The sequence below is a fragment of the Serinicoccus sediminis genome (assembly GCF_004153545.1).
GTDB lineage: Bacteria > Actinomycetota > Actinomycetes > Actinomycetales > Dermatophilaceae > Ornithinicoccus > Ornithinicoccus sediminis_A.
Window position 1 is genome coordinate 114,497 of sequence record NZ_SDVA01000003.1, and the last position, 53,652, is coordinate 168,148.

General features: G+C 73.9%; 66 protein-coding genes, 2 tRNA genes and 1 riboswitch (1 of these 69 running past the window's edge). Of the genes, 54 read left to right on the forward strand and 14 right to left on the reverse strand.

What is annotated here, in order from left to right; genetic code table 11:
• A protein-coding gene (locus tag EUS26_RS04195) for an MFS transporter (RefSeq protein WP_238148797.1) crosses the window boundary here: on the reverse strand, positions 1-1,210 show its 5' portion. The gene continues 248 nt to the left of window position 1, outside the view; 1,210 of the gene's 1,458 nt are visible here — the first part of the coding sequence; it begins with the start codon at positions 1,208-1,210; the stop codon falls past the left edge of the window.
• Positions 1,211-1,293: 83 nt separating this feature from the next.
• Here EUS26_RS04195 and EUS26_RS17655 point away from each other — a divergent pair, with 83 nt between their 5' ends.
• The 8 genes from EUS26_RS17655 (at position 1,294) to EUS26_RS04235 (ending at position 10,566) form a co-directional block, all read left to right on the forward strand.
• Complete coding sequence (locus EUS26_RS17655) at positions 1,294-1,734, forward strand: glutaredoxin domain-containing protein (protein ID WP_420329987.1); 441 nt, start codon at positions 1,294-1,296, stop codon at positions 1,732-1,734.
• Between the two features lie 88 nt (positions 1,735-1,822).
• On the forward strand, positions 1,823-2,380 hold the full coding sequence (locus EUS26_RS04205; protein WP_202865046.1) for an NADPH-dependent FMN reductase: 558 nt from the start codon (positions 1,823-1,825) through the stop codon (positions 2,378-2,380).
• Positions 2,381-2,430: 50 nt separating this feature from the next.
• The gene (gene gatC, locus EUS26_RS04210) at positions 2,431-2,727 is read left to right on the forward strand and encodes an Asp-tRNA(Asn)/Glu-tRNA(Gln) amidotransferase subunit GatC (protein ID WP_130011934.1); all 297 of its coding nucleotides are present in this window, start codon (positions 2,431-2,433) and stop codon (positions 2,725-2,727) included.
• Between the two features lies 1 nt (position 2,728).
• Complete coding sequence (gatA, locus tag EUS26_RS04215; protein ID WP_130011935.1) at positions 2,729-4,285, forward strand: Asp-tRNA(Asn)/Glu-tRNA(Gln) amidotransferase subunit GatA; 1,557 nt, start codon at positions 2,729-2,731, stop codon at positions 4,283-4,285.
• Positions 4,282-5,844, forward strand: coding sequence for an Asp-tRNA(Asn)/Glu-tRNA(Gln) amidotransferase subunit GatB (gatB, locus tag EUS26_RS04220; RefSeq protein WP_130011936.1), 1,563 nt, complete (start codon positions 4,282-4,284; stop codon positions 5,842-5,844). The genes gatA and gatB overlap by 4 nt, the downstream gene beginning before the upstream one ends.
• An 8-nt stretch (positions 5,845-5,852) precedes the next feature.
• Positions 5,853-6,851 (forward strand): NAD(P)-dependent oxidoreductase, encoded by a 999-nt coding sequence (locus EUS26_RS04225; protein WP_130011937.1) that lies wholly within the window; start codon positions 5,853-5,855, stop codon positions 6,849-6,851.
• Between the two features lie 141 nt (positions 6,852-6,992).
• Entirely contained in the window at positions 6,993-9,968 is a 2,976-nt protein-coding gene (locus EUS26_RS04230; protein WP_130011938.1) for a cell wall-binding repeat-containing protein, read from the forward strand.
• Between the two features lie 31 nt (positions 9,969-9,999).
• Positions 10,000-10,566, forward strand: a complete 567-nt coding sequence (locus EUS26_RS04235; protein WP_130011939.1) for a SixA phosphatase family protein — start codon at positions 10,000-10,002, stop codon at positions 10,564-10,566.
• 128 nt (positions 10,567-10,694) lie between these two features.
• Here the strand turns inward: EUS26_RS04235 and EUS26_RS04240 are convergent, their stop codons facing one another.
• Complete coding sequence (locus EUS26_RS04240) at positions 10,695-11,561, reverse strand: ketol-acid reductoisomerase (protein WP_130011940.1); 867 nt, start codon at positions 11,559-11,561, stop codon at positions 10,695-10,697.
• Positions 11,562-11,697: 136 nt separating this feature from the next.
• Positions 11,698-13,872 (reverse strand): hypothetical protein, encoded by a 2,175-nt coding sequence (locus EUS26_RS04245; RefSeq protein ID WP_130011941.1) that lies wholly within the window; start codon positions 13,870-13,872, stop codon positions 11,698-11,700.
• Between the two features lie 221 nt (positions 13,873-14,093).
• Here EUS26_RS04245 and EUS26_RS04250 point away from each other — a divergent pair, with 221 nt between their 5' ends.
• On the forward strand, positions 14,094-15,194 hold the full coding sequence (locus EUS26_RS04250) for a branched-chain amino acid aminotransferase (protein ID WP_130011942.1): 1,101 nt from the start codon (positions 14,094-14,096) through the stop codon (positions 15,192-15,194).
• Here EUS26_RS04250 and EUS26_RS04255 read toward each other — a convergent pair.
• A complete protein-coding gene (locus EUS26_RS04255; RefSeq protein WP_238148798.1) occupies positions 15,179-16,060 on the reverse strand; it encodes a 3-methyladenine DNA glycosylase in 882 nt (293 codons plus the stop codon). The genes EUS26_RS04250 and EUS26_RS04255 overlap by 16 nt on opposite strands.
• Before the next feature lie 79 nt (positions 16,061-16,139).
• Positions 16,140-16,206, forward strand: a riboswitch (guanidine-III (ykkC-III) riboswitch).
• A gap of 21 nt (positions 16,207-16,227) precedes the next feature.
• On the opposite strand from EUS26_RS04255, the gene EUS26_RS04260 reads away from it, so the two are divergent.
• From EUS26_RS04260 to EUS26_RS04305, 10 genes are all read left to right on the forward strand, one after another.
• Positions 16,228-16,563: a DMT family transporter gene (locus tag EUS26_RS04260; protein ID WP_272947947.1), complete on the forward strand. Its 336-nt coding sequence runs from the start codon at positions 16,228-16,230 to the stop codon at positions 16,561-16,563.
• Between the two features lie 87 nt (positions 16,564-16,650).
• Positions 16,651-17,433: a fumarylacetoacetate hydrolase family protein gene (locus tag EUS26_RS04265; protein ID WP_130011943.1), complete on the forward strand. Its 783-nt coding sequence runs from the start codon at positions 16,651-16,653 to the stop codon at positions 17,431-17,433.
• A gap of 1 nt (position 17,434) precedes the next feature.
• Positions 17,435-18,253 (forward strand): glutamate racemase, encoded by an 819-nt coding sequence (gene murI / locus EUS26_RS04270; protein WP_130011944.1) that lies wholly within the window; start codon positions 17,435-17,437, stop codon positions 18,251-18,253.
• A gap of 67 nt (positions 18,254-18,320) precedes the next feature.
• On the forward strand, positions 18,321-18,827 hold the full coding sequence (locus tag EUS26_RS04275; protein ID WP_130011945.1) for a DUF2975 domain-containing protein: 507 nt from the start codon (positions 18,321-18,323) through the stop codon (positions 18,825-18,827).
• Complete coding sequence (locus EUS26_RS04280) at positions 18,827-19,105, forward strand: helix-turn-helix domain-containing protein (protein WP_202865047.1); 279 nt, start codon at positions 18,827-18,829, stop codon at positions 19,103-19,105. Before EUS26_RS04275 ends, EUS26_RS04280 begins: the two co-directional genes overlap by 1 nt.
• A 3-nt stretch (positions 19,106-19,108) precedes the next feature.
• Positions 19,109-20,260, forward strand: coding sequence for an NAD(P)/FAD-dependent oxidoreductase (locus tag EUS26_RS04285; protein ID WP_202865048.1), 1,152 nt, complete (start codon positions 19,109-19,111; stop codon positions 20,258-20,260).
• A gap of 189 nt (positions 20,261-20,449) precedes the next feature.
• Positions 20,450-21,886, forward strand: coding sequence for a hemolysin family protein (locus EUS26_RS04290; protein WP_130011946.1), 1,437 nt, complete (start codon positions 20,450-20,452; stop codon positions 21,884-21,886).
• Positions 21,883-22,899, forward strand: a complete 1,017-nt coding sequence (locus tag EUS26_RS04295; RefSeq protein WP_130011947.1) for a CNNM domain-containing protein — start codon at positions 21,883-21,885, stop codon at positions 22,897-22,899. The genes EUS26_RS04290 and EUS26_RS04295 overlap by 4 nt, the downstream gene beginning before the upstream one ends.
• Positions 22,896-23,666, forward strand: coding sequence for an MBL fold metallo-hydrolase (locus EUS26_RS04300; protein WP_130011948.1), 771 nt, complete (start codon positions 22,896-22,898; stop codon positions 23,664-23,666). Before EUS26_RS04295 ends, EUS26_RS04300 begins: the two co-directional genes overlap by 4 nt.
• A gap of 137 nt (positions 23,667-23,803) precedes the next feature.
• Positions 23,804-25,432, forward strand: a complete 1,629-nt coding sequence (locus tag EUS26_RS04305) for a molybdopterin-dependent oxidoreductase (protein ID WP_130011949.1) — start codon at positions 23,804-23,806, stop codon at positions 25,430-25,432.
• A gap of 184 nt (positions 25,433-25,616) precedes the next feature.
• Here EUS26_RS04305 and EUS26_RS04310 read toward each other — a convergent pair whose 3' ends face one another.
• Both EUS26_RS04310 and yczR read right to left on the reverse strand, forming a co-directional pair.
• Entirely contained in the window at positions 25,617-26,927 is a 1,311-nt protein-coding gene (locus EUS26_RS04310; RefSeq protein ID WP_165368497.1) for an MFS transporter, read from the reverse strand.
• Between the two features lie 104 nt (positions 26,928-27,031).
• Positions 27,032-28,501, reverse strand: a complete 1,470-nt coding sequence (gene yczR, locus EUS26_RS04315; RefSeq protein WP_238148799.1) for a MocR-like transcription factor YczR — start codon at positions 28,499-28,501, stop codon at positions 27,032-27,034.
• A 105-nt stretch (positions 28,502-28,606) separates the two neighbouring features.
• On the opposite strand from yczR, the gene yczE reads away from it, so the two are divergent.
• The gene (gene yczE, locus EUS26_RS04320) at positions 28,607-29,335 is read left to right on the forward strand and encodes a membrane protein YczE (RefSeq protein WP_130011952.1); all 729 of its coding nucleotides are present in this window, start codon (positions 28,607-28,609) and stop codon (positions 29,333-29,335) included.
• A gap of 60 nt (positions 29,336-29,395) precedes the next feature.
• On the opposite strand, the gene EUS26_RS04325 is transcribed toward yczE, so the two are convergent.
• Positions 29,396-29,677: a DUF7218 family protein gene (locus tag EUS26_RS04325; RefSeq protein WP_130011953.1), complete on the reverse strand. Its 282-nt coding sequence runs from the start codon at positions 29,675-29,677 to the stop codon at positions 29,396-29,398.
• Positions 29,678-29,711: 34 nt separating this feature from the next.
• Here EUS26_RS04325 and EUS26_RS04330 point away from each other — a divergent pair, with 34 nt between their 5' ends.
• The 5 genes from EUS26_RS04330 (at position 29,712) to EUS26_RS04350 (ending at position 34,152) form a co-directional block, all read left to right on the forward strand.
• Entirely contained in the window at positions 29,712-30,512 is an 801-nt protein-coding gene (locus EUS26_RS04330; RefSeq protein WP_130011954.1) for an LLM class F420-dependent oxidoreductase, read from the forward strand.
• A 36-nt stretch (positions 30,513-30,548) separates the two neighbouring features.
• Positions 30,549-31,343, forward strand: coding sequence for a ribonuclease PH (rph, locus tag EUS26_RS04335; RefSeq protein WP_130011955.1), 795 nt, complete (start codon positions 30,549-30,551; stop codon positions 31,341-31,343).
• Positions 31,337-32,023: a non-canonical purine NTP pyrophosphatase gene (locus EUS26_RS04340; protein WP_130011956.1), complete on the forward strand. Its 687-nt coding sequence runs from the start codon at positions 31,337-31,339 to the stop codon at positions 32,021-32,023. The genes rph and EUS26_RS04340 overlap by 7 nt, the downstream gene beginning before the upstream one ends.
• Positions 32,024-32,101: 78 nt before the next feature.
• Entirely contained in the window at positions 32,102-33,196 is a 1,095-nt protein-coding gene (gene thrC, locus EUS26_RS04345) for a threonine synthase (protein WP_130011957.1), read from the forward strand.
• Positions 33,196-34,152, forward strand: a complete 957-nt coding sequence (locus tag EUS26_RS04350; protein ID WP_130011958.1) for a homoserine kinase — start codon at positions 33,196-33,198, stop codon at positions 34,150-34,152. Before thrC ends, EUS26_RS04350 begins: the two co-directional genes overlap by 1 nt.
• Positions 34,153-34,173: 21 nt before the next feature.
• Here EUS26_RS04350 and EUS26_RS04355 read toward each other — a convergent pair whose 3' ends face one another.
• A complete protein-coding gene (locus EUS26_RS04355) occupies positions 34,174-34,968 on the reverse strand; it encodes an SGNH/GDSL hydrolase family protein (protein ID WP_130011959.1) in 795 nt (264 codons plus the stop codon).
• Positions 34,969-35,039: 71 nt separating this feature from the next.
• Here EUS26_RS04355 and EUS26_RS04360 point away from each other — a divergent pair.
• A tRNA-Leu gene (locus EUS26_RS04360) sits at positions 35,040-35,121 on the forward strand.
• 29 nt (positions 35,122-35,150) lie between these two features.
• On the opposite strand, the gene bcp is transcribed toward EUS26_RS04360, so the two are convergent.
• Positions 35,151-35,636, reverse strand: a complete 486-nt coding sequence (gene bcp, locus EUS26_RS04365) for a thioredoxin-dependent thiol peroxidase (RefSeq protein WP_130011960.1) — start codon at positions 35,634-35,636, stop codon at positions 35,151-35,153.
• Between the two features lie 76 nt (positions 35,637-35,712).
• Between bcp and corA the strand changes: the two genes are divergently transcribed.
• Together corA and EUS26_RS04375 are read left to right on the forward strand one after the other, a co-directional pair.
• A complete protein-coding gene (gene corA, locus EUS26_RS04370) occupies positions 35,713-36,702 on the forward strand; it encodes a magnesium/cobalt transporter CorA (RefSeq protein ID WP_130011961.1) in 990 nt (329 codons plus the stop codon).
• Positions 36,703-36,796: 94 nt separating this feature from the next.
• Positions 36,797-37,075 carry a DUF3618 domain-containing protein gene (locus tag EUS26_RS04375; protein WP_130011962.1) on the forward strand — a complete coding sequence of 93 codons (279 nt, stop codon included), beginning with the start codon at positions 36,797-36,799 and terminating at the stop codon, positions 37,073-37,075.
• Between the two features lie 26 nt (positions 37,076-37,101).
• On the opposite strand, the gene EUS26_RS04380 is transcribed toward EUS26_RS04375, so the two are convergent.
• From EUS26_RS04380 to tdh, 4 genes are read right to left on the reverse strand one after another with little or no spacing between them, the layout of a single operon-like run.
• Complete coding sequence (locus EUS26_RS04380) at positions 37,102-37,587, reverse strand: hypothetical protein (RefSeq protein WP_130011963.1); 486 nt, start codon at positions 37,585-37,587, stop codon at positions 37,102-37,104.
• Positions 37,584-38,117, reverse strand: a complete 534-nt coding sequence (locus tag EUS26_RS04385) for a hypothetical protein (protein ID WP_130011964.1) — start codon at positions 38,115-38,117, stop codon at positions 37,584-37,586. The genes EUS26_RS04380 and EUS26_RS04385 overlap by 4 nt, the downstream gene beginning before the upstream one ends.
• 18 nt (positions 38,118-38,135) lie before the next feature.
• Positions 38,136-39,329: a glycine C-acetyltransferase gene (locus tag EUS26_RS04390; RefSeq protein ID WP_130011965.1), complete on the reverse strand. Its 1,194-nt coding sequence runs from the start codon at positions 39,327-39,329 to the stop codon at positions 38,136-38,138.
• 10 nt (positions 39,330-39,339) lie between these two features.
• On the reverse strand, positions 39,340-40,392 hold the full coding sequence (gene tdh, locus EUS26_RS04395) for an L-threonine 3-dehydrogenase (RefSeq protein WP_130011966.1): 1,053 nt from the start codon (positions 40,390-40,392) through the stop codon (positions 39,340-39,342).
• A gap of 114 nt (positions 40,393-40,506) precedes the next feature.
• Between tdh and EUS26_RS04400 the strand changes: the two genes are divergently transcribed.
• A complete protein-coding gene (locus EUS26_RS04400) occupies positions 40,507-41,655 on the forward strand; it encodes an NUDIX domain-containing protein (protein WP_130011967.1) in 1,149 nt (382 codons plus the stop codon).
• 101 nt (positions 41,656-41,756) lie between these two features.
• A tRNA-Lys gene (locus EUS26_RS04405) sits at positions 41,757-41,832 on the forward strand.
• Here EUS26_RS04405 and EUS26_RS17660 read toward each other — a convergent pair.
• Positions 41,795-42,130 carry a helix-turn-helix domain-containing protein gene (locus tag EUS26_RS17660; RefSeq protein WP_130012063.1) on the reverse strand — a complete coding sequence of 112 codons (336 nt, stop codon included), beginning with the start codon at positions 42,128-42,130 and terminating at the stop codon, positions 41,795-41,797. The genes EUS26_RS04405 and EUS26_RS17660 overlap by 38 nt on opposite strands.
• Before the next feature lie 97 nt (positions 42,131-42,227).
• On the opposite strand from EUS26_RS17660, the gene EUS26_RS16845 reads away from it, so the two are divergent.
• From EUS26_RS16845 to EUS26_RS04525, 24 genes are all read left to right on the forward strand, one after another.
• Positions 42,228-42,428 carry a MerR family transcriptional regulator gene (locus EUS26_RS16845; protein ID WP_165368498.1) on the forward strand — a complete coding sequence of 67 codons (201 nt, stop codon included), beginning with the start codon at positions 42,228-42,230 and terminating at the stop codon, positions 42,426-42,428.
• Positions 42,425-42,715: a DUF3039 domain-containing protein gene (locus EUS26_RS04420; RefSeq protein ID WP_130011969.1), complete on the forward strand. Its 291-nt coding sequence runs from the start codon at positions 42,425-42,427 to the stop codon at positions 42,713-42,715. Before EUS26_RS16845 ends, EUS26_RS04420 begins: the two co-directional genes overlap by 4 nt.
• Positions 42,716-42,782: 67 nt before the next feature.
• Entirely contained in the window at positions 42,783-43,121 is a 339-nt protein-coding gene (locus EUS26_RS04425) for a hypothetical protein (RefSeq protein ID WP_130011970.1), read from the forward strand.
• On the forward strand, positions 43,118-43,468 hold the full coding sequence (locus EUS26_RS04430) for a hypothetical protein (protein WP_130011971.1): 351 nt from the start codon (positions 43,118-43,120) through the stop codon (positions 43,466-43,468). Before EUS26_RS04425 ends, EUS26_RS04430 begins: the two co-directional genes overlap by 4 nt.
• Positions 43,465-43,779, forward strand: a complete 315-nt coding sequence (locus tag EUS26_RS04435; RefSeq protein WP_130011972.1) for a hypothetical protein — start codon at positions 43,465-43,467, stop codon at positions 43,777-43,779. The genes EUS26_RS04430 and EUS26_RS04435 overlap by 4 nt, the downstream gene beginning before the upstream one ends.
• Complete coding sequence (locus tag EUS26_RS16850; RefSeq protein WP_165368499.1) at positions 43,779-43,940, forward strand: hypothetical protein; 162 nt, start codon at positions 43,779-43,781, stop codon at positions 43,938-43,940. Before EUS26_RS04435 ends, EUS26_RS16850 begins: the two co-directional genes overlap by 1 nt.
• Positions 43,937-44,332: a hypothetical protein gene (locus EUS26_RS04440; RefSeq protein WP_130011973.1), complete on the forward strand. Its 396-nt coding sequence runs from the start codon at positions 43,937-43,939 to the stop codon at positions 44,330-44,332. Before EUS26_RS16850 ends, EUS26_RS04440 begins: the two co-directional genes overlap by 4 nt.
• Before the next feature lie 15 nt (positions 44,333-44,347).
• Entirely contained in the window at positions 44,348-44,527 is a 180-nt protein-coding gene (locus EUS26_RS04445; RefSeq protein ID WP_130011974.1) for a hypothetical protein, read from the forward strand.
• On the forward strand, positions 44,524-44,967 hold the full coding sequence (locus EUS26_RS04450; RefSeq protein WP_130011975.1) for a hypothetical protein: 444 nt from the start codon (positions 44,524-44,526) through the stop codon (positions 44,965-44,967). The genes EUS26_RS04445 and EUS26_RS04450 overlap by 4 nt, the downstream gene beginning before the upstream one ends.
• Positions 44,964-45,887, forward strand: coding sequence for a hypothetical protein (locus tag EUS26_RS04455; protein WP_130011976.1), 924 nt, complete (start codon positions 44,964-44,966; stop codon positions 45,885-45,887). Before EUS26_RS04450 ends, EUS26_RS04455 begins: the two co-directional genes overlap by 4 nt.
• Positions 45,884-46,474, forward strand: a complete 591-nt coding sequence (locus EUS26_RS04460; RefSeq protein ID WP_130011977.1) for a YegP family protein — start codon at positions 45,884-45,886, stop codon at positions 46,472-46,474. The genes EUS26_RS04455 and EUS26_RS04460 overlap by 4 nt, the downstream gene beginning before the upstream one ends.
• The gene (locus EUS26_RS04465) at positions 46,471-46,746 is read left to right on the forward strand and encodes a hypothetical protein (RefSeq protein WP_130011978.1); all 276 of its coding nucleotides are present in this window, start codon (positions 46,471-46,473) and stop codon (positions 46,744-46,746) included. Before EUS26_RS04460 ends, EUS26_RS04465 begins: the two co-directional genes overlap by 4 nt.
• Positions 46,743-47,174: a hypothetical protein gene (locus EUS26_RS04470; protein WP_130011979.1), complete on the forward strand. Its 432-nt coding sequence runs from the start codon at positions 46,743-46,745 to the stop codon at positions 47,172-47,174. Before EUS26_RS04465 ends, EUS26_RS04470 begins: the two co-directional genes overlap by 4 nt.
• Positions 47,171-47,419, forward strand: coding sequence for a hypothetical protein (locus EUS26_RS04475; protein WP_130011980.1), 249 nt, complete (start codon positions 47,171-47,173; stop codon positions 47,417-47,419). The genes EUS26_RS04470 and EUS26_RS04475 overlap by 4 nt, the downstream gene beginning before the upstream one ends.
• Positions 47,416-47,946, forward strand: a complete 531-nt coding sequence (locus EUS26_RS04480; protein WP_130011981.1) for a hypothetical protein — start codon at positions 47,416-47,418, stop codon at positions 47,944-47,946. Before EUS26_RS04475 ends, EUS26_RS04480 begins: the two co-directional genes overlap by 4 nt.
• Positions 47,943-48,437, forward strand: a complete 495-nt coding sequence (locus EUS26_RS04485; RefSeq protein ID WP_130011982.1) for a hypothetical protein — start codon at positions 47,943-47,945, stop codon at positions 48,435-48,437. The genes EUS26_RS04480 and EUS26_RS04485 overlap by 4 nt, the downstream gene beginning before the upstream one ends.
• On the forward strand, positions 48,434-48,805 hold the full coding sequence (locus EUS26_RS04490) for a hypothetical protein (RefSeq protein WP_130011983.1): 372 nt from the start codon (positions 48,434-48,436) through the stop codon (positions 48,803-48,805). Before EUS26_RS04485 ends, EUS26_RS04490 begins: the two co-directional genes overlap by 4 nt.
• Positions 48,802-49,209, forward strand: coding sequence for a VRR-NUC domain-containing protein (locus EUS26_RS04495; RefSeq protein ID WP_238148800.1), 408 nt, complete (start codon positions 48,802-48,804; stop codon positions 49,207-49,209). Before EUS26_RS04490 ends, EUS26_RS04495 begins: the two co-directional genes overlap by 4 nt.
• A complete protein-coding gene (locus EUS26_RS04500; RefSeq protein WP_165368500.1) occupies positions 49,206-50,033 on the forward strand; it encodes a ParB/RepB/Spo0J family partition protein in 828 nt (275 codons plus the stop codon). The genes EUS26_RS04495 and EUS26_RS04500 overlap by 4 nt, the downstream gene beginning before the upstream one ends.
• Positions 50,034-50,088: 55 nt before the next feature.
• On the forward strand, positions 50,089-50,421 hold the full coding sequence (locus EUS26_RS04505) for a DUF4326 domain-containing protein (protein WP_165368501.1): 333 nt from the start codon (positions 50,089-50,091) through the stop codon (positions 50,419-50,421).
• Positions 50,422-50,426: 5 nt separating this feature from the next.
• Positions 50,427-50,792: a hypothetical protein gene (locus EUS26_RS04510; RefSeq protein WP_238148801.1), complete on the forward strand. Its 366-nt coding sequence runs from the start codon at positions 50,427-50,429 to the stop codon at positions 50,790-50,792.
• A gap of 79 nt (positions 50,793-50,871) precedes the next feature.
• On the forward strand, positions 50,872-51,981 hold the full coding sequence (locus tag EUS26_RS17520; RefSeq protein WP_130011987.1) for an HNH endonuclease: 1,110 nt from the start codon (positions 50,872-50,874) through the stop codon (positions 51,979-51,981).
• A 44-nt stretch (positions 51,982-52,025) separates the two neighbouring features.
• A complete protein-coding gene (locus EUS26_RS17280; protein WP_130011988.1) occupies positions 52,026-52,565 on the forward strand; it encodes a hypothetical protein in 540 nt (179 codons plus the stop codon).
• Complete coding sequence (locus EUS26_RS04525; protein ID WP_130011989.1) at positions 52,562-53,638, forward strand: hypothetical protein; 1,077 nt, start codon at positions 52,562-52,564, stop codon at positions 53,636-53,638. The genes EUS26_RS17280 and EUS26_RS04525 overlap by 4 nt, the downstream gene beginning before the upstream one ends.
• The last annotated feature ends 14 nt before the right edge of the window (positions 53,639-53,652 follow it).

Below are 53,652 nucleotides of genomic sequence, written 5' to 3' on the forward strand. Positions count from 1 at the left end.
TGTTGATGCCGCTGGCGAGGCCGGCATACCGGTCCGCGACGGCCGCGAGCACCGCCGCGGTGAGCGGCGAGACCAGCAGCGCAAGGCCGAGGGCGAAGACGACCATGCCGGGCAGCACCCCGCCCCAGCCGGTGTCCCGCCCGATCCCCACCATGAGCAGGGTGCCCACGGCGCAGACGAGCGGGCCGACCGTCATGGGGATCCGTGGTCCGATGCGGTCGGCCAGCGCGGCGGCCCGGGTCGAGAGCAGCAGCAGCGCGATGGTCACCGGCAGCCCGGCCAGCCCGGAGGCGGTCGCCGACCATCCGGAGGTCACCTGCAGCTGGATGACCACGAAGAGCATGACCACGCCGAGCGCGCCGTAGACCAGCAGGGTCATGCCGTTGGCCGCCGAGAAGACGCGGGACCCGAAGAGGTGCAGCGGCACCAGCGGGTGCGCCGCGCGCCGGCTCCAAACCAGGAATCCGGCGGCCGCGACCCCGGTCACCACCCAGGCCAGCACCAGGGCCCACGTCGCGGCCTCCGAGGCCGTGGTCAGCGCCCAGGTCGAGGCGCCCAGGGTGACGACGACGAGCGCCGCGCCGACGAGGTCGAACCGGCCGGTGGACTCGGCGTCCCTGCTCTCCGGCGCCGACCAGGCGGTCAGCGCGATGACGCCCAGGCAGAGCGGGATGTTGATGGCGAAGATCCACCGCCAGCTCGTGGTGTCGACGATGGCGCCGCCGAGCAGCGGCCCGATCGCCGCCGCGATGCCGGAGACCCCGGCCCAGGTGCCGATGGCGGGGGCGCGGTCACCGGGGGCGTAGCTGGCCTGGATGAGGGCCAGCGCCCCCGGCGTGAGCAGCGCGGCCCCGACGCCCTGCACGATCCGGGCCGCGATGAGCTGCCCGGGGTCCTGCGCGAGCGCGCACAGGCCGGACGCCACGAGGAACCACGCCATCCCGACGAGGTAGACGCGGCGTCGCCCGATCCGGTCCCCGAGGGCCCCGGCCACCAGCACCAGCGAGGCCAGCGAGAGCAGGTAGCCCCCGATGACCCACTGCAGCTGCGGCAGCGAGGCACCCAGGTCCTCACCGATGGTGCGCAGCGCCACGTTGACGATGGACCCGTCGAGGATGGCGACCCCCGAGCCCAGCGTCACCGCCGCGAGCATCGTCCGCCCCTTGGGCGAGCGACGGTCCAGGTATCCCTCCTGCGGGCGAGTGGTCACCGCTCCAGCGTAGGCCCTGCGCGGACCGGATCTCCGTCCTCCGAGGGAAGCGGCCGGGCCGGGACCGGGGGCACCATAGCGGTATGAGGTCACGGTGGTGGTGGGCAGCGCTCGTGGTGGTCCTGGGTCTGGTCGTCGTGGACCTCGGTCTCGACGGGCGTCCGGGGTGGGCGGTCGGTTACGGTGTCCTGGCGCTCGGTATCGCCTGGTGGACCTCTCCCTGGCGTGGCCGCCGGGGCGGATCCACCCAGCAGGAGGTCGCAGCGATGGCTCAGGACGACCCGCGACGAGACGTCGTCATCTACTGGCGTCCGGGGTGCGGCTTCTGCGCCATGCTCAAGACCCGGCTGGGCGGGCTCAAGGACCGGGCGACCTGGGTCAACATCTGGGAGGACGAGGACGCCGCGGCGTTCGTCCGCAGCGTGAACGACGGCAACGAGACCGTCCCGACCGTGGTGATGGACGGCATCCCCGTCACCAACCCGAACCCGGGCCGGGTCAAAGAGCGGCTCGCTCGCGGGTGAGGCCCCGCGGGGGTCGGCCACGGGCCTGCTGCTCGCGGGGCCTCGTTCTGCAGGAATAGTCCGGGCGTCGGGATGGTTGACGCGTCACATGAACGGTGCCACCACCCATCCCTCGATCCTCGTCCTCGTCGGCAGCCTGCGCCCCGGCTCGACCAACCGTCGCCTCGCCGAGGCGGCCCTGGACGCCCTCCCCGAGGGGGTGCACGGCGAGATCAGCAGCCTGCTGCCGTCGCTGCCGCACTACGACCAGGACCTCGACACCGACAGCCCGCCCGAGGTCGTGCGCGCCTTCCGCGACCAGGTGGCCGCGGCCGACGCGCTGGTCGTGGCCACCCCCGAGTTCAACGGGTCGCTGCCCGGGGTGCTCAAGAACGCCATCGACTGGGCCTCCCGCCCCCGCGGCGCCGCGGCGCTGGCCGGCAAGCCGGTGGCCGTGCTCGGCGCCTCAGCCTCGCCGAAGGCGGCGCAGTGGGCCCGCGAGGACGCGGTCCGCGTGCTGCGGGTGGCCGGGGCCCGGCCGATCGAGCAGACGGTCGGCCTGGCGTCCGCCCCCGCGGCGCTGGAGGGCGGCGACCTGGGCGACGACGTCCGCCGGCAGGTGGCGGAGCTCATGGGCCGGCTGGTGCGCGAGCCGCTGGCCGCCTGAGGCCCGGGCGGGGCGTCGGCGGGTCGTCAGGGGCGACCTAGACTGGCGGCATGTCCAACCTCTCGCGCGAGGACGTCGCGCACGTCGCCATGCTGGCCCGGATCCAGCTCGAGGACGCCGAGCTCGACCGGCTCGCCGCCCAGCTCGACCAGATCGTCGACTGGGTGGGTCAGGTCGGCGAGGTCGCCTCGGCCGACGTGCCGCCCATGTCCCACCCGATGCCCCTGGCCAACGTCACCCGCCCGGACGAGGTGCGCGACAGCCTGACCGTGGAGCAGGCCCTGGCCAACGCGCCGCAGGCGCAGGACGACCGCTTCGCGGTGCCTCGCATCCTGGACGAGGAGTGAGATGAGCGACCCCACGACCCACGCCGCGTCCGGTGCGGGGGCGGCCGACGCCGACCTCACCCGGCTCACCGCCGTCGAGATGGCCGACCGCCTCGCCGCCGGCGCCCTCACCTCGGTCGAGCTCACCCAGGCGCACCTGGACCGCATCGAGCGGATCGACCCGACCCTCAACGCCTTCCTCCTCGTCGACGCCGAGGGTGCCCTGGCGACGGCCCGCGAGGTCGACGCCGCCCGGGCCGCGGGCGAGCAGCTGCCGCGCCTGGCCGGGGTGCCGGTCGCGGTCAAGGACATCGCCTGCACCCAGGGCCTGACGACGACCGCGGGCAGCCGCATGCTCGAGGACTTCGTGCCGCCCTACGACGCGACGGTCGTCGCCCGCATCCGGCAGGCTCGCATGCCCATCCTGGGCAAGACCAACATGGACGAGTTCGCCATGGGCTCCTCCACCGAGCACTCCGCCTTCGGGCCGACCCGCAACCCGTGGGACCTCGACCGGATCCCGGGCGGGTCCGGCGGCGGCAGCAGCGCGGCGGTCGCGGCATACCTCGCGCCGCTGGCGATCGGCTCCGACACCGGCGGCTCGATCCGGCAGCCGGCCGCGGTCACCGGCACCGTCGGCACCAAGCCGACGTACGGCGCGGTGAGCCGCTACGGCATCATCGCGCTCGCCTCCAGCCTCGACCAGATCGGGCCCTGCGCCCGCACCGTCGCGGACGCGGCCCTGCTGCACGAGGTCATCGCCGGGCACGACCCGATGGACTCCACCTCGGTCGACGCGCCGGTGCCGGACGTCGTCGGCGCCGCCGGCACGACCGACCTGAGCGGTCTGCGGGTCGGCGTCGTGCGCGAGATCAGCGGCTCCGACCAGGGGTTCCAGCCCGGCGTGCAGGCCCGCTTCGACGAGGCGCTGGACGCCCTGCGCGACCTCGGCGCCGAGATCACCGAGGTCTCCTGCCCCCACTTCGCCTACGCGATGGCGGCCTACTACCTCATCCTCCCCTCCGAGGCGAGCAGCAACCTGGCGCGCTACGACGCGATGCGCTACGGCCGGCGGGTCACCCCCGACGGCAGCCCGAGCGCCGAGCAGGTCATGGGCGCCTCCCGGGACGCCGGCTTCGGCGACGAGGTGAAGCGGCGCATCATCCTGGGCACCTACGCGCTGTCCAGCGGCTACTACGACGCCTACTACGGGCAGGCGCAGAAGGTCCGCACCCTCATCGCCCGCGACTTCGAGGCGGCGTTCGAGCAGGTGGACGTGCTCGTCAGCCCGACCGCTCCGACCACCGCGTTCCGCATCGGCGACAAGACCGAGGACCCGATGGCGATGTACCTCAACGACATCGCGACCATCCCCGCCAACCTGGCCGGGGTCCCCGGCATGTCGGTGCCCTCCGGCACCGCCGACGAGGACGGTCTCCCCGCGGGGCTGCAGATCCTGGCCCCCGCGATGCAGGACCAGCGCCTGTATGCCGTGGGCGCGGCCCTGGAGGCCCGCCTGCGCGAGCGCCAGGGCGGCTACGTCATCGAGCAGGCTCCCGAGATCGAGGTGAGGGCATGAGCACCCGGACCAGTGCCGGTCCCGACCGGACCGTCCCCTACGACGACCTGCTGACCCGCTACGAGCCGGTGCTGGGGCTGGAGGTGCACGTCGAGCTGGGCACCGCGACCAAGATGTTCTGCGGCTGCGCCACCGGCTTCGGGGCCGAGCCCAACACCCAGACGTGCCCGGTCTGCCTCGGGCTGCCCGGGGCGCTGCCCGTCGTCAACCGCACCGCGGTCGAGTCGGCGATCCGCATCGGCCTCGCCCTGAACTGCGGGATCGCCGAGTGGTGCCGGTTCGCCCGGAAGAACTACTTCTACCCGGACATGCCGAAGAACTTCCAGACCAGCCAGTACGACGAGCCGATCGCCGTCGACGGCTGGCTGGACGTCGAGGTGCCGCCCCGGGAGGGCGTCGACGAGGAGCCGTTCACCTACCGCGTCGAGATCGAGCGGGCGCACATGGAGGAGGACACGGGCAAGTCGACCCATGTGGGCGGCTCGACCGGCCGCATCCACGGCGCCTCCCACAGCCTGGTCGACTACAACCGCGCCGGCATCCCGCTCATCGAGATCGTCACCAAGCCGCTCACCGGCGCGGGGGAGCGTGCGCCCGAGGTGGCCCGCGCCTACGTCGGCGCGCTGCGCGACCTGCTGCGCGCCCTGGACGTCTCGGACGTCAAGATGGAGCAGGGCTCGCTGCGCTGCGACGCCAACGTCTCGCTCATGCCGACCGGCGCGGAGCGCTTCGGCACCCGCACCGAGACCAAGAACGTCAACAGCCTGCGCTCGGTCGAGCGCGCGGTGCGCTACGAGATGACCCGGCACGCCGCGGTCCTCGACGCCGGGGAGTCGATCCTGCAGGAGACCCGGCACTGGCACGAGGACACCGGGATCACCACCTCGGGCCGGCCCAAGTCGGATGCCGACGACTACCGCTACTTCCCCGAGCCCGACCTCGTGCCGGTCGCCCCCACCCGCGAGGACGTCGAGCGGCTGCGGGCCACGTTGCCCGAGAACCCCGCGGAGCGGCGCCGCCGGCTCCAGGAGGAGTGGGGCTACTCCGACCTGGAGATGCGCGACGTCGTCAACGCCGGGGCGGTCGAGGTCATCGAGGCGACCGTCGCGGTCGGCGCCTCGCCGGCCGCCGCCCGCAAGTGGTGGATGGGCGAGCTGGCCCGCCGGGCCAAGACCGCCGGTGAGGACGGCAGCGCGGTCGGACTGCTCGACCTCGGGGTCACCCCGGCGCACGTCGCCGAGCTGGACGACCTGGTCACCAGCGGCCGGCTCAACGACTCGATGGCGCGGCAGACGCTGGACGGCGTGCTGGCCGGCGAGGGCAGCCCCACCGAGGTCGCCGACGCCCGCGGGCTCGAGCTGGTCCAGGACGACGGCGCGCTGCAGGCGGCGGTCGACGAGGTCCTCGCGGAGAACCCCGATGTCGTCGAGAAGATCCGCGGCGGGAAGGTGCAGGCCGTCGGGGCCCTCATCGGCCAGGTGATGAAGAAGATGCGCGGCCAGGCCGACGCCGGCCGGGCACGCCAGCTCATCCTGGACACCCTCGGCGTGCAGGGCTGACCCCCGGTATGCCGTCACCCGCGCCCGCGCCCGCGCCCGCGCCCGCGCCCCGCCGGGCACCGGTCGCCGCCGTCCCGGAGGAGCTGCTGCCCCACCTCGGGCCGGTCGAGGGTGTCGAGGTGCTGCCCTACGACCACCGGGACGCCGACGCCCTGCCCGGCGGCGGGCGGGACGTGGACGTCCTGGCGCTGTCGATGATCGCCGGGCCCTGGCTGCGCCGGATGGGCGAGGTGCCCGGGCTGCGCGCGGTGGTGCTGGCCTCGGCGGGCTTCGAGCACGCCCTGCCCCATCTCCCCGACGGCGTGCGGCTGGCCAACGCGGTCGGGGTGCACGACACCGCCACGAGCGAGCTGGCCCTCACCCTGCTCCTGGCCGCGCAGCGGCACCTGCCGCACCACGTGCTGCGGCAGGCCGACGGGGTGTGGGACCGGTCGGCGCCCGGTCCGTGGCGCTCGCTGGCCGACTCCTCGGTGCTCGTCCTCGGCTACGGGGGCATCGGCACCGCGCTGACCCGGCGGCTGCTGGCCTGCGAGTGCGACGTCGTCGCCGTGGCCAGCGTCGACCGGCCGGGTGACGACCTGGTGGACCGGGTGCACGGCATCGACCAGCTGCCCGAGCTGCTCCCGCGCACCGACGCGGTGGTGCTGACGCTGCCGCTGACCGATCGCACCCGCGGGCTGCTGGGCGCCGACGAGCTCGCGCTGCTGCCCGACGGCGCCCTGGTCGTCAATGTCGCGCGCGGGCCGGTCGTCGACACCGAGGCGCTGCTCGCCGAGTGCGCCGCCGGCCGGCTGCGCGCGGCCCTGGACGTCACCGACCCCGAGCCGCTGCCCGACGGTCACCCCGCCTTCTCCACCCCGGGCGTCCTCGTCGTGCCCCACGTGGGGGGAGCCTCGCCCGCCTCGCTGCCGCGGATGGGCCGCTACCTCACCACCCAGCTGACGGCATACCGCGAGCGGCAGCGCCTGGACCACGAGGTCGCCGGACCGGGCGTGGGAGCCCGCTGACCCGCGGTCCGACCGGGTGAACACCGGGCGACGATCCGTGCGCACCCCTGTCCCGGCCCGAGGCGGTCGGTATACGCTCGCCGTGCCGGGCTGTCCGCAGGCGCGGCCTCACCGCCCGACACCGAACCAGGGGACCAGATCGTGACCTATCGCTCGACATCGGCGGCACGTCGCGCCCTGGCCGCGGTGGCCGGCCTCAGCCTCGTGGCCGGGATCGCGCCGGTCACGGCCTCCGCCAGCGGTGGTCCTGCGGCGGCCTCCGCCAGCGGCGATCCTGCCTCAGTCTCCGTCACCGGCGGTCCTGCGGTGTCCGGTCCGGTGAGCGCGAGCGGGGAGCTCGAGGACGGCACCTACGTCGTCGTGCTCGACGAGCTGCCGCTGGCCACGCACCCGGCGACGGCGGGATCGGCCCTGGAGAAGGTGGACACCACCTCGCGGGATGCGTTGTCCTACGCCGACCGGCTCGTGGCGCAGCAGGACGACGTGCTGGCCGAGGTGGCCGCCGAGCCGACCTACCGCTACACGGTCGCCCTCAACGGTTTCGCCGCGCGGCTCACCGCGGCGGAGGCCGCGGCCCTCGCCGAGCGCGACGACGTGGTGTCGGTGACACGGTCCAGGCTGCGCCAGCTGGACGCCGACGTCGTGGCCCCGCCTGACGGCGCGCCGGCCGAGCCGGACGTGGTCGTCTCTCCCGACGCTGCACCGGCCGAGCCGGACACGGTCGTCTCGCCCGGCCTGCTGGGCCTGCGCGGCCCTGGCGGTGTGTGGTCCCGCCTCGGTGGCCCGATGGAGGCCGGGAGGGGCACGGTCGTCGGGGTCATCGACTCGGGCATCGCCTACGACAACCCCTCCTTCGCCGCGGACGGGATGCCCGCCCCGCCGGCCGACTGGGCGGGGGAGTGCGAGACCGGCGAGGGCGACGACGCGGACGACTTCCCCGCCTCGGCCTGCACCGACAAGATCGTCGGGGCCCGCTACTTCGTCGAGGGCGCCCGCGCGGACGGCTACGAGCCGATCCCGGCCGAGAGCGTGAGTCCCCTGGACACCGATGACCACGGCTCGCACGTCGCCGGCACGGCCGTCGGACGTCAGGTGCAGGTCGACCTCGGCGGCACCACCTCGGAGCTGGCCGGCATGGCGCCGGGGGCGCACGTCGCGGCCTACAAGACGTGCTTCGACTTCCAGGGCGTCTCCGGCTGCCACCCGGAGGACACCATCGCCGCGGTCGACGCCGCCCTCGCGGACGGTGTCGACGTGCTCAATCTGTCCGTCAGCGGGGACCCGGAGACCTACGAGGACCCGGTCGACCTGGCCTTCAAGAACGCTGCCGCAGCGGGGGTCTTCACCGCCACCTCGGCCGGCAACCTGGCCCAGAGGGGCGAGCCGGTGGCCCACCTCGGGCCGTGGATGACGACGGTCGCCGCGTCCTTCCACCGCACCCAGGACGGCCCCGTCCCCTCCGTCGCGCCCTTCTCCGGCCGTGGGCCGGTGGCCGTCGCCCCCGTGGAGCAGACGGTTCTCAAGCCGGACCTCGGGGCCCCGGGGGTCCAGGTCCTGGCCGCCTACGCCAGCGAGGGCGGGGAGCCGCAGTTCGGGTACCTCAGCGGGACCTCCATGGCTTCGCCGCACGTCGCCGGCCTCGGCGCACTGCTCGCCGCAGCCCACCCGGAGTGGTCGCCGATGGCGGTCAAGTCGGCGATGCAGACCTCGGCGAGGAACTACGCCACCACCCAGAGCAACCGGGCGGTCGTCGGTGGCACCGGGTTCGTGGAGCCGCGCGCCTTCCTGGAGCCCGGCCTGGTCTTCGACTCGACCGAGGCCGACTGGGACGCCTTCCTCGCCGACCCCTCGACCGGCTACGACCTCAACGCGGCCTACGTCTCGGTCCCCGCGCTGGGCCTCGAGCCGACCACGCTGACCCGGACGGTGACCAACCCGGGCCCCGCGTCGGCGACGTTCACGGCCTCCTTCACCGGCCCCGCCACGCTGTCCGTCACGACGTCGCCGCAGAGCGTGACCGTGCCCGCCGGCGGCTCCGCCGAGGTGACGATCACCGTCGCCAACACCGGCGCGGGGACCGCCGCGTGGCAGGAGGGCGACCTCCGCTGGACCTCGGGTGGGACGGTCGTCGAGATCCCGGTGCTCGCCCGGGGCCAGGTCTACGACGAGCCCGCCCCCAGGGTCGAGCGGGTCTCCGGTACGGACCGTTACGGCACCGCCGCGGCCGTGTCCGCGCTCTACCCCGACGGCGTCGAGACCGTCTACATCGCCTCCGGTACCGCCTTCGCCGACGCCCTGTCGGGCTCTCCGGCCGCCGCCCAGGGGCTGCTCCCCGGGACCGTGCCCACGCCCGAGGGGAACCCCGCCCCGGTGCTGCTCGTCAAGCACGACCGGATCCCCCAGGACACGGTCGAGGCCCTGGAGGCCGTCGACCCGAGCAACATCGTCATCCTGGGTGGGGCCGGCGCGGTGTCCTCGGGCCTGGCCCGGTCGCTGAAGGCCTACGGCACGGTCTCCCGCGTCGAGGGCGGTGACCGGTACGAGACGGCGGCGAAGCTCGCCCTGATGTTCGAGGACCCCGAGGTGGTCTACGTCGCCTCCGGTCGGGAGCCGTCCATCGCGGACGCGCTGGCGGGCGCGGCCCGAGCAGGGATGGAGAACGCCCCCGTGCTGCTGACCCGTCCCGACGGGGTGCCGACCGCGACCGCCGAGGCGCTGGAGACGTTGGACCCCGACCGGGTCGTGGTGCTCGGCGGCACCGGGGCCGTCCAGGGGAAGACCTTCACCGCACTCGGGGCCGACGACCGGCTGTGGGGCGACGACCGCTACAGGACGGCGGTCGCGGTCTCGCAGGTCTTCGAGCCGGACGTCCCTCTGGTCTACATCGCCTCGGGCCGCAGCCTGTCCGACGCGCTGGCGGGGTCGGCCCTGGCCGGGCACCAAGGCGTCCCGGTGCTGCTGACCAAGCCCACCCAGCTGCCCTCGGCGACGCTGGCGGAGCTGGAGCGGCTCAGCCCGCAGCGGGTCGTCGTCCTCGGTGGGTACAAGGCCGTGTCCGAGGACGTGCAGAACGTGCTCGACGAGTACTACCCGGACTGGGTGGCCGAGCAGCCCTGACGGGAACGGCGCGACGACGCCGAGGTGGACGATGCCGACGGAGAAGATGGACCACACGGACCACGAGGACGAGGACCACGAGGAGGTGGGAGCGATGCGCACACTCGTGCTCGTGCGCCACGCGAAGGCGGAGGTCGCGCCCAGCGGCCCGGGAGGCGACCACGCCCGCGAGCTGACCGCGCGCGGCCGGAAGGACGCCGCGGCCCTGGGACGCGTCCTGGAGGACGCGGGATGCGCGCCCGACCTGGTGCTCGTGTCCACCGCGTCCCGGGCCCAGCAGACCCTCGAGCACGCGCTGGGCGCCGCGCGCGTCGAGACATGGCCCACCCGTCGCATCTACGACGGCGGGATCGACGGTGTCCTCGAGGCGGTCCGGGAGGTGCCCGAGGACGTCGAGGTGCTCTGGGTCGTCGGCCACGAGCCGGTGATGTCGAGCACGGCCTGGGACGTCAGCGACGACGGTGAGCAGGACGAGGGCCGCGACGACCTGCACGCCGGTCTGCCCACCGCTGCCGCGGCGGTGCTCGGGCTGGACGTGGCCTGGTCCGACGTCGGGCCCGGCACCGGGAGGTTGCAGGACGTCCTGCCGGGACGCTGACCGGCGCTCCCGGGCCCCGGGCCCTCTCCTTCGTCGGGATGACGCTCGCCGACCTGGTGCTGACGACCCTGCGGCTGGGCGCGCTCTTCCTGCGCTGACCGCGTCGCCGGGTCAGCGCAGCCGAATGGTCAGCGCAGCCAGCTGGTCATGGCACGGACGCGGCGTCCGGCCTGCTCCAAGGCGTGGGCAGAGGCCGCGGCCGCACGGCGGCTCGTGGCCCCGCCGTCACCGTTCGACTGGCCGGACGGCCCGTGCTGGGACGCGAAGCCGGCCGCGTAGATCTGGTCGACCTGGGTCTTGAGCTCGTGCACGAGGGCGACGTAGGCGACCTCGGGCTCGACGCCCAGGTCGACGAGGTCCTCGAAGGTGGTCTCGAGCCGCTGCTGGAGCGGCGCCTGGACGCGGTCCCGGGCCGTCGCCATGGCGGTGCTCTCGTGCTCGATGGTGGTGACGACCGCGCCGGAGCGCAGGGCGCCCATCGCGGCGGCGTAGGCGGTGAGGGTGGCCCAGGCGGCGCCGCTGCGGTCGTGCGCCACCGCGACGAGGGCGGGGCACCCGCGGCCGTCGAGGTACTCCTCCCGGACCCGTTCACCGCTGCCGATGCTGCGCAGCATGGCGAGGTCCACGCCGTCCGGCACGGTCAGCAGGCCCTCGTGGACGGTGGACGCGCTGGTGACGATGACCAGGTCACCGGGTTCGCTGTGCTCGTGCACGAGGGCGGTCACCAGGCCGGGGTCGTAGGCACCGCGACCCAGGCCCGGGACGAGCAGGATGTCGCAGCGCCCGGCTGCCTCCTCCGGAGGGGACACCGGCAGCCCCTCGAGCTCCGCGCGGGCCGCGAGCCGGCTGTCCGGGTCGGCGCCCACCCACACGTCCACCCCGCTGTCGCGCAGGTTGAGGGCATGGGCGGCGGCCATCGCGTCGAAGCCGAGCACCGCCACCTGGCGGTCCTGCAGCAGGGTCAGATCGGCGCTGCTCGGGTCCAGGGTGCTCACCTGCACACCCTACCGAGCGCCGGTGGTGCCTCTACCGTCGGCGACGCTCCCCGCCCCCGGCCACGTCGCGGGCATCCGCGACCCGCCCGGGCGGGCGTCGGGCCCTCCGCCATCCTCCACGGGTGGCGTCGTCTCGTCAGAAGGGCGGGGCATCGTCCTCGTCCTCCCGTGCGCCCGGCGGAGGACCCTGGGTCCCGCTGTCGCGGCGGGTGAAGGGGTCGGTCCAGTGGGCGGACCGCAGCACGATGCCCGGCGGGGTGCGGAGCAGCCGCTCGGGGGTGGGGGTGCCGGGCCGGGGCCCGGACACCCTGCGCCCGTCACGCTGGCGCGTCTGCCGCACCCAGACGGCGCGGTGGCCGTCGTCGAGGAGATGGGTGTCGCTGTCGGGGTCGTCGTCAGGGGCCTCGAGACGGCCTCGCTCCGGGCGCTGCGCGAGCGCCGCATACACGAGCAACGAGGCGAGGTGGCGACGCTCGGCCGGCGTGACCGTCCCCGACATGCCCTGCGAGGTGCTCGTGCCGGTGCTGGCTCGACGGCTGGCGTCGGTGCCCGTCTCGGGGTGGGGGTATCCGAGGTACTGGCGGTAGTCGTGCGGGCGGGTCCGGTAGCGCCGTCCTAACAACGATGTCCACGTGACGGTGCGGGTGGCGTCGATCTCGGCGTCCCAGAACGTCTGCGTCTTGAGGGCGTGGAAGACGGTGTCCACCCCCTGCAGGTTGTGCTCGGAGGTGGGTCCTCCGAGCAGGTACTCCGTGACGTGGTCGAGCTGTCCGTCCCTGACCGGCAGGGTGCCGTCCGGTGCGCGGGACAGGAGGTCGGCGGCGACCACCTGGGTCCGCATCGTCGCGTCCGGCCGGTACCTCGTGATGGACCTCTCGACGCAGCGGCCGTCGCGAGGATCGGTCAGCAGCCGGTGCAGTGTCGTCCCCGGGGTCCTGAGGAGGTCACGCGTCGCCTGGGGCGTGAGGAAGTGGGGTGCCCGCCCGACGACCCGACTCACGCCGGGCAGGAGGGGCAGGGGCGCCGACCCGGTCGGTGGGGAGCCGGAGCTGCCGGTCTCCGGTGCGGTGTCGGTCGATCCCAGTTCTGGGGCGAGAGCGGGCCAGGGGACGACGACCTGCAGCTCGCAGGTGGGCGCACCGGCCAGGATCTGGGCCAGGGAGGCGATGTCGTCCGGCGTGACCAGGTCTGCCAGCTCGTCCGGCGTCGTGGAGCAGCGGGGCGCGGGATCGGCTGGTGCGGCGAAGGTGAGACCCGCCGGGGGAGCGGGGACCTTCGACGGACGGCCCGCCGGGTCTGACCGGAGGGCGGCAGGCAGCGGCAGGGTGCCGTGGAGGAGCAGCGCGCGGGCGATGTCGGAGCGCAGCTGGCTCTCGGTGCGCTCGTCACCCGCAGCCCGCGCCCGTCGGGCCAGGACGTGGAGCCGGTCCACGCAGGCGGACGTCGAGACGGCGTCACCGGTGATGACGACCTGACCGGTCCCGTCGTCGTCGACGATGCCGTAGGCCGTCCGGGCACGGTGGAGCTGCGCGCGCTCGGCGGCCTCCGCCTCGGGGTCCGTGGCCCGGGCGCGGGTCACCTCGCGCTGCACCGCCTGCACGAACTGCTGGGCGTGCCACGGCATGTCTGTCAGGTTTCCCTCGGGGTCCAGCCGCTCCACGGCGACGTCCGTCGGCGATGTGCTCGGGCCGTCGTCGACACCGTCACCTGCCCGCTCGTCGTCCGCCGGCCCTGGGTCCTGGGCCGGGACACCAGGCTCGCCCCGCGTGGTGGTGAAGAGAGCCCGCGAGACGACCCCCGCCTGCTCGTGCGGCAGCTGCGAGGCCTTGCGCCAGAAGTGCTCGACCTGCGCCCACGTCGCCACGCCCGCCGCCAGGGCGTCGCGCACCGGGCCGGACGTGCTCACCGGGGCCAGGGCCACCGCGACCAGCTGCCGCGCCGCGCCGCGGCCCATCCCGGTGAGCACCGAGATCTCCGTGGCGGTCACCGACTTCGCTCGTGCTCGCCACCGGTCACGGGCAGTCCGCGACAGCTCAGCAGGGTCCGCGACGTCCTGACGTGCCAGGAGCTCCTCCCCGGTCCGGGCGGCCAGCTCGCGGGTGGCGTGCAGCCGGAGCCCCTCGAGGCGGCGGGACAGCAGGTGCAGCGCCTCGATGGTCTCGAGGCAGTCCTCCGGCGACATGCCCACGGTGCCCGAGGCGGCCCGACGGGTGAGGGCGAGCAGCTGCTCGTCGTTGAGCGCCTGCAGGTCCGGTCCGCCGGCCGACCAGCCGTCCGGTCCCGGTCGCCCCTCGACCTCCGTCGTGCTCACTGCCCCTCACCCCCCGGTGATGTGTAGAACCTCATATTAGCACATGTGTTCGAAAGGACGCCAGTGTCGAGGCCGCGTGTCCGGCCGCCGCGCCACCGCTGCACCACCGCACCCCGCACCCCGGGCCCGCACCCCGCACCACCGCCATACCTCTTCGTCCCTGCCGCAGCGTCAGGTCGACCCCTGGCGGTGACGAGGCGTCAGGCGGCTACGCTGCGGCCATGAGCCAGACAGCGACGTCCACCTCCTTCGCCGTCACCGAGGCGACCGACCGGCGGGGCCCGGAGCAGATCGCCGAGCTGCTCGCCAACCCCGGCTTCGGCAGCATCTTCACCGACCACATGGTGCTGGTGGAGTGGGACAAGGAGCAGGGGTGGCACGACGCGCGGGTGGTGCCCTACGGCCCGATCCCGCTCGACCCCTCCGCGGCGGTGTTCCACTACGCCCAGGAGATCTTCGAGGGCATGAAGGCCTACCGCCACGCCGACGGCACCGTCTGGACCTTCCGTCCCGAGCGCAACGCCGAGCGCTTCAACAGCTCGGCCCGTCGCCTCGCCATGCCCGAGCTGCCGCCCACGCTCTTCCTGGACGCCATCAAGGAGCTCGTCACCCTCGACCAGGGCTGGGTGCCCGGCGCGGACGCCGGTGAGATGTCGCTCTACCTGCGCCCGTTCATGATCGCGACCGAGGAGGCGCTGGGGGTGCGGCCCAGCAACCGCTACCTCTTCAGCGTCATCGCCTCCCCGGCCGGCTCCTACTTCCCGGGCGGGCTCGAGCCGGTCAGCCTCTGGGTCAGCGACCAGTACGTCCGCGCAGCCGCCGGCGGGACCGGCGCGGCCAAGTGCGGCGGCAACTACGCCGCCTCGCTGGCCAGCCAGGCCGAGGGCATCGAGCACGGCTGCGACCAGGTCGTCTTCCTCGACGCGGCGGAGCACCGCTACGTCGAGGAGCTCGGCGGCATGAACCTCTTCTTCCTGTATGCCGATGGCCGGGTCGTGACCCCCGAGCTCACGGGGACGATCCTGCCCGGCGTCACCCGGTCCTCGCTGCTGGACCTGCTGCGCGAGCGGGGCCACCAGGTGGAGGAGCGCCGGTTCACCATCGACGAGTGGCGGGACGGCGTGGCGGCCGGGGACATCACCGAGGTCTTCGCGTGCGGCACCGCGGCCGTCATCACCCCGGTCGGCAGGCTGGCGTGGAACGGCGGCGAGCTGGACATGCCCGTCGAGCACAAGGTGACCGAGGACCTGCGCGCCGAGCTGCTCGACATCCAGTACGGCCGCGCCGAGGACCGCCACGGCTGGCTCTACCAGCTGGTCTGAGCCAGCCCGTCCAGCACCGCCAGCAGCCGCCGGCGCAGCGCGTTCGAGCGGCGGGCGAAGCCGCGCTGGGCCTCGGCGTACTCCCGCTTGCCCTCCGTCGTCTCGATGCGGACCGGCTCGTAGCCCAGGTCACGCAGGTCGTAGGGCGCGGCCCGCATGTCCAGCTCGCGGATGTCGCGGGCCAGGTGGAAGGCGTCGAGGGTGAGGTCGCTGGGCACGGCCGGCGTGAGCTTGAAGCACCACTTGTAGAGGTCCATCCCGGCGTGCAGGCAGCCCGGCTGCTCGAGGTCGAGCTGTCCCTCCCGCGTCGGCGTCAGGGTGTTGCGCGGCACGGCGTCCGGGGTGAAGAAGCGGTGGGCGTCGAAGTGCGAGCACGCCACCTGGTGGCTCTCGACGACCGCGTCGGTGCCCTCGGCACCGAGCCGCAGCGGCCAGTCGTGGCGCACCTCCTCCCGGTCGGCGCGGTAGACCATGGCCCACTCGTGCAGGCCGAAGCAGCCGAACCTGCCCGGCCTGGACAGCGTCGCGTCCAGCAGGTCGCGGACGAAGGAGAGGGCGCGTCCGCGCCGCCGCACGAACCGCTCCACGTCGAGGTATGCCGTGCCCGCCCCGTCGACGAGGTAGCCGCTCCACCCCTCGCGATCGCCCGCGTCGGCGAGGCCGACGCCGGGCCCGGGGTGCCAGCGGGCGAGCTGTGCGGGGCGGAAGGCGTAGTACTCCCAGAGGAAGTCGTCGACCGGGTGGGTGCGCCCCTCGACCTGGCGCGCGAGGCGGTCCGCGGTGAGCGTCTCGACGGTGCGCCCGTGCGCGGCGGCGCGGGCGCGCCATACCGGCGCGGAGAGCACCTCGGTCACCTGGGTCTGCACGACGGTCAAGCGTAGCCGCGCGGCCGCCGCCCTCGGTCCGGTGACTGGTCCGGGGCCCGCGCCCCGTGAGACCCTGGACGAGGACGCCCGGCAGGGGCGGATCCCCGGACGAGGCACGTCGTACCCGGCACCGACGACGACGTGACACGCCCCGGGAGGGCGTCATCATGGTTGCTCTGTCGTGGATCGTCCTGGTCGTCTCCGGGGTCCTGGAGGCCGTCTGGGCGGGGGCGCTGACCCGCTCGGAGGGGTTCACCCGACTCTGGCCGAGCGTCGTCTTCGGGGTCGCCTTGGCCGCGAGCATGGCCGGCCTGGGGTGGTCGTTGCGGACCATCCCGCTCGGCACGGGGTATGCCGTGTGGGTCGGGATCGGCGTCGTCGGCACCGCGGTCTACGGGGTCGTCGCGCTGGGGGAGCCGGCCACGGTCGCGCGGGTGCTGTGCCTCGTCGCCATCATCGCCGGGATCGTCGGGCTCAAGCTCACCTCGGGCGGGGCCTACTGACCTCCTGGAGGGAGGTTTCCGGGGGCCGGGGCCCGGAAACGGATGTCCGCGTCGGACGAGGTGGGGCGCGCGGCATACCCTGGCGCCATGCGTATCTGCCGCTTCACCGACGGTGACGACCCCCGCTTCGGCCTCGTCGACGGGGCCGGGGAGCGGATCGCCGAGATCTCCGGCGACCCGCTCTACACCAGGATCGACCTGACCGGCCAGACCTTCGACGTCGCGGATGTCCGGCTGCTGGCGCCGGTCATCCCGCGCAGCAAGGTGGTGGCCATCGGGCGCAACTACGCCGACCACGCGCGTGAGATGGGCAGCGAGCTGCCGGACGAGCCGATGATGTTCTTCATCCCCAACACCTCGGTGTGCGGCCCCGGCGACCCGGTCGTCATCCCGTCGTTCGCGACCGAGATCTCCTACGAGGCCGAGCTCGCCGTCGTCATCGGGCGGATGTGCAAGGACGTCTCGGCGGCGGACGCCCGGTCGGTGGTCTTCGGTTACACCTGCGCCAACGACGTCACCGCGCGCGACCTGCAGCGCACCGACGGGCAGTGGGCGCGGGCCAAGGGCATGGACACCTTCACCCCCCTCGGGCCCTGGATCGAGACCGACCTCGACACCGACGACCTCTCGGTGCGCTCCACCGTGGACGGCGAGCTGCGCCAGGACGGCACGACCGCCGACCTGCACTTCGGCATCGCCGAGCTCGTCGCGCACGCCTCGGCGGCCTTCACCCTGCTGCCCGGCGACGTCATCCTCACCGGGACCCCGGCCGGCGTCGGCCCGGTCACCGCAGGGCAGCGGTGCGAGGTCGAGATCGAGGGCATCGGCACGCTCGCCAACCCGTTCGTGGCGGCGGACGACGACGCCTGACATGACCGAGGCGCCCATCGGGGTCTTCGACTCCGGTTTCGGCGGGCTGACCGTCGCCCGCGAGGTGCTCGACCAGCTGCCGCACGAGTCGGTCCTCTACCTCGGGGACACCGCGCGCACCCCCTACGGGCCGCGCCCGATCGCGCAGGTCCGCGAGTTCTCCCTCGAGTGCCTGGACCGGCTCGTCGAGCACGGGGTGAAGGCGTTGGTCATCGCCTGCAACAGCGCCTCGGCCGCGGTGCTCGCCGACGCCCGGGAACGGTATGACGTGCCCGTCGTCGAGGTCATCCGTCCGGCCGTCCGTCGGGCGATGGCCGTCACCCGCAACGGCCAGATCGGGGTCATCTCCACAGCGGCGACCCACCAGTCGCGGGCCTACGTCGACTCCTTCGTCGCCGCTCCGCCCTCGGTGCAGGTCGCGAGCCAGCCGTGCCCGCGCTTCGTCGAGCTGGTCGAGGCGGGGGTGACCAGCGGGCCCGAGGTCATCGAGGTGGCGCAGGCCTACCTCGCGCCGCTGCAGGAGCGCGAGATCGACACCCTCATCCTCGGCTGCACCCACTACCCGCTGCTGACGCAGGCGCTGCAGTACGTCCTCGGCGAGCAGGTGCAGCTCGTCTCCTCCGCCGCCGCGACGGCGGCCGACCTCTTCAGGGTGCTCACCGACGGGGGGCTGCTCGCCGCGCGGGGCGACGCCCCCGTGCACCAGTGGCTCACCACGGGCGACCCGGACGGCTTCCACTACCTCGCCCGGCGCTTCCTCGGGCCCGAGGTCGAGCAGGTGCACCGGGCGTTCGTGGGCAGGCCGGAGGAGAGGGTCTAGCCGACGCCTTGTCGAAAGTGTCGAAAAACGATAGATTGCTCTCGTTGCTCGACACTGAGGAGGCGTCATGGACCGCTGGGTCGTCCGCGTGCTGCAGGGGGTGATCGCTGTTGCGCTGCTGGGGTCGCTCGTCGTGCAGCTGGTCATCGTGCCGCTGCTCTGGCTGGACATGGAGGGCGCGCCCACCGGGGTGCGCACGAGCCTGGCGGTGATCGGCGTGCTGGGCGTGCTCACGCTGCAGGTCGTCGGGGTCTGCGTGTGGCGCCTGCTGACCATGGTGTCGCGGGACACCGTCTTCAGCCCGGCGGCCTTCCGCTGGGTCGACACGGCCATCGGCGCCATCGGCGCGGGCGCGCTGCTCCTCGTGGCGGTGGCCGTGGTCGCCCGGTCCGCCAACCACGCCGTCGAGGGCGACGCGGTCGCGCCGGGCCTGGTGGGGCTGATCTGCGGCGTGGCCCTCGTCGTCGGCGGCGTCGCCCTGCTGGTCTATGTCATGCGCACCCTGCTGGCCCAGGCGATCTCGCTCGGCCACGAGGCCCGGTCGCTGCGCTCCGAGCTCGACGAGGTCATCTGATGCCCATCGTCGTGGACATCGACGTCATGCTCGCGCGCCGCAAGATGGCCGTCGGGGTGCTCGCGGAGCGGGTCGGCATCACCCCGGCCAACCTCGCGGTGCTCAAGAACGGTCGGGCCAAGGCGGTCCGGTTCACCACCCTCGAGGCCCTGTGCCAGGTCCTGGAGTGCCAGCCCGGCGACCTGCTGCGCTGGGAGGCCGACGGCCGCGACGACGTCGGGAGCGCCGCCGGCGTCGAGGGCACCGTGCCAGCGCCCGCCGACCGCGGGGACGGGTGACGGGTGGGCCCGCAGAGGGACGTGGCGGTCGACGTGCTCGTGGTGGGGGCCGGGCTGGCGGGGTTGCAGGTCGCCACCGGTCTCGCGCGGCGCGGACACGAGGTCCTGCTCGTCGAGGCCCGGTCGAGCCTCACGACCAGCGTCCGCACGACCGGCATCTTCGTGCACCGCACCCTGCAGGACTACACCTTCCCGGACCACACGCTCGGCCCGCCGATCCGGCGGATGGTGCTCTACCCACCGAGCAGGCGGCGGCCGGTCGAGCTGGTGAGCGGGCGGGACGAGTTCCGGGTGGGGCGCATGGCCGCGCTCTACGAGGCCGCGGGGGAGCGGGCCGTCCGCGCCGGGGTCGGGCTGCGCCTGGGCACCCGGTATGCCGGTCGCGACGCCGGGGCCTCTCACCTCGAGGGCCCCGGTGGTGACCTGCGGGTGCGGGCCAGGTTCGTGGTGGGCGCCGACGGGGCGCGGTCGCGGGTGGCCGACGACCTCGGGCTGAGCCGCAACCGGCAGCTGCTGGTCGGCGCGGAGGAGGTCTACCCGGCGGTGCCCCGCCCCGGGTCGCCGCCGACCTTCCACTGCGTCCTCGACCCTCGACTGGCTCCCGGATACCTCGCGTGGGTCGTCGACGACGGGGAGCACGTGCACGTCGGGACGGCCGGTTACCCCGCGCGCTTCGACGGTGGCCTGCGGCAGGCGCTGGCGCACCTGCGGGACGACCCTCCCGGGCTGGACGGGCTGCCCGCCGCCCCCGCCGAGCGACGGGCCGGCCCCATCCCCGTCGGCGGCCTGCTCGCCCGCATCAGCGGTCCCGACGGGCTGCTCGTCGGTGATGCGGCCGGGGCCGTCTCCCCGCTCACCGCCGGGGGCCTCGACCCCTGCCTGCGGCTGTCGGACCACGCCGTCGACACCCTCGACGAGGCTCTGGGTGGAGCAGGGCCAGGTGCGCTGCGGGCCTACGACGGGCAGGTCCTGCGTCGGCGCCTCACGGGCCGGCTGGCCCTGCGCACCGCGCTCGCCCACCTGCGTCCGCCCTGGGTCCACGAGGCCGGGTTCGGGCTCCTGCGGACGACGTGGGGAGCGGCGGCCGCCCGACGGGTGCTCTTCCACGACCAGTCCTTCCCGCTCGCCTCGCGAGAGGTGGGACGGGCGGTCTGAGCGCCCGGTCGCCTGCGCATGGACGGGCGGCGTCGGCGTCGGCGAGCACCCGGCGACCCGCCGAGGGTGCTGCCTCTCCCGTATCCTGGGGGTTCTGCCCGACCTGCTGCATACCCAGAGAAACGGACTCATGGACCCTGGCTGTCCCGACGGCTCACCCGCACGCCCTACCGGGCGGAGGGGTGAGTCGTGACCACCGCCATCATCCTGCTCCTCGTCGGCGTGCTGGCCATCGCGCTCATCATCGCCGCCAACGGCTACTTCGTGGCCCAGGAGTTCGCCTACATGTCGGTCGACCGGCTGCGGCTCGCGGCCGAGGCCGACGCCGGTGACGAGGCGGCCGCCCGGGCGCTCAAGGTCACCCGGCGCACGTCCTTCATGCTCTCCGGCGCCCAGCTCGGGATCACCGTCACCGGCCTGCTCGTGGGGTATGTCGCCGAACCGCTGGTCGGTCGGGGCCTGGCGGTCCTGCTCGGCGGCACCGGGGTGCCCGAGGCCCTGAGCCTCACCGTGGGCACGGTCTCCGCGCTGGCCGTCGCCACCGTCGTGCAGATGGTCTTCGGCGAGCTCTACCCCAAGAACCTCGCCATCGCGAACGCCGGCCCGCTGGCCCGGACCCTGGCCCGGTCCACGCTCGTCTACCTCGCGGTCTTCGGCTGGCTCATCAAGGTCTTCGACTGGTCCGCGAACGCCCTGCTGCGGCTGGTGCGGATCGAGCCGATCCACGACCTCGACACCACGGCGACCGCCGAGGACCTCGAGCGGATCGTGGCCGACTCGCGGGACAGCGGCGACCTGCCGGCCGAGCTGTCCGTGCTGCTCGACCGCATCCTCGACTTCCCGGACCAGGACGTCGAGCACGCCCTGGTGCCCCGGTCCCGCGTCGACGTCATCGACCCGCAGACGCGCCTCGACGAGCTGCGCCACCTCATGGCGGAGGGTCACACCCGCTACCCCGTGGTCGACGAGGACGGCCAGCCCGTCGGTGTCGTCAACCTCGTCGACGTCCTGCGCAGCCCCGACGCCGGGGTGGCCAGCGAGATCATGCGGGAGCCGGTCATCGTGCCCACCCTCATGCCCCTGCCCGACGCCGTGGCCGAGCTGACCAGCTCGGGGCAGCAGCTGGCCTGCGTGGTCGACGAGTACGGCGGCTTCGCCGGGGTGCTGACCATGGAGGACCTGGCGGAGGAGCTGCTCGGCGAGATCACCGACGAGCACGACGACGAGGTGCCCGAGGGCATCGTCGGCGAGGAGGAGCGGGTGTGGCGCCTGGACGGCGACGTCCACGTCGACGAGCTGCAGCGGGCCCTCGGGCACGACCTGCCCGAGGGTGACTACGAGACCGTCTCCGGCCTGGTCATCTCCGAGCTCGGGGCGCTCCCGGACGTCGGCGAGTCGGTGGCCGTGGACCTCGCCGAGAACCCGAGCGAGCTCGTGCTCGAGGACCGGGTCACGCGGTCGGTCGAGATCGAGGTGCTCGAGATCGAGCGGCACGTGCCCAGCCTGCTGCGGGTGCGGCTGCTCGAGCGCTCGCTGGACGAGGTCGACGAGGACCACCCGTCCGAGGACGAACCGGACGGTGAGGCCGCCGACCGGGACGCCGCGACCGGGGAGGAGCAGCGATGAGCGCCCTCACCGTCCTCGTGGTCACCGCGGGCCTCATCGTGCTGAGCGCGCTGTTCGTCATCGTGGAGTTCTCGCTCCTCGGTGCCCGTCGCAGCCGGCTGGAGGGCGACGCGGAGCACTCGCCGTCGGCGCGGGCCGCCCTGCGCAGCATGAACGAGCTGACCGTCATGCTCGCCGGGGCCCAGCTCGGCATCACCGCGTGCACCTTCGCGCTGGGCGCGGTCACCAAGCCGGCGGTGGACTACCGTCTCGGCCCGGTCCTGTCCGACCTGGGGCTGCCCGGCTGGCTCGCCGGGGGGACGTCGTTCGCGCTGTCCCTCCTGCTCGTCACCTTCCTGCACCTCGTCGTCGGCGAGATGGCGCCCAAGTCGTGGGCGATCGCCCATCCGGAGCGCGCCGCCAAGCTGGTGTCGGTGCCGATGCGCGTCTTCATCACCGTGGTGCGGCCGCTGCTGATGTGGGTGAACGCCCTCGCCAACCGGCTCGTCAGCGCCAGCGGGGTCACCCCGGTCGACCGCGCTGCGGTCGGTGGTCAGGACGCGCACACCATCCGGGTGCTCGTCGAGCAGTCCGCGGCCGAGGGCGCCCTGGAGAGCAGCTACCAGGAGCAGATCACCGACGCCCTCGAGCTCGAGGACCTCACGCTCGGCGAGCTGGCCCCCGAGCACCTCGACCTGGCGGCGGTCGGGTCCGACGCCACGGTCGCGCAGGTCCAGGCCATCGCGGCCCGCACCGGGCACAAGCGGATCCTCATGCTCGACGACGACACCACCGACCCCCGGGTCGTGCACGTGCGCGACACCCTGCTGCACCCGGGGGAGCGGGCCGCCGAGCCGGTGGCCCGGCCGGCCCTGGTGCTGCCCGCCGCCACCCCGGTCTACGAGGCGCTGACCACGATGCGCGGCTCCGGCGAGCAGCTCGTCGTGCTCCGCCGGGGCGAGCGGTTGGTCGGGCTGGTGAGCATCGCGGACATCATGCACCGGGTGCTGCCGCGGGAGCGTCAGCAGCAGTGAGGCTCACCGTCGTCGGCTGCTCCGGGTCGGTGCCCGGGCCCGACGCGGCCGCGAGCTGCTACCTCGTCACCGCGCACGACGGGGACCGGACCTGGCGGGTGCTCCTCGACCTCGGCCCCGGCGCCCTCGGGCCGCTGCAACGGCATACCGACCCGCTCGACCTCGATGCGGTCCTGCTGACGCACCTGCACCCCGACCACTGCCTGGACCTCACCGGCCTGGCGGTCCTGCGGCGGCACGGGCCGACCCCCGCGCGGACCGACCTGCCGGTGTGGGGGCCGTCCGGGGTGGCCGAGCGGATGGCCCGGGCCTACGGCGTGCGGCGGGCCGAGCCGCCGCCCGGGATGGCCTTCGGGGAGCTCGTGGACCGCTCGCCGCTGCGCATCGGCCCGTTCACGGTGACGCCGTATGCCGTCGCCCACCCCGTCCCGGCATTCGGGCTGCGCGTGGCGTGCGGTGGGTCGGTGCTGGCCTACACCGGCGACACCGACACCTGCCCGGCGCTGGGCCCCCTGCTCGGCGGGGCCGGGCTGGCGCTGGTCGAGGCGGGCTTCACCGCGCAGGAGCAGGGACGCGGCATCCACCTCACGCCCGCGCGGGCCGCCGACGCGGTCGCGGACGCCGGGGGCGTGGGGCGGCTGCTGCTGACCCACCTGCCGCCGTGGGCGGACGCGGAGCAGGCCGCGCGCGAGGCGGGGGAGCGGTGGCCGGGCCGGGTGGACCTGGCCCGTCCCGGTCAGCGGTGGGAGGTCGGCGCAGGCGGCTGAGGGGGCGGTGCGGGCGGCCGAGGGGCCGACGCGGGCGGCTGGGCGTGCCGGCGCGACCGGGCGGGCCGCGGTTACGAGAGTGTGACGATCTCCGAGGTGGGCAGGCGTCTGCGCGGGTCGGCGCGCATCATGGAGACATGGTCATGACACGCGACGCCGACACCCGGACCGGCGACCGGAGGCGGCCGGTCCGCCGGGCTCCCCTGGCCGCGCTCGCCGGGGTGGCGGCGGGAGCGGCCACGCTCGGCACGGCCGAGCTGCTCGCCGCGGTCTGGACCCGCTGGCTCGGCTCGGCCGGCACGTCCTCACCCCTGCTGGCGGTGGGCGGTGCCTTCGTCGACCGCACCCCGCCCTGGCTCAAGGACTGGGCGGTCGCGACCTTCGGCACCGCCGACAAGCTGGCCCTGGGGGTCGGTATGGCGCTGACCCTCACCGTGGCCTGCGCCGCCCTCGGGGTGCTGGCCTGGCGCCGCCCGACTCTCGGGGTCGGGGCGTTCGTGGCCGTCGGCGTCGTCGGGACGCTGGCGGTGCTCAGCCGGCCCGCGACCGGCGTGGTCGACCTCGTGCCCACCGCGATCGGCGTCGTGGTCGGCGTCCAGGTGCTGCGGTGGCTCACCGGCCTGGTGGCCGCTGTGCGGGCCGACGACACCGGGCGACCCGCGCACCCCTCTGCCCGGGCGTCGACCGGAGCGTCGCGGCGGCAGGTCCTGCTCACCGCCGGGGGAGTCACCGGTGTCGGCGCGCTGGGGGTCCTCGCGGGGCAGCTGCTCGGCACGGTCGGGCGGGCCGCCTCCCGGACGGCCCAGGCCCTCGGGCTACCCACCCCGACGAGCACGGTGCGCGTCCCGGAGGACGCGTCCAGCGGCATACCCGGTCACTCGGACTACGTCACGCCCAACGCCGACTTCTACCGCATCGACACCGCCCTGCGGGTCCCGCGGATCGACGCGCAGGGGTGGTCGCTGCGGGTGACCGGCATGGTCGACGAGGAGATCGAGATCACCTACGAGGACCTGCTCGCCGAGGAGCACGTCGAGGCGCTGGTGACCCTGACCTGCGTGTCCAACCAGGTCGGCGGCGACCTGGTGGGCAACTCGGTGTGGCAGGGGTGGCCGGTCCGCGAGCTGCTCGCCCGGGCCGGCGTCCAGCCTGACGCCGACATGGTGCTGTCGCGCAGCGTCGACGGCTGGACGGCCGGCACGCCGATCGAGGCGCTTACCGACGAGCGCGACTCGCTGCTCGCCGTCGCCATGAACGGCGAGCCGCTGCCGGCCGAGCACGGCTACCCCGTGCGGCTGGTCGTGCCCGGTCTGTACGGCTACGTCTCGGCCACCAAGTGGGTCACCGAGCTCAAGGTGACGCGGTTCGACGCGGACGAGGGCTACTGGACACCGCGCGGGTGGTCCGAGCGCGGCCCGATCAAGACGGCCTCGCGCATCGACGTGCCGCGGTCGAACGGCGACCTGGCCCCGGACGAGGACGGTGCGGTCACGCTCGCCGGCGTCGCCTGGGCACAGCACCGCGGCATCGAGCGGGTCGAGGTGCAGATCGACGACGGGGAGTGGCGCGAGGCGACCCTGCTCGCCGAGCCCAGCGTCGACTCCTGGCGGCTGTGGACCTACGCCTGGCCGGACGCCGCCGGCGGCAACCACCAGGCGCGCGTGCGGGCGACCGACGCCACGGGCGAGACGCAGACCGAGCAGACCGCCGCCCCCGCCCCCAACGGCGCCAGCGGCTGGCACACGGTCGACTTCTCCGTCGCCTGACCGCACCGGACGCGCCCTCAGCGCACTCCGGACGCGTGGTCAGAGCACTCCGGACGCGTGGTCAGCGCAGTCCGGACGTGCGTCGGGCCGACCTCGGGCGCGCCAGGCACGCAGCGGCACGTCATACCCGTCGGGTGTGCGCGGCGGACGGCCGGTCCACGCGGACCGGCCGTCCTGTCGTGTCCTACCGCGCGTTCGGTGCGTCCTGGGGACGCGTCCGGTGCGGCTCGACGAGACGGCCGGTGCGGGGGGTGGTGGTGGCCGTGGTGAGGGCGCGACGCACGGGGCGGGCCCCGGCCCACGCGAGGGTGGCCGCGACGAGGGTGGCGGCGACCGTGACGGCGAAGGCGGGCCGGTGGCCACCGAGGTCGGCGAGCCGGCCGGCGACGGCGGCGCCCACGGCATACCCGGTGCCGGTCATCGCCGCCAGGATGGTCATCGCGGCACCCAGCCGCCGGGCGGGGGTGCTGCGCTCGGCGAGCGTGAAGGTGGTGATCATCGACGGCGCGACGGCCACACCGAGGCAGAGCAGCGCGAGGCTGAGCGACCCCAGCGAGCCGACGAGCAGCAGCGGCAGCGAGAGCACGACCAGCGCCGTGGTGAAGACCCGCAGCCGCAGCACGTGCCTCACTCTCGCGGGCAGCGCCACGACCGCGAGACCGGCCAGCACGCTGCCGACCCCCAGCAGCCCGTGCAGCAGGCCGGTGAGCCCGGGCTGGCCCGCCTGGGTGGCGAGCACCGAGGTGCCGGTCTGGATGGACCCGAAGACCATGCCGATCCCGAGCTGGGCCCCCGCCAGCACCAGCAGGGCCGGCGTCAGCAGCCGGGCCGGGCGGACCGCCCCCGGGGGCGCGGCGCCGACCAGCGCCACCGTCGGGTGCAGGGCGAACCACGTGCCGAAGGCGCCGAGCAGCAGGCCGGCCACGACGAGCGAGGTGACCGGTGCGGCCACCGCCACGATGACGCCGACCAGGGCCGGGCCGAGCACGAAGGAGGCCTCGTCGGCCGACCCCTCGTAGGAGAACGCGGCATCCATGACGCGCGGGTCCGTGCCCGGCGTCGCGATGCTGATCGGCCGCCAACGCACCCGGGCCATCGTCCCGACCTGGGGGAGGAACGCGCCTGTCCAGGCGGCTGTGACGAGCAGCGGCCACCACGCCTGCCCGGCCTCCAGGGCCCAGGTCTGGGCGGCCAGCACGAGCAGCCCGACGGTGCCGACGAGGCTCTGCACGAGCAGGACCGGTCGTTGGCCCACCCGGTCGGTGAGCGAGCCCGCCAGGGGCGCGCCGACGGCGTTGACGACCGCGACGGCCCCGGCGGTCGCGCCGCCGGCGGCGTACGACCCGGTCGCGCCGGAGACCGCCAGCAGCGCCGCGATCTGAGACATCGCGAGCGGCAGCCGACCCAGGAAGGCGACGACCACGTAGAGGGGCCCGGTCAGGGCGAAGAGACGACGGTAGGACTGCACGGGGGACAAGGGGTATGCCTCTCGCATCGGTCCGTGTGCACGGACGCGCGCGCCGTCCCAGCCACCCGGCGCGCAGAACCCTTGTCAAGCACCGTCGAGTCTACCTCCCGGCCGCACCCCGGCCCGCCCGCTCAGGCGATGATGCACGGCTGCCGGTCGACCTGCGGCGCCCCCTCCCGGGCGCCGGACCCGGAGCGGCCGGCGAGCACGTCCTCCCACGCCAGGGCCAGCCGCGGCACCACCTGCTCGAGCTGCTCGGGCGGCAGCACGAAGGGCAGCCGCATCCACCCGTCCAGCCCGCCGGCGGCGGCGAAGTTCGGGCCGGCGGCGAGCGCCACGTCGTAGCGACGGGCGGCGGCCGCCAGCGCGGTGGAGGACCCCTCCGGCAGCCGGCACCACAGCGACATCCCGCCGGTCGGCACCCGCACCTGCCAGTCGGGCAGCCTCTCGCGCAGGGCCCGCAGCAGCGTGTCGCGCCGCTCGCGCAGGCGGGCCCGCTGCTCGGGGAGGATCTCGTCGGCGCGGTCCAGGAGGTGGCCGAGGACCAGCTGCTCGAGGACCGGCACCCCCAGGTCCAGCTGCAGCCGGCTGGCCGCCACCGCCTCCATCCGGGCCCGGGGGACCCGCAGCCAGCCGACCCGCAGCCCGCCCCAGAAGGACTTGCTGGCGCTGCCCGCGGTCACCGCCGTGGGCACGTGCGCCGCCAGCGGCTCCGGCACGGACTGGCCCTCCAGCGCCAGCTCGGCCTGGGACTCGTCGACGACGGGGACGACGCCGTGCCGCCGCAGCAGCCTCCCCACCCGCTCGCGCTGCGCGCTGCTCATGAGGGCGCCGGTCGGGTTGTGGAAGTCGGGGATGAGGTAGGCCGCCCGTAGCCCGGACTGCTGCACGGCCCGCTCCAGCGCCTCCACCTCCCAGTCGTGGTCGACGTGGTCGATCGGGTGGGGGACCACCCGCGCCCCGGCGCCCTGCAGGGTGGCGATGGCGTTGGGATAGGTGGGGGTCTCGACCAGCACCTGGTCGCGGCGCCGGATGAGCGCGCGCAGCGAGATGGCGACCGCGGCCAACGCACCGGGGGCGACCAGGATCTGGTCCGGCGTGGTCACCAGGCCGCGGGCGGTGAAGCGGTCGGCGATCCGCTCGCGCAGCACCGGCAGGCCGCTCGGGTAGTAGCCGGTGCCGGTCAGGTAGGCCCCCAGGTCCTCGTGGGCCCGGGCATAGGCGTCCGCGATGCCGGGCGGTGCCGCTGCGGCGGTCACGGTGAGGTCGAGCGCCCCCTCGCCCAGCCCGGCGGGGGTGAGGAGGTGGTCGACGCGGCCACCCGGCACCCGGGGCACCTGGACGACGCTGCCCGATCCCCGGCGGGTGGCGAGGTAACCCTGGGCGCGCAGCTCGGCGTAGGCCCTGGTCACCGTGGTCCGGCTCAGCCCGACCGGCCCGGTGAGGTCGCGCTCGCTCGGGAGGCGCACACCCTCGGACAGTCGGCCGTCGACGATGCCCCGGCGCAGGGCCTCGGCGAGCCGCGCGTAGGCGGGCCCGTCCCCGGCCAGCGTCGGCAGCACGAGGTCGGCGACACGGGAGGCGGGGGCGAGGCGCGGCATACACTCACTGTGACCCACGGTGGACCTCTCGTCCATAGCCACCTCGTGGCCACCGGGCCTCAAGTGGCTATGGAGCACCGGGCCACCTGCCCGCAGACTGAGGGCATGGGCATGTCCAGCATGGTCGGTCAGAACGGTCGTCGAGCGGTGGAGCGGGCGCGCACCCGGGCCCGTGACCCGCGCCGCCAGCTCGCGGCGCTCGGGCCGCTGCAGCAGCTCCGGGCGGGACGCCTCCCGCGACGCGTCGCGCAGCTGCTGCTCGGACTGGCGCTCTACGGCGCCTCGATCGCCTTCATGGTCCGCGGCGTCCTCGGCAACATGCCGTGGGACGTCCTGCACCAGGGCATCGCGCGGCACGTCCCCCTGAGCCTGGGCACGATCATCGTCGCGGCGTCGGTCCTCGTGCTGCTCCTGTGGATCCCGCTGCGGCAGCAGCCCGGCCTGGGCACGGTGGCCAACGCCCTGCTGGTGGGGTTCGCGGCCGACGCGACCCTCTGGCTCGTCGCGCCCGGCGAGGGATGGCTCGAGCGAGGTGCCCTCATGGCCGGCGGGGTGGTGCTCAACGGCGTCGCGAGCGCGATGTACATCGGCGCCCAGCTGGGCCCGGGGCCGCGCGACGGGCTGATGACCGGTGTCGCCCGACGCACCGGCTGGTCCCTGCGGGTGGTACGCACCGGCATCGAGGTCACCGTCATCGCCCTCGGCTGGCTGCTCGGGGGTGTCGTGGGACTCGGGACCGTCCTCTACGCGGTGGCGATCGGCCCGCTGACCCAGACGCTGCTGCCCTGGTTCACCGTCGACCTCTCCGGGCCGGACGCGCGAGAGGCGCGGTAGGCGCGCCTCGGTCGCGCGCTCCGGCCCTGGGCCGGGCGCACACCCGGCGCAGGACCGACGTCAGTGGTTGCGCAGGGCCTCGATGAGCTCGTCCTTGGTCATCGAGGAGCGGCCCTCGATGTCGAGCTCGGCGGCCCGGTCGCGCAGCTCGTCGACCGTCCGGTCCTCGTAGTTCTCCGCCTCGCCGCCGCGCTCCCCGACGTCCGAGCGGGACGAGGCGGCGGCCGCGTTGGCGATCCGGGCAGCCTTCTCCTTGCTCGCGCCGTCGTCGCGCACGGCCTCGTAGACCTCGGGGTCCTTGACGCTGGGGCCGGGGTCCTCCGTCTTCTTCTCTGCTGCCATGCGCCCGACGGTATGCCGTGCCAGGCTGGGGTGCATGGCGAACATCCACGACCGTCCGGTCCGGCTGGGCGTGCAGGTCCAGCCGCAGCACGCGACCTACCCGCAGATCCGCGACACCGTCCGACGGCTCGAGGAGGCCGGCGTCGACCTCGTGATGACGTGGGACCACTTCTTCCCGCTCAGCGGTGAGCCGGACGGGCTGCACTTCGAGTGCTGGACCACGCTCGGGGCGTGGGCCGAGCAGACCTCGCGGGTCGAGATCGGTGCCCTGGTCACCTGCAACTCCTACCGCAACCCCGACCTGCTGGCCGACATGGCGCGCACCGTCGACCACGTCAGCGACGGCCGGCTCATCCTCGGCATCGGGTCGGGCTGGTTCGAGCGGGACTACGAGGAGTACGGCTACGACTTCGGCACGGCCGGCTCCCGGCTGGACGACCTGGCTGCCGCCATGCCCCGGATCCGTGAGCGCTGGTCCAGGCTCAACCCGGCACCCACCCGTGAGATCCCGGTGATGATCGGTGGCGGTGGCGAGAAGAAGACGCTGCGCATCGTGGCCGAGCACGCGACGATCTGGCACTCCTTCGGGGACGCGGACACCCTGCGGCACAAGCTCGGCGTGCTGGGGCGGCACTGCGCTGACGTCGGCCGTGACCCCGGCGAGATCGAGGTCTCGGCCGCCGCGGCGGGCTCGCTCGACGTCGGCCCCGGCGAGGACGCCGAGGCGAAGTACGCCGCCGGTGCCCGGCTCTTCACCGTGCACACCAGCGGCCCCGACTACCCCCTGGACCAGCTGGACGCCTGGCTCGCCTGGCGGGACGAGCGCAACGCCTGACCCCGGGCGTCCCCCGCTCGGCATACCCTGGCTGACATGACGTCACGCCACGACGGCCGCAGCGCCGACCAGCTCCGCGACATCCGCATCACCCGCAACTGGCTCGACCACGCCGAGGGCAGCGTGCTCGTGGAGTTCGGCCGGACCCGGGTGCTGTGCGCCGCGTCCTTCACCGGGGGCGTGCCGCGCTGGCGCAAGGGCAGCGGCAAGGGGTGGACCACCGCGGAGTACGCCATGCTCCCGCGCTCCACGCACACCCGGTCCGACCGCGAGTCGGTCAAGGGCCGGCTGGGGGGCCGCACGCACGAGATCAGCCGCCTCATCGGGCGCTCCCTGCGGGCGGTCGTCGACCTGGACGCGCTGGGGGAGAACACGATCCAGCTCGACTGCGACGTGCTGCAGGCCGACGGCGGCACCCGCACGGCGGCGATCACCGGCGCCTACGTCGCACTGGTCGACGCCGTCGAGACGGCCCGCGCCAAGGGCCTCATCGCCAAGAAGGCCGAGCCCATCACCGGCTCGGTGGCCGCGGTCAGCGTCGGCGTGGTCGACGGCGAGCCCGTGCTGGACCTGGACTACCCGGAGGACTCCACGGCCGAGACCGACATGAACGTGGTCATGACCGGCGACGGACGCTTCATCGAGGTGCAGGGCACCGCCGAGGGCGTCCCCTTCGACCGCGAGCTGCTCGACGCCCTGCTCGACCTGGCCGCCGAGGGCTGCGCGGAGCTCACCGCCCGCCAGGCCGCGGCCTTCGGCGCCGACGACATCGGCGGGGCCGACAGCCACGCGGCCGGTGCGGACGTGGACCAGGGGCCGCCGACGTGGTGAGCGGGACCCGGATCGTCCTGGCGACCCGCAACCCGGGCAAGGTCGCCGAGCTGCGCGACATCCTCGCCGACGTGCTCGACCGGACCGGACTGGAGCTGGTGGGGCTGGACCGCTTCCCCGAGCTCGAGGACGTCGTCGAGTCCGGGGTCACCTTCGCGCAGAACGCCCTGCTCAAGGCCCGGTATGCCGCGGCCGCCACCGGGCTGCCGGCGCTCGCCGACGACTCCGGGCTGGCGGTGGACGTCCTGGGTGGCGCCCCGGGCATCTTCTCGGCGCGCTGGTCCGGGCCGCTCGGCGAGGCCACCGGCCGCACCAGGGACGAGGCCAACAACGACCTGCTGCTGGCCCAGCTCGCCGACGTCCCCGACGAGCACCGGGGGGCCGAGTTCGTCTGTGCCGCAGCGCTCGTGCTCCCCGACGGCCGGGCGCCCGAGCAGGACACCGCGGCCGGCGGGGTCGCCCCGCAGGTGACGGGCACCGAGTGGGTCCGGGAGGGCCGCTGCCGCGGCGTGCTGGGCCGGGAACCGCTCGGCGACAACGGCTTCGGCTACGACCCGTTGCTCGTCCGCCCGGACGGCCGCACCCTGGCCCAGCACACGAGCGCCGAGAAGCACGCGATCTCCCACCGGGGCGACGCCTTCCGCGCCCTCGCCCACGACCTCGGGTCCGTGCTGGGCTGACCGCGGGTCAGGTGGGCCCGCGCGCACCCCATACCCTGGTCACCTGACCCACGGTCAAGGACGAAGGAACGACACCCCATGCCCCACCAGTGGCGCGGCGTCATCGCCGAGTATGCCGACCGCCTCCCGCCGTCGATCACCGAGCAGGTGGTCACGCTGCGCGAGGGCGGCACCCCGCTCATCCCCGCCGAGCACCTCAGCGAGCTCGTCGGCGCGCAGGTGCACGTGAAGTACGAGGGGCTCAACCCCACCGGCTCGTTCAAGGACCGCGGCATGACGGCGGCCATCAGCGACGCCGCGCGGCAGGGCGCCAAGGCGGTCATCTGCGCCTCGACCGGCAACACCAGCGCGAGCGCCGCGGCCTACGCCACCAAGGCGGGGATGGAGTGCGGCGTCCTCGTGCCGGACGGCAAGATCGCCATGGGCAAGCTCAGCCAGGCGATCGCCGGCGGGGCGACCCTCATCCAGGTGCAGGGCAACTTCGACGACTGCCTGACGCTGGCCCGCAAGCTGGCCGAGGCCTACCCCGTCGAGCTGGTGAACTCGGTCAACCCGGCGCGCATCGAGGGCCAGAAGACGGCGGCCTTCGAGGTCGTCGACGCCCTGGGCGACGCCCCGGACATCCACTGCCTGCCGGTCGGCAACGCCGGCAACATCACCGCCTACTGGAAGGGCTACGGGGAGTACGCCGACCCCGACGCGCCCGGCGCGGGCGGGCACGCCCCCGCGACCCGACGACCCCGGATGTGGGGGTTCCAGGCCGCGGGCGCGGCGCCGATCGTCAAGGGCCACCCGGTCGACGACCCGGAGACCCTCGCCACCGCCATCCGCATCGGCAACCCCGCGTCCTGGGCGCAGGCGGAGGCCGCGCGGGAGGAGTCCGGCGGGGTCATCGAGGCGGTGACCGACGAGGAGATCCTCGCCGCGCACCGGCTCCTGTCGTCGAGGGAGGGGATCTTCGTCGAGCCGGCCTCGGCGGCCTCGGTCGCCGGGCTGCTCAAGCGGCACGCCGCCGGCCAGGTGCCGGCCGGCGCGACCGTCGTCTGCACGGTCACCGGCCACGGCCTGAAGGACCCGCAGTGGGCGCTCAAGGGGGCCGACGGCAACGACGTCGACCCGGTGCGGGTCTCCGTCGACGTCGTGAGCGTCGCCGACGCGCTCGGGCTGGAGTGATGGCCGGGATGGTCCCGGGCGCGGCCGCCCGGGTGCGGGTCCCCGCGAGCAGCGCGAACCTCGGCCCCGGCTTCGACAGCGTCGGGCTGGCGCTCGGGCTCTGGGACGAGTATGCCGTCGAGGTGCTCCCCGAGGCGGGTCGCCTCGACGTGGTGCTGACCGGGCAGGGCGCGGAGGAGCTGCCCACCGACGAGCGACACCTCGTCGCCGTCCGGCTGCGGGAGGCGCTGGAGGCGTGCGGCGTGGGGTGGCTCGACGGCTACGGGCTGCGGCTGACGTGCGCCAACACCATCCCCATGTCCGCGGGCATGGGCAGCTCGGCCGCCGCCGTCGTCGGCGGTCTGGGGCTGGGCTTCGCCCTCGTCCGCGACGGCGAGCTCACCGAGGCCGACCTGGGCCTCGTCAACACCCACGCCGGGGTGGCCGAGGGCCACCCGGACAACTCCTCGGCCTCGGTCTGGGGCGGCCTCACCGTCTCCTGGATGCCCGGCCCGCAGGTCGTGCGCACCGCCCGACCACAGCTCCACGCCGACCTCGTCCCGGTCGTGCTCGTGCCCACCGACCAGCGGCTCGACACCGCCACCGCGCGGGCCGTCCTGGGCCCCTCGGTGCCCCGGCTCGACGCGGTGCGGCAGGCGGGCCGGGCGGCGCTGCTGGTCCATGCCCTCACCGCCGAGCCGGCCCTCCTGCTCGACGCCACGGGCGACTGGCTGCACCAGGAGCAGCGTCGGTCGGCCTACCCGGCGACCATGGGGGCGGTCGACACGCTGCGCGGGCTGGGGCACGCCGCCGTCGTCTCCGGCGCCGGGCCCACGGTGCTCTGCCTCACCACGGCCGACCTGGCGCCCACCGTCGTGGCCGAGGCCCGCACCTGGGGGCGCGGCTGGCGGGTGCTGACCCCCGGCATACCGGAGCAGGGGCTGCACGTCACCACCACGCCCGGGCCTCGCCGGTAGCGACCAGGGGCCCTCCCGGCCTCAGCGCAGGCGCTGCGGCCGGATGCCGGCGGTGAGCGCCGCCGCGTAGGCCTCCTGCCCCTCCAGCGTGGGGTGGAAGGTGCGGGGGTCGACCCAGGGGTCGGCGGCGTTGACGCCGTGCCTGTCGAACTTCTTCACGACGTCGACGTAGACCAGGCCGTGCCGGTCGGCGGCCGCCCGGATCGTCGCGTTGAGCAGGTCCGCCCCCTCGTCGAGGGCCTCCTGCTCCTGCGGGGAGGCGTTGCCGAAGGCCCCGGCCTCGGGGGTGAACAGGTGCGGGTAGCCGGTGACCACCACGTGCGCGTCGGGGGCGGCCGTCCCGACCGCGCTGAAGGCGGCGTCGAGGCGTGCCGGCAGCAGCCCCTGGACCAGCAGGCGGGAGCCGGCCACCGCCTGCGCGCAGGTCGGGTCGTCCAGCAGCAGGCAGGCGCCGATGGCCTGCGTCCACCCGATGTCGTTGCCGCCGATGGTGAGCGTGACGAGATCGGTGTCGGCGTCCAGCGCGGGCAGCTGGGCGGCGAGGTCCGCGGTCGTGGCGCCGCTGCAGGCGACGAAGTCGTCGAGGGCGATCCGCTTGCGGCCGTCCAGGCGCACCGGCGGAGCCGTGTCGGTGCGCGAGCACCCGGCGGCGTCCCCCAGCACGGTCCCGGCACCGAAGCCGGCGGCGTAGGAGTCGCCCAGGGCGTCGTAGACGGCCTCGTCGGGGGCGGCCGAGGCGGGCGCAGCCAGGCTCAGGCCCAGACCCATCGCCAGGGTGCCGATCGCGGCCACGGCCAGCCGTGCGGAGGTGCTCATCCGCCCAACCTACTCCGGGGGTGGCGTCGGCGTCGGGCGGACGGGGGTGCGGTCGCTAGGCTGGCCCCCGCGCGCTCGTGGTGGAACTGGTAGACACGCAGGATTTAGGTTCCTGTGCCTCGCGGTGTGCGGGTTCGAGTCCCGCCGAGCGCACCCGGAGCAGCGGTGGCCCGGGGTATGCCTCAGGCCGGCGCTGCGGGCAGCTCCACCCCGAGCTGCTTGGCCAGGGAGGCGACGTGGCCCTTGGCGCGCACGTTGTACTTCGCCACCTCCACGACACCCTGCTCGTCGATGACGAAGGTGGAGCGGATGACGCCCACCACCGTCTTCCCGTAGGTCTTCTTCTCCCCGTACGCGCCGTAGGCGGTGAGCATCTCCGTGCTCTCGTCGGAGACGAGCGGGAAACCGAGGCCCTCCTTCTCGGCGAAGCGCGCGAGCTTCTCGACGGGGTCGGGGGAAACGCCGACCACGGCATACCCCTCCCGGGTGAAGACCGCCTCGTTGTCGCGGAAGTCGCACGCCTGCGTCGTGCAGCCGGGGGTCATCGCCGCCGGGTAGACGTAGAGGACCACCTTGCGACCGGCCAGGTCGGCGAGGCTCAGGGTGGAGCCGTCGGCGGTGGGCAGGGTCCAGGCGGGGGCGGGCTGACCGGGCTCGAGGCGGGACATGGGTGACCTTCCGAACGGGGCGGGCGTGCTGGATGATCGTCTCAGACCGTGACCGCGACCGAGAGGAGGTCACCGGGTGATCGTCGACCAGGCCGTCTACCGCGGGGGCACCCGCGAGCCGTGCGACGTGCCCACGCTGGCGCAGGAGCTCGAGGCGCTGCGCGCCGACGGCGCCCCCGACCAGGACTTCCTGTGGATCGGTCTGAAGGACCCCACGCCGGAGGAGTTCGAGGTGGTGCGGCGGGCCCTGGACCTGCACCCGCTGGCCGTCGAGGACGCCCTCGACGGCGAGCAGCGCGCCAAGCTCGAGGCCTACGACACCAGCGTCTACGCCGTCGTCAAGACGCTGGACTACGACCCGGCGACCTCGGACATCGAGACCGGCGAGGTCAGCGTCATCCTCGGCCCGCACGTCGCGGTGACGCTGCGCCACGGCGAGATCGCCTCGCTGCGCGGCGTCCGGCGTCGCATGGAAGAGCATCAGCAGGCGCTGCTCTCCTACGGCCCGCTGAGCGTGCTGCACGGGGTCCTGGACACCGTGGTCGACACCTACACCGCCATCGACGAGGCGGTGGGCAGCGACCTGGAGACCATCGAGCGCGACGTCTTCGGCGGCGGCAACCGCACCCACTCCACCACGATCTACCGCCTCAAGCGGGAGGTGCTGGAGTTCCGTCGGGCCGCGGTGCCGCTCGGCCCGGTGCTGCACGCCCTGACGCAGGAGCAGGGGCTGGTGCGCAGCGCGGAGCTGCGGCTGCACTTCCGCGACGTCGCCGACCACCTCTCGGGCGTCCTGCAGGACGTCGAGAGCTACGACAAGCTGCTCAGCGACATCCTGGGCGCCCACCTCTCGCAGATCGGGGTGCAGCAGAACGCCGACATGCGGCGGATCTCCGCGTGGGCCGCCATGATCGCGGTGCCGACCCTCGTGGCGGGGATCTACGGGATGAACTTCGACCACATGCCCGAGCTGCACTGGGCCCTGGGGTACCCGATGGTGCTGGGGCTGATGGCGCTCGCGGTCGGGCTGCTGCACCGAGCCTTCCGCCGCTCCGGATGGTTGTGAGGGGCGGCCGTTCGACGGCGACCACGGTGCTGCCGTGCGTTATCGTCTGCGGGAAGCACGACCACCGACCGACGACCCAAGGGACTCACTGCTGATGGCCAACACGCAGCCTGCTCGCTCCGTCAAGGAGATCGAGGCCGACATCGCGGCGACCCGTAGCCGCCTCGCGCGCACCGTCGACGAGCTGACCTACCGCGTCAGCCCCGACACGATCAAGGCCAACGCGGTCGCCTCGCTCAAGGGCAAGGTCAACGACGCCACCCTGGACGCCGACGGCAACCCTCGCTACGACCGGCTGGCGGTGGCGCTCGGCGGCGTGGCGGTGCTGGCCATCACCATGGGCGGGCTGCGCCGCATCTTCTACCGCGGCTGAGCGGGCGGCTCGCACCGGCGAGGACGTCAGGCCGGTGACTCCTCGGCAGGGTCCGCGTTGACCGCGAGCACGCGAGGGACCCCCGCGACGTGCTCAGGAACCAGCAGGCCCATGGCGCCGTGACTCCGCAGGTGCGGTGAGACGAACACCCTGTCGCCGACCGAGAAGGTCGCCGCCTTCCTCGACAAGGAGACTCGCACCCTCTCGCTACCGTTCCCGAGTGTGACGGCCTGGCCACCGTGTCCGGTCGTGGTCGTCCGCAGGACCTCGACCCTCTCGACCGGCGCATCGGGGCGCCGGACCCACGGCGCTGCGAGGAAGAAGTACTGCATCACGCCGATCCCGATGACCAGGACGGCGCCGATCCCGAGGGCCAGGGGCGCGGAGCGGTCGAGGAGCCACACCTGCACGGCGAGATAACCGAGGTAGATGACGGCGAGCATGATCAGCAGGATGACCCGGCCGCGTCGACCTTCGGCCCGCAGCACCTCCCTGGCCCGCTCCTCGCTCACGGGGTATGCCCCCGCCCGGACGCGTCGACGTCGCGCGCCGGTGCGGAGCCTGGGACGACGGCGTCCGTCCGGGGGCCGATGACGTCCTGGAGCAGGCCGTGGGTCGACCTCGGTCGCACGAGCACGATCCGCTCACCGGGGGCGATGCGTGGTGCCGCCCAGACCGGGTCGCCCTCGGCCAGGCCGAAGGCGGTCTCGGTCCGCCAGCTCACCACGTGCTCGTCGCCCCTCACGGTCACCTGGCGTCCCTCTCTCGCGGTGACCACGCCGCGCTCCAGGTGCGTCGCGTCGGCGACGTGCCGACGCCGACCACGCCGACGGCGCTCGCCCCAGCCCCACAGGAGGACGAAACAGGCCGCCCAGATGGTGGAGAAGGGGGCGGCCGAGGCCCAGGTCTCCCCGCCGACGAAGCGCTGGAACACCAGCATGAGGGTGCCCACCACGACGAACATCAGGCCGAGCAGCCACCCCAAGGACGGGACGTGGCTCGCCCGCAGCGCCCGCAGCGCCGCCTGCTCGTCGCGAAGCATACCTCTCACGCCTGCCGCTCAGCCGATCTCGTCCCGTGCGGCGACGAAGGCGTCGACGCAGGCCCGGACGTCCTCCTCGCTGTGCGAGGCGGACAGCTGCACCCGGATGCGGGCCTTGCCCTTCGGGACGACCGGGTAGGAGAACGCGATGACGTAGACGCCGCGCTCCAGCATGGCGTCGGCGACCTGGCTGGCCCGGCGGGCGCCGTCCTCGCCCGGGAACATGACCGGCACGATCGGGTGCTCACCCGGCAGCAGCTCGAAGCCGGCCTCGGTCATGAGCGTCCGGAAGAGCTCGGCGTTGCGCCGCAGCCGGGCCCGCGGCTCGTCGCTGTCCCGCGCGATCTCCAGCGCCTTGAGCGACCCGGCGACGACCGAGGGGGCGACGGCGTTGGAGAAGAGGTAGGGCCGGGCGCGCTGCTTGAGCAGGTCGACGATCTCGGAGTGGGCCGCGACATACCCGCCGCTGCCGCCCCCCAGCGCCTTGCCGAGGGTGCCGGTCATGATGTCGATGCGGTCGATGACGCCGCACGCCTCGTGCGATCCGCGGCCGCCCTCGCCGATGAAGCCGGTAGCGTGGCTGTCGTCGACCATGACCATCGCGCCGAACTCCTCGGCCAGGTCGCAGATCTCCTCCAGCGGGGCGAGGTAGCCGTCCATCGAGAACGCCCCGTCGGTCACGACGAGCACCCGACGGGCACCGCCGTCGCGCGCCGCCTCCAGCTGGTCCCGCAGGTCGTCCATGTCGCGGTTGGCGTAGCGGAAGCGCCGGGCCTTGGACAGCCGCACCCCGTCGATGATCGACGCGTGGTTGAGCTGGTCGGAGATGATCGCGTCCTCCGGCCCGCAGATGACCTCGAAGATCCCGCCGTTGGCGTCGAAGCACGACGGGAAGAGGATCGAGTCCTCCATCCCGGTGAAGTCGGCGATGGCCCGCTCGAGGTCGCGGTGCTGGGTCTGCGTGCCGCAGATGAAGCGGACCGAGGCCATGCCGAAGCCCCACTCGTCCAGCGCCTGCCGGGCCGCGCCGACGACGTCGGGGTGGTCGGCCAGCCCGAGGTAGTTGTTCGCGCAGAAGTTCAGCGCCTGCCCCGAGGTCGTCGCGATGTGCGCGCTCTGGGGCGTGGTGATCTGCCGCTCGGTCTTGGTCAGCCCGTCGGCCTCGATCTGCGCCAGCTCCTGGGCCAGCTGGTTCTTGACGTCCGCATACATGTGTGTCTCCTCAGCTCCAGTCCATGACGACCTTGCCACCCTCACCGGAGCGGGCGGCCGCGAAGGCGTCCTCCCACTGCTCGGCGGGGAAGCGATGGGTGATGACCGACCGGATCCGGTCGCGCAGCAGCTCGGAGGTCTGCAGCATGGCGGTCATCTTGTACCACGTCTCGTACATCTCGCGGCCGTAGATCCCCTTGAGGGTGATCATGTGCGTGATCACCTTGCCCCAGTCGATGGCGAACGGCTCGGCCGGCAGCCCCAGCATCGCCACCCGCGCGCCGTGGGTGCAGTTGTCGATGAGCTCGGCCATCGCGGCCGGGTTGCCGGACATCTCCAGCACGAGGTCGAAGCCCTCGGTCATGCCGAGGCGCTCCTGCGCGCTCGCGATCCGCTCGCGGGCGACGTTGATGCCCAGGTCGGCGCCGGCGGCCCGGGCCAGCTCCAGCCGCGGGTCGGACACGTCGGTGGCCACGACGTAGCGGGCGCCGGCGTGCCGGGCGATCGCGCACGCCATGACCCCGATCGGACCGGCCCCGGTGATGAGCACGTCCTCACCCTCCAGCGGGAAGGACAGCGCGGTGTGCACGGCGTTGCCGAGGGGGTCGAAGACCGCGCCGAGGTCGGGGTCGATGACCTCGGGCTGCACCCAGACGTTGGTGTGCGGCACCACGACGTAGTCGGCGAAGCAGCCGTCGCGGTTGACGCCCAGGTTGGAGGTGCGCACGCACATGTGGCGGCGCCCGGCACGGCAGTTGCGGCAGGTGCCGCAGACGACGTGCCCCTCCACCGAGCAACGGCGCCCGACGGCGAGCGCGTAGTCCTCGTCCGTCGGCACGCCCGGGCCGAGCTCGACGATCTCGCCGTAGAACTCGTGGCCCACGACGAGCGGCGGCCGCAGCATGGAGGCGGCCCAGTCGTCCCACGCCTCGATGTGCAGGTCGGTGCCGCACAGCCCGGCGCGCAGCACCCGGATCTTCACCTCGCCCGGCCCGGGGGTGGGCTCGGGGACGTCGGCCAGCTCGAGGCCTGGCCCGGCGCTGGGCTTGATCAGGGCACGCATGGGTCCATCTTGACGCATCCGTCAACGCACCGGGTCGGAGGGCGGGGCGGGGGCTGCTGCCGGAGGACGCGGGAGGCGGGCGGCGCGGCGAGGGCGAGGCCGTAGGGTGGCGCGGTGGACGTGCGGACGCGGGTGGGGTGCTACGCCTGGATCGAGCGGGACGGCGCGGTGCTGCTGAGCCGGTGGCGGGGGATGAGCCTGCCGGACGGGCGGGTCGCCCGACCCGGGTGGACGCTCGTCGGCGGCGGGATCGAGCCGGGCGAGACGCCCGAGCAGGCGGCGGTGCGCGAGGTGCAGGAGGAGAGCGGGTATGCCGTGCGCCTCACCGGCGTCCTCACCACCGACGCCTGGAGCGGGGTCGACGACCGCGACCCGGCCGGGCAGGCGGTCTGGCAGGCCGTGCGCATCGTCTTCACCGCCGAGGTCGAGAGCGGTGAGCTCTCGGTGGAGAGCGACGGCAGCAGCGACGACGCGCGATGGGTGCCGCTGGAGGAGCTGGCGACGCTGCCCTGCCTGAGCCTGGTCGACACCGCCTGGCGGGCGGCGGGGGGCTCAGGGCTGCCCGAGGCCGCGCTGGGCTTCGGGCCGGTCGACGAGGGCGCGGTCGACCGGATGCGCGGGCTCGTCGAGCGGGCCCGGTCGGCGGCGTCTGGCGATGCGGCGGGTGAGGGCGCGGGGGGCACGGAGCAGGGCGGTGCGACGCCGGGCCGGGTCACCGTGGTGGCCGTCGACGGGCCGAGCGGGTCGGGCAAGACCGTGCTCGCCCGGGCGCTGGCCCGCGACCTGGGCGCCCCTCTCCTGCACATGGACGACCTCTACCCGGGCTGGGACGGCCTCGCGGCGAGCCCCGCCCTCCTGGCCGAGCAGGTGCTGGAGCCGCTCGCCCGCGGTGAGCGGGCGGCATACCGACGGTGGGACTGGCACGCCTCGGGCTGGGCGACCGACCCGGTCGAGGTGCCCGAGCCGACCGGTGGCGTGCTCGTCGTCGAGGGGTGCGGCAGCAGCGTCGGGCCGGCGGGGGAGCACGCCGCGGTGCGGGTCTGGGTGGACGCCGAGCCGGCCCTGCGGATGAGGCGCGGCATCGCCCGGGACGGTGAGGCATACCGGCCGCACTGGGAGCGCTGGGCCGCGCAGGAGGAGCGGGTCTTCACCGCGGACCGCACCCGGGAGCGCTGGGCCGCGCAGGAGGAGCGGGTCTTCACCGCGGACCGCACCCGGGAGCGCGCGGACCTCGTCATCGACACCTCGCCGGGGGTCGCCTGACCGGGAGCGTGCTGCCCCGGCAGGACACCCACGGTCGGTCTCGCGACGCCCGGAGGATTTCGTCGGGTCCCCGGCCCGGTGGTAGAGTTCCTCGCTGTTGCGCGCCTATAGCTCAATTGGCAGAGCAGCTGACTCTTAATCAGCGGGTTCGGGGTTCGAGTCCCTGTGGGCGCACCACCACACCCCCGTCCGGGCCGTCGCCCGGGCGGGGGTTCTCGTCGTCTAGACCGAGCGTCCAGGTAGCCGGCACGCCGTGCGCGACCTGAATCCGCTTCGCCACCGCGACCGCGTCGCCGGGGGCATTGGTCCCCAGCTCCCACGCCGCGACTGACTTCGGTCCGCGGTCGATGCTCGCCGCGAACTCCCCCTGGGTCATGCCCAGCTGACGCCGGATCTTGCGAATCCGGTCCCCGAACGTCCACTGGGGGATCATCGCCCCCGCCGTCTGCGTACTCATGACGGTAAACCTAGTCATACCTACACAAACTAGTCAACCCCTAGGGGTGAGGACGCCACGCCACGCGGCGAGGGTGCTTGACCCGTATCGCTGGGTATGTCTAGAGTCACCGACCATGACCACTAGGCATACCCAGCAGAGCGAGGAAGCTCTCGCGATCGGTGAGGCAGCGCGACGTCTCGGCGTGACCGTCGAGACGATGCGCCGGTGGGACAAGAGCGGCGTGATCCGCTCGTTCCGCACCCCGGGCGGGCAGCGACGCTTTCCGGTCTCGGAAGTCAACCGCCTGCTTGACGACCAGGGCGTGCCCGCGTGAGCGCCGGCACGCTGACGATGACCGAGGAGCTCGTCGACGACACGCGCACCTCGGACGACCCGGGCGACAGCGCGCACATCGTGTGGGTTCCGCCGGGCTCGTCGATGACCGCGCAGGCGCTGGTCATGCACGCCCGGGTCGAGGGGATCCCCGTCACCGCGCTGTGCGGGCACGCGTGGGTCCCGGTGCGCGACCCCCTGCCGCTGCCCGTCTGCTCCCGCTGCCTCGAGCTGTACCACGCACCGGGCGAGAACCGCGACGACCGCGACGAGCTCCCCGCGCCGTAGAACCGGCGCCCCCCTTCCTCCCAAGGCACCACCCGACAGTTTCACCCGACCCCGGAGGCCACCACCGATGAACGAGCACCAGCAGCAGCCACCGCCGCGCCCGCAGCGGCCGCCGGCGACCTTCCGCAAGGCGATCCTGCAGCACAACAACAACGGACGCCGCCCGGGCCCGAACGGCTACCTCGCCGCCGCGCCGACGTGCACCGAGGTCGTCGGCAGCGAGGAGTACGACCGCCTGATCGCCGCCGGCTGGCACGTGGTCGAGTCCTGGCAGGTCTGGCGGTGCGTCACCTGCGGTGGGTACGACAGCGACCGTCAGAGCGCCGACCTCGTGGGCATGGCTCACGTCGAGCGCTACGGGCACGAGTCGGTGCGCCCGGACGAGCTGCAGAGGTCGGGCCGGTGAACGGGCTCGCGGACGTGATCGCGCTGCCGCTGCCGCGCGAGGTCCTGCACCCGCGGATCCCGCACCCCTCGCTCGGCGAGTGCACCTCCTGCGGGTCCCGCGCCGACCTTCGCCCCGTGCACGACGACTCGGCCAGCGGCACCCTGATCGCCGTCCGGTGCGACGGGTGCGGGTGGATCGTGTCGATGACCGAGCACGCCCGCCGACGCCGCTCGACCGTCGACGCGCTCGCCGAGCAGTTCCCCGAGCTGCAGCTCGACCCCCGGCGCTCGCCGCAGGGCGCTCGCGGCGGCCGCCCGAACCTCGTCGTCGTCGACGAGGCGCAGCAGCTGGGTGACCGGTCGTGAGCGCGCTGCAGCAGGACGTCCTGCTGATCGTGGCGCTCATTCTCGCGCTGCTCGTGGCGCTCGCGGCGTGGTCCTCGGCAGTGGTGCGTCGTCGCCGCAGGACGGGCGCGTGCCCGGACTGTGGGGCCGAGATCGACCGCCGATACCGCACCCGGTGCGAGCCGTGCGTCGAGCGTCGCCGGCAGACTCGGTGCGTCCGGTGTCGGCGCCGCGAAGCCGTGCCCACCGAGGAGCTGTGCGCGACGTGCATCTACCGCGTCGAGCTCGAGGAAGCCGAGTGGGACGCCCGGATCGCTCGGGGTGAACACTGATGCGCCCCGAGGTGTGGGCCGCGGCCGCCGACGTCGTCGACGCGCTCGAGGCGGTGATCCGGGTCGGTGGCGGCGCCGTCGTCCTGGCGATGATCGCCCTGGGCATCCTGCTCGCGGCGTGCGAGGCGACCCGCGGCACGAGCGGCGGTGGGTCCCGGTGACGTCGCGTCGGAAGGTCAAGAAGGCCGCGAAGGCGGGTCTCGTGCCCCTCGGCGACCTGCTGGCCACGCCGCACCGCTTCGCCGCGGTGGTCTACCCGAAGCCGTGCCCGCCGCCGCCGCGTGAGCCGGTCGGCCGCCTGCTGATCGACGAGGGGTATGTCGGGTGGGTCCTCATAACGACCCCCCGGCGGGTCCGCAAGGTCCGGTTCGTCGCGCGGGACGGGTACGTCTACCGCGACAACCAGTGCCGCGCCGGCGGCGCCTTCCGCGTCGAGGTGCACGCCCTCTCGTGCCGGGTCGAGCCGTGCCTCGTGCTCGCGGCCGCGTCCCCGGTGACCCTGCCCGCTGACGAGCTGCCGTGGCGTTACCGCCCGGCGGTCGTGACCCACTGACCCCGAAGGACGCCGATGTTCACGATCTCCCCGCACTCGCCCGTCGGGCAGCGGACCGTCACCTGCCGGACCTGCGGTCTCGGCTGCACGTCCCGCTCGGAGGCGCTGCTCACGCAGTGGAAGCAGAAGCACACCCGGGAGTGCCACCCGCGCACCTCTCACCCGACCGCCCACCCGAGGAAGGCGACCGCATGACCGACACCGAACCGACGAGGGTGCACCGCACCCGGGAGGAGCTCGAGGCCGCGGCCGCGGCGCTGACCGGCTTCGCCCACGAGGCCGGATGCATCGACGACGCGCAGCTCGCGACGACCCGGGCGCGGCAGTTCGAGCAGGAGGCGCTCGACGCGCCGCCGGCGCACCTCGTGCCCGACGACCTGCTGCTGCGCGTGGTCGCGCTCGCGGTGCGGTCGGGCGTGACTGCGCTGTTCGCCCCGAGCGGGATCCCCGAGCACGTGTCGGTCGCGGCGGGCAAGCAGGCGTCCGACCGGCTGCTCGGCGACCCCATGTCACGGACTGTGATGCTCGACAGCACCCGGCTGCTGCTCGCGGGGAAGTGCGTCTGCGGGCAGCCGTGGGAGCACGACACCGACGCCCACCGCGCCGCCACCGACGACGAGGACGGTGCCCGGTGAGGTACACGGTCGGTCTCAAGGAGCTGCGGCGGGCGCTGCAGTCGGTCGTCGTGCACGCCGTCAACGACCCGGAGATCGAGTGGTGGCACCGGGTGCGCCTCGAGGTGCACCGGCAGGGGCACGTGCTCGTCTACGCGTCGCAGGGCTACACCGCCGGCATGGCATACGCCGGCGTCATCGACCCGGGCGACGGTGAGCTCGAGGGCTTCGATATCGCCCCTGCCCGGGTCAAGGACTTGCTGCAGCTGTTCCCGCTGGACGGCAAGCACGCCGACGAGCAGCTGCTCGAGCTGTCCCTCGAGGGCGACGAGCACTTCCGCGCCCGTGACGTGTCGGGGCTGTTCCCGGGGAACACGGTCGAGCTGCCGCGGCTGCCCGAGCAGGACCGCCCGCAGCTGGCGCACATTCCGCCGCTGCTGGGCCGGACGGTGGCCACCACCGGCAAGCACCACCTGCAGGGCGTGATGGTCACAAACGGCGAGTGGCTGTCGCTGTTCGCCCGGGCCGCGAAGGTCTACGGCGAGCCGCTGTGCGTCACCCCCTACACCGACGACTCGGGACGCGGCCGCCTGCTCATGACGGTCGGCGACCTGTTCATCGGCGCCCTGATCGGCCGCACCTCGACCGGCGGCGGGTACGTCGACGAGTCGATCGCCCACCGCGACGCGTGGGCCGGGCTGCTCCCGACCGTCGCCTCGCACGACCCGGTCGTCGACCTCGAGGCAGCGCTCGCCGAGCTCGAGCAGCAGCAGGACGACGACAGCGACGACGACGGCGACGTCGTCGAGTCCGTCGGCGAGGGCGACCTCGCCGACGACACCGCCGGCGAGGACCTCGCCGACGACCAGGACGACACCGGGGCGCCGCCGAGCGACGAGCTCGCCGCGCGCCGCACCAAGGGAAAGAAGTCACGGTCATGACCGACGTCAACGCACGCACGCAAGCCCGCCAGGGACACATCGGCATCGTCGTGGTGCCGGTCGAGCTACCCGAACGTCCCGTGCCCGCGCCCTACCTGCGGGTCATCGCGTCGAACGGACAGATGATCGCGCACTCGGAGAGCTACTCGGACACGCACGAGGCGCGGCAGGGCGCGGTCGCACTCGAGCGGGCCGTCATCGAGGGGTCGCACCGGTCCGGTCGTGCGCTGTATGCCGCCCTGCAGGAGATGGACCGGCAGGACGCGAAGCACGGCGTGCCGCCGCTGACCCGCCCCGACGGAACGGGGCCGCGCACCTATCCCCTGCGCGGGCTGATCGCGACCGGTCTCGCGCACCGTGCCCTCTCGCTCGCGGAGAAGGCTACGGACGCCACCGACCGGCACGCCGGCAGCGGCGACCTCACGTGGTGGGATATCGCGCTCGAGGAGGTGCTCGAGGCGGCCGCCGAGGAGCCGGGCACGGCCGGGCTGCAGCGCGAGCTCGTGCAGGCGGCCGCGGTGTTCCTGCAGTGGGCGGCCGCGATCGAGCGGCGCGACGACGTGCCCCTGCGAGGTGTCCGCGCATGAGCGGCTTCGTCGACGCCGTCGGCTACATCGTGGTGCGCGAGGGCGCCCCGCGTGGCGGCACCCGCCGCGCTGGGGTCGGTGCCCGGATCACCTCGGCGACGCAGACCCCGCCCGAGTCCCTGCCCCGCGGCTCGGTCGCGGTGAAGGTCCGGGTGCGGGTGCCGGCCGAGGTCTTCCGCCCCGAGCTCGCCGAGGCGACGATCACCGTCCCGCGCGAGGACGTCCTCGTGCCGGTCGTCGAGGTCGAGCGCGCTGGCGGTGGCCAGCGATGACGACGCGCCCCGCCACGGTCCCCGACCCCGAGGACCTGCCGCTGATCAAGGCAGTGGGCCCGGCGGTGATGGTGGCCGCGTCGGTCCGCGCCGGCAACCGTGACGCCGCGACCGACCAGCTCGCCGACATGACCCGGGAGGACCTCGAGACCGTCGCGCTCGCGCTCGCGTGCATGACGCCCGACAAGGCGGGGTTCGAGCAGATCCTCGGCCGGTGCGCGGTGTCGACGCAGCGGGTCTACCGCACCGACGCGACGTTGTGGTCGCAGGACGAGGTGCGCGAGGCGCACGCCGCCTTCGCCCGGCAGGTGCGGGAACCGTGGGTCATCCGTGGCGAGCGTGAGTATCAGCGGCGCCGCAAGCTGCGGCAGCGCGAGCTCGAGCGCGCGAACCGGGCCGCGCTCGAGGTGCGGGCGGCGGCGTCATGACCGGGCAGCAGCCGAGGTCGGCGCGCCGGGTGGCCAACGCGGCGCAGGACCGGAAGACGGGCATGTCGCTCGGCGACGTCGCGCAGTTCGTCGCGGACGCCTACTCGGCGGGTCTGACGGGCGATGCCGAGGTGCGCGTGCAGATCGGGTGGCGGGCGCAGGTGCTGACGGCGTCCGCCGAGGGGGTCCCGGGTGACGGGATCCCGCAGCAGCACGACCAGGACGACCGGAAGGACGAGGGATGACCACCAACCTGAGCGAATCACCGTCGCAGCAGCAGCAGCTCGTGCTGGCGGTGAAGGCGGCGCAGCGGTCGCTGGCTCTGCTCGTCCCGCGGGTGCGCGAGTCGGTGCAGAGGTTTGCGCGTGGCGCTCGAGCACTCGCCGCTGACATGGACGGCAAGCACGACCTCGCGACCGTGATCCGGCAGCAGCCGGGCCGGCAGATCGTCCGTGACGGGCTCGCCGACGTCCGGCACTGGACCCACGACTGCGGCTGCTACGACCGCGACCCGCGCGAGCGGGGGTGGTGCTCGCCGGCGTGGGACCGGGTCGACGCCGCGGTACTCGCACTCGCGGTGTCCTCGCCGCTGAGCATCCGTGCGCTGCGGCAGCTGGCGATCGACTTCCTCGAGCTGCCGGTCGTCGAGCACGTCGCGCAGCACGAGGACGTCGTCGGCGTCGGGGTCGCGTGGCTGCGAACCGCTGAGGCGCTGACCGTGTGCAGCGTCCCGGTCGACGTCGCCCGGCGTCTCGGGGGTGAGGAGTCGTGACCGGGTTCACGGCCGCGACCCGGCGCCGCCGCGCTCGCCGCAACCGCTGGCGGGACCTCACCGCGTCGACGGTGATGCCGCTGCTGCCTGCGAAGGTCGCGGTCGAGCTGCCGGTCACGAGCGAGAACCACCTGCACTGCACCCCCATGACGCCCGACGAGCTGCGAGCCGCCGACGACGCCCGCCTCGCGCGGGCTGACGAGGTCCGCAGGGCGCACGCGCTGTGGTCGTCGAACGCGCTGTGGTCGTCGGTCGCCGGTAGGTCGGACGTGCTCGGCAAGGTCGCCGCGCTGCACTCACCGGATCCCGGGCGGCGCTCGTGGCTCTACTGCACCGGGTGCGATGCCGGCAGCTACGCCGAGGACTCGCCCGAGTGGCCGTGCAGGACCGCGCTGCTGATCGCGGCCGAGTTCGACCTCGACCTGCAGGTCCTCGTCACGCACGGCGAGTGGCCACCCGAGACGACCGACACCGAAGGAGCAACGTCATGATGCTGAACCGCTACATCGTGCAGGGCATCGTGCAGGACCTCGCCGCTGGCCGCAACGTCGCGGTGATCGCCGACGAGAGCGCACGCGAGCAGGTGCGGCAGGTGCGGGCACTGCTCGCGCAGCACCCCGACTCGCCGTCGCTGCGGCTGACTCTCGCGAGCGGCCGGGAGGAGCTCGAGCACCGCTCGCACGCCCGGGCGTGGTTCACCACACCCGGCGGCGCTGACGGCAAGCTGCGAGGCAAGACGTGGCAGGTAACCGTGCTGCTCTCCGATCTGTGGGAGCTGGACGGCACCCGCCGCGCCCTGCTGCGCGAGCTCATCCACGCGGGCACGGCGAGCAGCCTCGACGCCGAGCAGATCCTGTGAGCCGCGCGAAGGGGCCATCGCTCACGCCGCAGCAGCAGATGGTGCTCGCGGTAAAGGCGGCGCAGCGGTCGCTGGTGACGGCGACCATGACCGAAGACGAGCTGCTGGATAGCGTCGTCGACCTCGCGCAGCGGCTCGGGGTGCAGACGCACCACTGCCGGCCGGCACGCCGTGCAGACGGGTCGTGGGCGACCCCGATCAAGGGGAACAAGGGCTTCCCCGACCTCGTCCTCGCCGGCCGCGCCGGCGTGCTGTTCCGTGAGCTCAAGTCCGCCACGGGCCGCACCACCGCCGAGCAGCGCGAGTGGATCGACCGTCTCGCGCTCGCCGGCGAGGACGTCGGGGTATGGCGCCCGGTCGACTGGCCGCACCGGATCCTGACCGAGATCAAGGCGATCCGGTGAGCAAGATCACCGCGATCAAGTCGCTGCCGGTCGAGAAGCTGCGGCGCCACCCGCGCAACGTGCGCGAGGACCTTGGCGACACGGACGAGCTCGCGTCGTCGATGGTCGTGCAGGGGGTCCTGCAGCCGCTGCTCGTCGCGCCCCGGGGCGACGTCTACGTCGTCCTCGACGGCAACCGCCGGCTCGCCGCAGCACGGCAGGCGCGGATCCCGTACCTGCCGTGCCTCATCACGAGCGAGGACGGCCGGGAGGCGACGACCGCGACCATGCTCGCCGCGGCGATGCACAAGCAGCTGAGCCCGCTCGAGCAGGGCGCCGCGTTCCGGGACCTGCTGCGCTCGGGGCTCACGGTGACGCAGATCGCCTCGCGCACCGGCTACTCGACGTCCACGGTCCGCGACCGGCTACGCCTCGACCAGCTGCCGCAGGAGGCGAAGGACGTCCTCGCCGGCGGCGGCATGACGGTCGGCAAGGCGACGCAGCTCGCCCGGCAGGTCGCGAAGCACGGCACCGGGTCGACGTCGGGCGCTGCCCCGAAGACGGCGTGGTTCGGCGCTGGTCACCGGCACGCCGACGCCGCCCGAGACCGGTGTAGCACCGACCACAAGGACACCCGAGTCGTGGTCGGCGGCATCGCCTGCGGGCAGTGCTGGGAGCACGCGCTCGTCGGCGACGCCGCCGCGCAGCTCGAGGCGCTGGCCGCCGCTGACGTCCTGCGGATCAAGCGGCGCCCCGCCTCGCAGACCTACCGCGACCGTGAGCGGCACGGCGTGCGCTTCGAGCAGCACTACGAGTCCCGATGGGAGCCGGTGACCGATGACTGACCAGGAACGCACACCGAAGCGGATCGCGTCGCCCTCGTGGGCCGAAGGTCTGCGCGTGTCGGGTCCGATCGTCTACGTCGCAGACCCGTCGAAGTGGCGCAACCCGATCTCACACGTGGACGTGGGCGGGCAGCACCCGTCACTCACGAGCCGGCAGGTCGCGACCCTCGTCGTCCGCGACTTCGAGGTGCTCGCCCGCCGCGGTTCGCTCGGCTTCCCCAACTGGCGCTTTGCCGGCGGGAAGCGGGTGCCGGTGGCGTGGACATACCCGCCGCTGCAGGAGATCCGCGACGAGCTCGCCGGCCGTGACCTCGCGTGCTGGTGCCCGCTCGACGAGCCGTGTCACGCGGACGTGCTGCTCAAGCTCGCGAACGAGGTGACCGAGTGAGGGGGGTGCAGCCGGACCTGTTCGGCGAGTTCGATGCCGAGCAGGAGCGTGCCGAGCAGCTGCTGCGCTTCCGGGAGGCGCACCAGCGGCCGCAGACCTGCCCCGCCTGCGGGGTGACCGAGCCGAACGGGTTCCTGCTCACCAACAACCACGGTGCGCGCCTCGACGTCGAGACGCTCACCGTGCAGGGCATCCCGCGCCCTGACGGCTTGTGCACGGCGCAGTGGCTCGTGCGCAACCACATCAGCTACGCCGCGCAGCGCGACGACGCCGAGCAGCTCGAGCGTGACGCCGCCCGCGGACGCGAGCTCGGTCTCGACGTCGACGCGATCGTCGCCGCCGCCCGCGGCGACGAAGGGCCGGCGCGGTGACCGCCCGCCGCCCGAGGGGTCCGCCCCCGCGCTCGCCGCCTCGTGCACGACGACCCCCACCCCCTCGAGAGGATCCCTGTTGCCCTGGCTTCGATCTGGCGACAACGCCGGCACCAACCCGCTGCTGCTCACGGTCGCCGCGCTCGACGGCGCCGACGAGCGGCTGCTCAACGAGGTGTCGGGGTGGCTGTGGCGCTGCGCGACGCAGTCTGCCGGTCACACGACCGACGGGCGGATCGACGCCGGCACGGCCGCGCTCATGGCGGGCCCGAGCCGCCTGCCGGTGATCCTGCGGGCCGCGATCGACGCGGGGCTGATCACCCCCGTCGAGGGCGCCCGCCCGCCGCAGTGGCAGATCGTCGAAGACCCCGCCTTCCTGCACATCAGGTCGAAGGAGTCGATCGAGTTCGAGCAGCAGCGCGACCGGGACCGCAAGAACCCGGACCTCACGGCGCCGGTCCGCCTGCGGGACGGCGACGCGTGCCGCTACTGCGGGAACGTCGTCAACTTCAGTGCCCGCACCGGCGGCCGCTCAGGCACCTACGACCACACCGACCCGGGCACCGCGGCGACCGTCGACACCTACGTCGTCTGCTGCCGCAGCTGCAACGGCCGGATGAAGGACGGGCAGCGGCTGCCACTGCTGTCCCCACCGAGCCGACCCTACTTCGCCAAGAAGACGCTCGAGTGGCTGCACGCGCAGGGGCTGACGCCACGCAACCACCGCACCGAACCAACGAAGCATGACGAGGGACTCACCCCCGGCGGGCACCTGCCCGCCACGGGCGCGGACACCGCACCCGGCACGGCGAGCGACCCGGAACCCGCGCCACCCGCCCCGGCGGGTGCGAGCGACCCGGACAACGCGCCCGCGCCGGCGAGCGACCCCCGCCCGAGCGACCCGGACCCCGCACCACCCGCCCCGGCGGGTGCGAGCGACCCGGACACCGCACCAGCCGCCCGCGAAGCGCTCGCGGGCAGCGATTGGGTGAGCCTCGAGGGGCACGTGCAGCGTCCTGGCAGGAGCAACCAGGACGAAGGGTGGAATCCCGGTACGGGACGGGACGGGACGGGCAGGGGCGGGACGGGCAGGGGCGGTGCGGGTGCCGACCCGCCGCAGCGCGGCGGTGGCCGGCGTAGGCGTCGGAAGCGTCGGGGTGGTCGTGGGTCCGGGGGTGGTGACCGGTGACTGCTGTTGTGCATGACCTGCTGAGGGCTGCTGTTGAGGCGGGGGTGACGGAGGCTGAGCTCAAGGGGTCCGCGGACGTGCGCTCGGCGGTGGCTGCTGCTGCTGGGTTGGGCGACACCCCGGTCAGGTCTGAGCAGTGGCGTGACGTCATCCCGAGGTTGCACGACGTCGCCCGGGCTGAGGCTGACCGGCATCACGGGTCGTCGTGCTCGAGGTGCGGCGCGCCGATCGTGTGGGGTGAGACCGACGCGGGGAAGACGATGCCGCTCGACCCGCTGCCGTGCCCGGGCTCGGGGAACGTGATCCGGGTCCCGTCGGGCCGGCGGATGCTGCTGCGGGTGCTGGGGCCGTCGGCGCTGCCGGTGGTGGGTCGCACGGCATACCGCTGCCACTTCGCCACGTGCCCGAACGCTGACCAGCTGCGCGCCCGCCGTGACTCGCGACCGGACGGGGCGAAGCCGTGCCCGGTGTGCCGGTACCGGATGGACCCGTGGCTGCGCGAGAACAACTACCCCGCCCACCCGGGGTGCATGGACGACTTCGAGGCGCGAGGCGCCACCACCGACCAGGAGGGCAGTGCATGAGCCGTCGACGGAACCGTCACCTCGAGCAGAGCGACGCGGTCGCCGAGCAGGTGCAGGTCGCGCTGCAGTCTCGGGGGCCGTGCCCGGGGTCGTGCAACCGTGCCTACCGTCGGACCCGCGCCGAGTGGGAGCGGGAGGTGCACGACGAGTTCGATCGGCTGGTGAACGACCCCGACGAGCCGGTCTTCGACGTCGACGCGGCGATGTACCGGGCGACGCAGCTCGTGCGTGCCGAGTGGGAGCGGAAGGGTCGCGCGGCGTGGCCGGCTCGCGAGGGTGCCCCGGTGTGGTGCGGCCGCTGCTCGGCGGATATCCGCGATGCCCTCGCTCGTCTGCCGCAGGTGCTGCTGCTGGTCCTCGAGACCGGGGTGTCGACGCCGACCCGCCCGGATGGGTCGCGGGTCACTGACCCGGTCGCTGTGCTGTCGACGTCGACCCCGGACGAGCAGGGCACCGTGGTCGACGAGCTGGGGTGCGGGCACCGTCGGACGAGGGCTCGTGCGGTCCGCTTCGGTCCCGAGCCGGCGTGGGCACTGTCGGGGGTCGTGTGCAGGACGTGCGTCGTCACGGCGTCGACCCCTGAGCCGGGCAAGCTCGCGCCGGCCGAGCGGGCTGCTCGTGCTGGCCAGCGGCTGCAGGTGTCGCCTGCTGGGTCGCCGGCGTGGCTCGAGGCCGACGCTGCGATCCAGTGGCTGTGCTCGACGGCCGAGCAGGCGGCGTACGGGATGCGGTGGGCGACGACGACCGACGCGGGTGCACCGCGGTGGCCGTGGCGGGCGGGCTCGACCGAGAGCCGGGTACGGGCCGCGGTCGACGCGGCCGGGTTCATGCGCCGCCACCTCGACACGGTGCTCGCGCTCCCGGGGTCGCTGCCCGAGTCGATCGGCCGTCAGGCGGTCGGGCTCGACGTCCGGCTGACGCGGCTCTCAGGCATGGCCGTCGACGAGCAGCCGGTCGACGACGACTGCCCGCTGTGCGGCCGCCGGGGGATGCGCCGGCGGGGCGCCCTGATCTCGTGCCGCTCGTGCGGCGCTTCCTACGACCAGCACACCTTCGACACCGAGAGCGAGTGACAGTGACAGCGACA

Excerpts from the sequence above, each read along its gene's own strand:
- EUS26_RS17655 (WP_420329987.1), top strand. The coding sequence starts at position 1,294 with ATGAGGTCACGGTGGTGGTGGGCAGCGCTCGTGGTGGTCCTGGGTCTG.
- EUS26_RS04205 (WP_202865046.1), top strand. The coding sequence starts at position 1,823 with ATGAACGGTGCCACCACCCATCCCTCGATCCTCGTCCTCGTCGGCAGC.
- gatC (WP_130011934.1), top strand. The coding sequence starts at position 2,431 with ATGTCCAACCTCTCGCGCGAGGACGTCGCGCACGTCGCCATGCTGGCC.
- gatA (WP_130011935.1), top strand. The coding sequence starts at position 2,729 with ATGAGCGACCCCACGACCCACGCCGCGTCCGGTGCGGGGGCGGCCGAC.
- gatB (WP_130011936.1), top strand. The coding sequence starts at position 4,282 with ATGAGCACCCGGACCAGTGCCGGTCCCGACCGGACCGTCCCCTACGAC.
- EUS26_RS04225 (WP_130011937.1), top strand. The coding sequence starts at position 5,853 with ATGCCGTCACCCGCGCCCGCGCCCGCGCCCGCGCCCGCGCCCCGCCGG.
- EUS26_RS04235 (WP_130011939.1), top strand. The coding sequence starts at position 10,000 with ATGCCGACGGAGAAGATGGACCACACGGACCACGAGGACGAGGACCAC.
- EUS26_RS04250 (WP_130011942.1), top strand. The coding sequence starts at position 14,094 with ATGAGCCAGACAGCGACGTCCACCTCCTTCGCCGTCACCGAGGCGACC.
- EUS26_RS04260 (WP_272947947.1), top strand. The coding sequence starts at position 16,228 with ATGGTTGCTCTGTCGTGGATCGTCCTGGTCGTCTCCGGGGTCCTGGAG.
- EUS26_RS04265 (WP_130011943.1), top strand. The coding sequence starts at position 16,651 with ATGCGTATCTGCCGCTTCACCGACGGTGACGACCCCCGCTTCGGCCTC.
- murI (WP_130011944.1), top strand. The coding sequence starts at position 17,435 with ATGACCGAGGCGCCCATCGGGGTCTTCGACTCCGGTTTCGGCGGGCTG.
- EUS26_RS04275 (WP_130011945.1), top strand. The coding sequence starts at position 18,321 with ATGGACCGCTGGGTCGTCCGCGTGCTGCAGGGGGTGATCGCTGTTGCG.
- EUS26_RS04280 (WP_202865047.1), top strand. The coding sequence starts at position 18,827 with ATGCCCATCGTCGTGGACATCGACGTCATGCTCGCGCGCCGCAAGATG.
- EUS26_RS04295 (WP_130011947.1), top strand. The coding sequence starts at position 21,883 with ATGAGCGCCCTCACCGTCCTCGTGGTCACCGCGGGCCTCATCGTGCTG.
- EUS26_RS04305 (WP_130011949.1), top strand. The coding sequence starts at position 23,804 with ATGGTCATGACACGCGACGCCGACACCCGGACCGGCGACCGGAGGCGG.
- EUS26_RS04310 (WP_165368497.1), bottom strand. The coding sequence starts at position 26,927 with ATGCGAGAGGCATACCCCTTGTCCCCCGTGCAGTCCTACCGTCGTCTC.
- yczR (WP_238148799.1), bottom strand. The coding sequence starts at position 28,501 with ATGCCGCGCCTCGCCCCCGCCTCCCGTGTCGCCGACCTCGTGCTGCCG.
- yczE (WP_130011952.1), top strand. The coding sequence starts at position 28,607 with ATGGGCATGTCCAGCATGGTCGGTCAGAACGGTCGTCGAGCGGTGGAG.
- EUS26_RS04325 (WP_130011953.1), bottom strand. The coding sequence starts at position 29,677 with ATGGCAGCAGAGAAGAAGACGGAGGACCCCGGCCCCAGCGTCAAGGAC.
- EUS26_RS04330 (WP_130011954.1), top strand. The coding sequence starts at position 29,712 with ATGGCGAACATCCACGACCGTCCGGTCCGGCTGGGCGTGCAGGTCCAG.
- rph (WP_130011955.1), top strand. The coding sequence starts at position 30,549 with ATGACGTCACGCCACGACGGCCGCAGCGCCGACCAGCTCCGCGACATC.
- thrC (WP_130011957.1), top strand. The coding sequence starts at position 32,102 with ATGCCCCACCAGTGGCGCGGCGTCATCGCCGAGTATGCCGACCGCCTC.
- EUS26_RS04350 (WP_130011958.1), top strand. The coding sequence starts at position 33,196 with ATGGCCGGGATGGTCCCGGGCGCGGCCGCCCGGGTGCGGGTCCCCGCG.
- EUS26_RS04355 (WP_130011959.1), bottom strand. The coding sequence starts at position 34,968 with ATGAGCACCTCCGCACGGCTGGCCGTGGCCGCGATCGGCACCCTGGCG.
- bcp (WP_130011960.1), bottom strand. The coding sequence starts at position 35,636 with ATGTCCCGCCTCGAGCCCGGTCAGCCCGCCCCCGCCTGGACCCTGCCC.
- EUS26_RS04375 (WP_130011962.1), top strand. The coding sequence starts at position 36,797 with ATGGCCAACACGCAGCCTGCTCGCTCCGTCAAGGAGATCGAGGCCGAC.
- EUS26_RS04385 (WP_130011964.1), bottom strand. The coding sequence starts at position 38,117 with ATGCTTCGCGACGAGCAGGCGGCGCTGCGGGCGCTGCGGGCGAGCCAC.
- EUS26_RS04390 (WP_130011965.1), bottom strand. The coding sequence starts at position 39,329 with ATGTATGCGGACGTCAAGAACCAGCTGGCCCAGGAGCTGGCGCAGATC.
- tdh (WP_130011966.1), bottom strand. The coding sequence starts at position 40,392 with ATGCGTGCCCTGATCAAGCCCAGCGCCGGGCCAGGCCTCGAGCTGGCC.
- EUS26_RS17660 (WP_130012063.1), bottom strand. The coding sequence starts at position 42,130 with ATGACTAGGTTTACCGTCATGAGTACGCAGACGGCGGGGGCGATGATC.
- EUS26_RS16845 (WP_165368498.1), top strand. The coding sequence starts at position 42,228 with ATGACCACTAGGCATACCCAGCAGAGCGAGGAAGCTCTCGCGATCGGT.
- EUS26_RS04425 (WP_130011970.1), top strand. The coding sequence starts at position 42,783 with ATGAACGAGCACCAGCAGCAGCCACCGCCGCGCCCGCAGCGGCCGCCG.
- EUS26_RS16850 (WP_165368499.1), top strand. The coding sequence starts at position 43,779 with ATGCGCCCCGAGGTGTGGGCCGCGGCCGCCGACGTCGTCGACGCGCTC.
- EUS26_RS04445 (WP_130011974.1), top strand. The coding sequence starts at position 44,348 with ATGTTCACGATCTCCCCGCACTCGCCCGTCGGGCAGCGGACCGTCACC.
- EUS26_RS04450 (WP_130011975.1), top strand. The coding sequence starts at position 44,524 with ATGACCGACACCGAACCGACGAGGGTGCACCGCACCCGGGAGGAGCTC.
- EUS26_RS04460 (WP_130011977.1), top strand. The coding sequence starts at position 45,884 with ATGACCGACGTCAACGCACGCACGCAAGCCCGCCAGGGACACATCGGC.
- EUS26_RS04465 (WP_130011978.1), top strand. The coding sequence starts at position 46,471 with ATGAGCGGCTTCGTCGACGCCGTCGGCTACATCGTGGTGCGCGAGGGC.
- EUS26_RS04470 (WP_130011979.1), top strand. The coding sequence starts at position 46,743 with ATGACGACGCGCCCCGCCACGGTCCCCGACCCCGAGGACCTGCCGCTG.
- EUS26_RS04475 (WP_130011980.1), top strand. The coding sequence starts at position 47,171 with ATGACCGGGCAGCAGCCGAGGTCGGCGCGCCGGGTGGCCAACGCGGCG.
- EUS26_RS04480 (WP_130011981.1), top strand. The coding sequence starts at position 47,416 with ATGACCACCAACCTGAGCGAATCACCGTCGCAGCAGCAGCAGCTCGTG.
- EUS26_RS04490 (WP_130011983.1), top strand. The coding sequence starts at position 48,434 with ATGATGCTGAACCGCTACATCGTGCAGGGCATCGTGCAGGACCTCGCC.
- EUS26_RS04525 (WP_130011989.1), top strand. The coding sequence starts at position 52,562 with ATGAGCCGTCGACGGAACCGTCACCTCGAGCAGAGCGACGCGGTCGCC.